The sequence below is a fragment of the Tersicoccus phoenicis genome, assembly GCF_001968835.1.
Classification (GTDB): domain Bacteria; phylum Actinomycetota; class Actinomycetes; order Actinomycetales; family Micrococcaceae; genus Tersicoccus; species Tersicoccus phoenicis.
This window is the reverse complement of record NZ_MRDE01000068.1, coordinates 1-56,892: the sequence shown is the minus strand read 5'-3', so window position 1 is coordinate 56,892 and position 56,892 is coordinate 1. Positions and strand designations below refer to the sequence as shown.

Annotated in this window: 53 protein-coding genes, 1 tRNA gene and 1 pseudogene (1 of these 55 only partly in view); 14 read left to right on the top strand and 41 right to left on the bottom strand. The window is 71.3% G+C overall.

Translation table 11 applies throughout. From position 1 onward, the window contains the following. The 4 genes from BKD30_RS10510 to mca all read right to left on the bottom strand — a co-directional run. Positions 1–1,601, bottom strand: partial view of a thioredoxin domain-containing protein gene (locus BKD30_RS10510; protein WP_076704504.1) — the 5' portion only. The gene continues 541 nt to the left of window position 1, outside the view; 1,601 of the gene's 2,142 nt are visible here — the first part of the coding sequence; its start codon is at positions 1,599–1,601; its stop codon lies off the left edge, out of view. 247 nt (positions 1,602–1,848) lie between these two features. Then, on the bottom strand, positions 1,849–2,754 hold the full coding sequence (locus BKD30_RS15630) for a nuclease-related domain-containing protein (RefSeq protein WP_083956302.1): 906 nt from the start codon (positions 2,752–2,754) through the stop codon (positions 1,849–1,851). Positions 2,755–2,814: 60 nt separating this feature from the next. Then, the gene (locus tag BKD30_RS10500) at positions 2,815–3,171 is read right to left on the bottom strand and encodes a hypothetical protein (RefSeq protein ID WP_076704503.1); all 357 of its coding nucleotides are present in this window, start codon (positions 3,169–3,171) and stop codon (positions 2,815–2,817) included. A 139-nt stretch (positions 3,172–3,310) separates the two neighbouring features. Next, the gene (gene mca, locus BKD30_RS10495) at positions 3,311–4,231 is read right to left on the bottom strand and encodes a mycothiol conjugate amidase Mca (RefSeq protein ID WP_076704665.1); all 921 of its coding nucleotides are present in this window, start codon (positions 4,229–4,231) and stop codon (positions 3,311–3,313) included. Between the two features lie 209 nt (positions 4,232–4,440). Here mca and BKD30_RS10490 point away from each other — a divergent pair, with 209 nt between their 5' ends. Both BKD30_RS10490 and greA read left to right on the top strand, forming a co-directional pair. Beyond that, positions 4,441–4,848: a DUF4307 domain-containing protein gene (locus BKD30_RS10490; RefSeq protein ID WP_159440567.1), complete on the top strand. Its 408-nt coding sequence runs from the start codon at positions 4,441–4,443 to the stop codon at positions 4,846–4,848. A gap of 365 nt (positions 4,849–5,213) precedes the next feature. Continuing rightward, complete coding sequence (gene greA, locus BKD30_RS10485; RefSeq protein WP_076704499.1) at positions 5,214–5,708, top strand: transcription elongation factor GreA; 495 nt, start codon at positions 5,214–5,216, stop codon at positions 5,706–5,708. Positions 5,709–5,817: 109 nt separating this feature from the next. Here greA and ilvA read toward each other — a convergent pair whose 3' ends face one another. Both ilvA and BKD30_RS10475 read right to left on the bottom strand, forming a co-directional pair. After that, positions 5,818–7,065, bottom strand: a complete 1,248-nt coding sequence (gene ilvA / locus BKD30_RS10480) for a threonine ammonia-lyase (RefSeq protein WP_076704497.1) — start codon at positions 7,063–7,065, stop codon at positions 5,818–5,820. Further along, positions 7,062–8,381, bottom strand: coding sequence for an AI-2E family transporter (locus BKD30_RS10475; RefSeq protein ID WP_083956297.1), 1,320 nt, complete (start codon positions 8,379–8,381; stop codon positions 7,062–7,064). Before BKD30_RS10475 ends, ilvA begins: the two co-directional genes overlap by 4 nt. A gap of 115 nt (positions 8,382–8,496) precedes the next feature. Here BKD30_RS10475 and BKD30_RS10470 point away from each other — a divergent pair, with 115 nt between their 5' ends. Beyond that, positions 8,497–8,754 carry a FitA-like ribbon-helix-helix domain-containing protein gene (locus BKD30_RS10470; RefSeq protein ID WP_076704496.1) on the top strand — a complete coding sequence of 86 codons (258 nt, stop codon included), beginning with the start codon at positions 8,497–8,499 and terminating at the stop codon, positions 8,752–8,754. Further along, the gene (locus BKD30_RS10465) at positions 8,751–9,140 is read left to right on the top strand and encodes a type II toxin-antitoxin system VapC family toxin (RefSeq protein WP_076704494.1); all 390 of its coding nucleotides are present in this window, start codon (positions 8,751–8,753) and stop codon (positions 9,138–9,140) included. Before BKD30_RS10470 ends, BKD30_RS10465 begins: the two co-directional genes overlap by 4 nt. Positions 9,141–9,178: 38 nt before the next feature. Here BKD30_RS10465 and BKD30_RS10460 read toward each other — a convergent pair whose 3' ends face one another. From BKD30_RS10460 to BKD30_RS10435, 6 genes are all read right to left on the bottom strand, one after another. Then, positions 9,179–10,117 (bottom strand): aldose 1-epimerase family protein, encoded by a 939-nt coding sequence (locus BKD30_RS10460; RefSeq protein ID WP_076704493.1) that lies wholly within the window; start codon positions 10,115–10,117, stop codon positions 9,179–9,181. A 27-nt stretch (positions 10,118–10,144) separates the two neighbouring features. Beyond that, the gene (locus BKD30_RS10455) at positions 10,145–12,568 is read right to left on the bottom strand and encodes an alpha-galactosidase (protein ID WP_076704492.1); all 2,424 of its coding nucleotides are present in this window, start codon (positions 12,566–12,568) and stop codon (positions 10,145–10,147) included. After that, the gene (locus tag BKD30_RS10450) at positions 12,565–15,891 is read right to left on the bottom strand and encodes a glycoside hydrolase family 2 TIM barrel-domain containing protein (RefSeq protein ID WP_076704491.1); all 3,327 of its coding nucleotides are present in this window, start codon (positions 15,889–15,891) and stop codon (positions 12,565–12,567) included. The genes BKD30_RS10455 and BKD30_RS10450 overlap by 4 nt, the downstream gene beginning before the upstream one ends. Continuing rightward, positions 15,888–16,799, bottom strand: a complete 912-nt coding sequence (locus BKD30_RS10445; RefSeq protein ID WP_218189295.1) for a carbohydrate ABC transporter permease — start codon at positions 16,797–16,799, stop codon at positions 15,888–15,890. The genes BKD30_RS10450 and BKD30_RS10445 overlap by 4 nt, the downstream gene beginning before the upstream one ends. Then, the gene (locus BKD30_RS10440; protein WP_076704490.1) at positions 16,796–17,758 is read right to left on the bottom strand and encodes a carbohydrate ABC transporter permease; all 963 of its coding nucleotides are present in this window, start codon (positions 17,756–17,758) and stop codon (positions 16,796–16,798) included. Before BKD30_RS10440 ends, BKD30_RS10445 begins: the two co-directional genes overlap by 4 nt. A 96-nt stretch (positions 17,759–17,854) precedes the next feature. After that, on the bottom strand, positions 17,855–19,354 hold the full coding sequence (locus BKD30_RS10435) for an ABC transporter substrate-binding protein (RefSeq protein ID WP_143588159.1): 1,500 nt from the start codon (positions 19,352–19,354) through the stop codon (positions 17,855–17,857). 323 nt (positions 19,355–19,677) lie between these two features. Here BKD30_RS10435 and BKD30_RS10430 point away from each other — a divergent pair, with 323 nt between their 5' ends. The 3 genes from BKD30_RS10430 to galK are packed head-to-tail and all read left to right on the top strand — an operon-like array spanning position 19,678 to position 22,801. Next, positions 19,678–20,493, top strand: coding sequence for a DeoR/GlpR family DNA-binding transcription regulator (locus BKD30_RS10430; RefSeq protein WP_076704489.1), 816 nt, complete (start codon positions 19,678–19,680; stop codon positions 20,491–20,493). Continuing rightward, positions 20,490–21,650: a galactose-1-phosphate uridylyltransferase gene (galT, locus tag BKD30_RS10425; RefSeq protein WP_076704488.1), complete on the top strand. Its 1,161-nt coding sequence runs from the start codon at positions 20,490–20,492 to the stop codon at positions 21,648–21,650. Before BKD30_RS10430 ends, galT begins: the two co-directional genes overlap by 4 nt. Beyond that, on the top strand, positions 21,647–22,801 hold the full coding sequence (gene galK, locus BKD30_RS10420; RefSeq protein WP_076704487.1) for a galactokinase: 1,155 nt from the start codon (positions 21,647–21,649) through the stop codon (positions 22,799–22,801). The genes galT and galK overlap by 4 nt, the downstream gene beginning before the upstream one ends. Positions 22,802–22,949: 148 nt before the next feature. On the opposite strand, the gene BKD30_RS10415 is transcribed toward galK, so the two are convergent. Next, complete coding sequence (locus BKD30_RS10415; protein ID WP_076704485.1) at positions 22,950–23,858, bottom strand: Bax inhibitor-1/YccA family protein; 909 nt, start codon at positions 23,856–23,858, stop codon at positions 22,950–22,952. 215 nt (positions 23,859–24,073) lie between these two features. Here BKD30_RS10415 and BKD30_RS10410 point away from each other — a divergent pair, with 215 nt between their 5' ends. Then, complete coding sequence (locus tag BKD30_RS10410) at positions 24,074–24,409, top strand: GroES family chaperonin (protein WP_076704484.1); 336 nt, start codon at positions 24,074–24,076, stop codon at positions 24,407–24,409. A 64-nt stretch (positions 24,410–24,473) separates the two neighbouring features. Here the strand turns inward: BKD30_RS10410 and BKD30_RS10405 are convergent, their stop codons facing one another. Then, positions 24,474–24,872 (bottom strand): type II toxin-antitoxin system VapC family toxin, encoded by a 399-nt coding sequence (locus tag BKD30_RS10405; protein ID WP_083956294.1) that lies wholly within the window; start codon positions 24,870–24,872, stop codon positions 24,474–24,476. Further along, positions 24,860–25,123: a hypothetical protein gene (locus BKD30_RS10400; protein WP_076704482.1), complete on the bottom strand. Its 264-nt coding sequence runs from the start codon at positions 25,121–25,123 to the stop codon at positions 24,860–24,862. The genes BKD30_RS10405 and BKD30_RS10400 overlap by 13 nt, the downstream gene beginning before the upstream one ends. Before the next feature lie 243 nt (positions 25,124–25,366). Here BKD30_RS10400 and BKD30_RS10395 point away from each other — a divergent pair, with 243 nt between their 5' ends. Both BKD30_RS10395 and BKD30_RS10390 read left to right on the top strand, forming a co-directional pair. After that, positions 25,367–25,747, top strand: a complete 381-nt coding sequence (locus BKD30_RS10395) for a hypothetical protein (protein ID WP_076704481.1) — start codon at positions 25,367–25,369, stop codon at positions 25,745–25,747. Continuing rightward, positions 25,744–26,061 (top strand): hypothetical protein, encoded by a 318-nt coding sequence (locus tag BKD30_RS10390; RefSeq protein WP_076704479.1) that lies wholly within the window; start codon positions 25,744–25,746, stop codon positions 26,059–26,061. The genes BKD30_RS10395 and BKD30_RS10390 overlap by 4 nt, the downstream gene beginning before the upstream one ends. 23 nt (positions 26,062–26,084) lie before the next feature. Here the strand turns inward: BKD30_RS10390 and BKD30_RS10385 are convergent. From BKD30_RS10385 to BKD30_RS10275, 23 genes and pseudogenes are all read right to left on the bottom strand, one after another. Then, a pseudogene (locus BKD30_RS10385) lies at positions 26,085–26,847 on the bottom strand (ABC transporter permease). After that, positions 26,844–27,683: an ABC transporter ATP-binding protein gene (locus BKD30_RS10380; RefSeq protein WP_076704477.1), complete on the bottom strand. Its 840-nt coding sequence runs from the start codon at positions 27,681–27,683 to the stop codon at positions 26,844–26,846. The pseudogene BKD30_RS10385 and the gene BKD30_RS10380 overlap by 4 nt, the downstream one beginning before the upstream one ends. Next, entirely contained in the window at positions 27,680–28,051 is a 372-nt protein-coding gene (locus BKD30_RS10375; protein ID WP_076704475.1) for a DUF1048 domain-containing protein, read from the bottom strand. The genes BKD30_RS10380 and BKD30_RS10375 overlap by 4 nt, the downstream gene beginning before the upstream one ends. A gap of 1 nt (position 28,052) precedes the next feature. Beyond that, positions 28,053–28,382 carry a PadR family transcriptional regulator gene (locus BKD30_RS10370; RefSeq protein WP_076704473.1) on the bottom strand — a complete coding sequence of 110 codons (330 nt, stop codon included), beginning with the start codon at positions 28,380–28,382 and terminating at the stop codon, positions 28,053–28,055. A gap of 496 nt (positions 28,383–28,878) precedes the next feature. Continuing rightward, positions 28,879–28,955: transfer RNA gene (locus BKD30_RS10365), tRNA-Leu, on the bottom strand. 385 nt (positions 28,956–29,340) lie between these two features. Then, on the bottom strand, positions 29,341–30,855 hold the full coding sequence (locus BKD30_RS10360) for an NAD(P)/FAD-dependent oxidoreductase (RefSeq protein ID WP_083956292.1): 1,515 nt from the start codon (positions 30,853–30,855) through the stop codon (positions 29,341–29,343). A gap of 75 nt (positions 30,856–30,930) precedes the next feature. Further along, positions 30,931–32,316 (bottom strand): S8 family serine peptidase, encoded by a 1,386-nt coding sequence (locus BKD30_RS10355; RefSeq protein WP_076704470.1) that lies wholly within the window; start codon positions 32,314–32,316, stop codon positions 30,931–30,933. Between the two features lie 85 nt (positions 32,317–32,401). Beyond that, complete coding sequence (locus BKD30_RS10350) at positions 32,402–33,448, bottom strand: Ppx/GppA phosphatase family protein (protein WP_083956290.1); 1,047 nt, start codon at positions 33,446–33,448, stop codon at positions 32,402–32,404. After that, on the bottom strand, positions 33,426–34,016 hold the full coding sequence (locus BKD30_RS10345; protein WP_235861621.1) for a DUF501 domain-containing protein: 591 nt from the start codon (positions 34,014–34,016) through the stop codon (positions 33,426–33,428). The genes BKD30_RS10350 and BKD30_RS10345 overlap by 23 nt, the downstream gene beginning before the upstream one ends. A 154-nt stretch (positions 34,017–34,170) precedes the next feature. Then, complete coding sequence (locus BKD30_RS10340; RefSeq protein WP_083956286.1) at positions 34,171–35,142, bottom strand: FtsB family cell division protein; 972 nt, start codon at positions 35,140–35,142, stop codon at positions 34,171–34,173. Positions 35,143–35,281: 139 nt separating this feature from the next. Next, positions 35,282–36,562: a phosphopyruvate hydratase gene (gene eno / locus BKD30_RS10335; protein WP_076704468.1), complete on the bottom strand. Its 1,281-nt coding sequence runs from the start codon at positions 36,560–36,562 to the stop codon at positions 35,282–35,284. 51 nt (positions 36,563–36,613) lie between these two features. Next, positions 36,614–37,330, bottom strand: a complete 717-nt coding sequence (locus BKD30_RS10330) for a MazG family protein (RefSeq protein ID WP_076704467.1) — start codon at positions 37,328–37,330, stop codon at positions 36,614–36,616. Then, positions 37,311–38,441: an adenosine deaminase gene (locus BKD30_RS10325; protein ID WP_076704465.1), complete on the bottom strand. Its 1,131-nt coding sequence runs from the start codon at positions 38,439–38,441 to the stop codon at positions 37,311–37,313. Before BKD30_RS10325 ends, BKD30_RS10330 begins: the two co-directional genes overlap by 20 nt. Before the next feature lie 67 nt (positions 38,442–38,508). Then, positions 38,509–39,234, bottom strand: a complete 726-nt coding sequence (locus tag BKD30_RS10320; protein ID WP_235861620.1) for a DedA family protein — start codon at positions 39,232–39,234, stop codon at positions 38,509–38,511. A 3-nt stretch (positions 39,235–39,237) separates the two neighbouring features. Continuing rightward, entirely contained in the window at positions 39,238–39,957 is a 720-nt protein-coding gene (locus tag BKD30_RS10315; protein WP_143588158.1) for a DedA family protein, read from the bottom strand. Between the two features lie 82 nt (positions 39,958–40,039). Further along, positions 40,040–41,380, bottom strand: coding sequence for a thymidine phosphorylase (locus BKD30_RS10310; RefSeq protein WP_076704463.1), 1,341 nt, complete (start codon positions 41,378–41,380; stop codon positions 40,040–40,042). Positions 41,381–41,390: 10 nt separating this feature from the next. Further along, complete coding sequence (locus BKD30_RS10305) at positions 41,391–41,792, bottom strand: cytidine deaminase (protein ID WP_076704462.1); 402 nt, start codon at positions 41,790–41,792, stop codon at positions 41,391–41,393. 11 nt (positions 41,793–41,803) lie between these two features. Next, entirely contained in the window at positions 41,804–43,108 is a 1,305-nt protein-coding gene (locus tag BKD30_RS10300; RefSeq protein ID WP_076704460.1) for an ABC transporter permease, read from the bottom strand. Further along, positions 43,105–44,436: an ABC transporter permease gene (locus BKD30_RS10295; protein WP_083956284.1), complete on the bottom strand. Its 1,332-nt coding sequence runs from the start codon at positions 44,434–44,436 to the stop codon at positions 43,105–43,107. Before BKD30_RS10295 ends, BKD30_RS10300 begins: the two co-directional genes overlap by 4 nt. Before the next feature lie 125 nt (positions 44,437–44,561). After that, positions 44,562–46,139, bottom strand: coding sequence for an ABC transporter ATP-binding protein (locus BKD30_RS10290; protein WP_076704652.1), 1,578 nt, complete (start codon positions 46,137–46,139; stop codon positions 44,562–44,564). Positions 46,140–46,269: 130 nt separating this feature from the next. Continuing rightward, entirely contained in the window at positions 46,270–47,391 is a 1,122-nt protein-coding gene (locus BKD30_RS10285) for a BMP family lipoprotein (protein ID WP_076704650.1), read from the bottom strand. 209 nt (positions 47,392–47,600) lie between these two features. Beyond that, positions 47,601–48,914 carry an amidohydrolase gene (locus BKD30_RS10280; RefSeq protein WP_083956282.1) on the bottom strand — a complete coding sequence of 438 codons (1,314 nt, stop codon included), beginning with the start codon at positions 48,912–48,914 and terminating at the stop codon, positions 47,601–47,603. Between the two features lie 80 nt (positions 48,915–48,994). Then, a complete protein-coding gene (locus BKD30_RS10275; RefSeq protein ID WP_076704459.1) occupies positions 48,995–50,143 on the bottom strand; it encodes a mannose-1-phosphate guanylyltransferase in 1,149 nt (382 codons plus the stop codon). 336 nt (positions 50,144–50,479) lie between these two features. Between BKD30_RS10275 and sdhC the strand changes: the two genes are divergently transcribed. The 4 genes from sdhC to BKD30_RS10255 all read left to right on the top strand — a co-directional run bounded on the left by sdhC (position 50,480) and on the right by BKD30_RS10255 (position 53,963). Further along, complete coding sequence (gene sdhC / locus BKD30_RS10270) at positions 50,480–50,845, top strand: succinate dehydrogenase, cytochrome b556 subunit (RefSeq protein WP_076704458.1); 366 nt, start codon at positions 50,480–50,482, stop codon at positions 50,843–50,845. Between the two features lies 1 nt (position 50,846). Then, the gene (locus BKD30_RS10265) at positions 50,847–51,329 is read left to right on the top strand and encodes a succinate dehydrogenase hydrophobic membrane anchor subunit (RefSeq protein ID WP_076704457.1); all 483 of its coding nucleotides are present in this window, start codon (positions 50,847–50,849) and stop codon (positions 51,327–51,329) included. Positions 51,330–51,405: 76 nt separating this feature from the next. Further along, positions 51,406–53,181 carry a succinate dehydrogenase flavoprotein subunit gene (gene sdhA / locus BKD30_RS10260; RefSeq protein WP_076704456.1) on the top strand — a complete coding sequence of 592 codons (1,776 nt, stop codon included), beginning with the start codon at positions 51,406–51,408 and terminating at the stop codon, positions 53,179–53,181. Next, the gene (locus BKD30_RS10255) at positions 53,181–53,963 is read left to right on the top strand and encodes a succinate dehydrogenase iron-sulfur subunit (protein ID WP_076704455.1); all 783 of its coding nucleotides are present in this window, start codon (positions 53,181–53,183) and stop codon (positions 53,961–53,963) included. Before sdhA ends, BKD30_RS10255 begins: the two co-directional genes overlap by 1 nt. Before the next feature lie 74 nt (positions 53,964–54,037). On the opposite strand, the gene BKD30_RS10250 is transcribed toward BKD30_RS10255, so the two are convergent. From BKD30_RS10250 to BKD30_RS10240, 3 genes are all read right to left on the bottom strand, one after another. Beyond that, a complete protein-coding gene (locus tag BKD30_RS10250; protein ID WP_076704454.1) occupies positions 54,038–54,556 on the bottom strand; it encodes a 2'-5' RNA ligase family protein in 519 nt (172 codons plus the stop codon). 2 nt (positions 54,557–54,558) lie between these two features. After that, positions 54,559–55,611, bottom strand: coding sequence for a tryptophan--tRNA ligase (gene trpS, locus BKD30_RS10245; RefSeq protein ID WP_076704453.1), 1,053 nt, complete (start codon positions 55,609–55,611; stop codon positions 54,559–54,561). 104 nt (positions 55,612–55,715) lie between these two features. Continuing rightward, positions 55,716–56,588 carry an exodeoxyribonuclease III gene (locus BKD30_RS10240; RefSeq protein ID WP_076704648.1) on the bottom strand — a complete coding sequence of 291 codons (873 nt, stop codon included), beginning with the start codon at positions 56,586–56,588 and terminating at the stop codon, positions 55,716–55,718. Between the last annotated feature and the right edge of the window lie 304 nt (positions 56,589–56,892).

Genomic DNA, 56,892 nt, shown 5'->3' with positions numbered 1-56,892 from the left:
AACCGGCCCAGTGCGGCCTCGAGCAGGGCGGTCGCCCGCTCGTACCAGCGCTCGTCGCCGGTGGCGGCGAACAGCGCCAGGAAGCCGGTGACGCAGTGGGCATAGTCCTCCAGCCGGCCCTCCCCCGGCTGCAGGACGCCGGCCGCGGACATGCGGTGCAACACGGGAGCGCCGGCCGTCTGATGCACGTGCACCCGCCACAGGTGCTCCGCCGCAGCCACCGCCGCGGCGGCGAAGTCGGGCCGGTCCAGGGCCAGGGCCGCCTCGCTCAGCGCCGAGATCGCCATTCCGTTCCAGCCGGCCACGACCTTGTCGTCCCGGCCCGGCTGCGGCCGGGCTCGACGGGCGCGGCGCAACGCGGGCCGGACCGCCTCGAACAGCTGCCGTTCCTCGCGGTTCAGTTCCAGCCGGGGGTGCAGGGGCCAGCCGTGCTCGGTGGGTCGCGGGCCGGCGCCCACGTTCATCAGCACCGCGACGCGGTCCGCGTCCTCGCCGATCGCGTCGGCCAGTTGCGCCGGCGTCCACACATAGGTCAGGCCCTCGACGTGGTCGCCCGCCAGTTCGGTGTCGGCGTCCAGGGACGACGCGAAGCCGCCGTCGGGCAGGCCGAGCTCGCGGATCATCCAGTCGGCCGTCTCCGCGGCGATCCGGGCACCGAGGTAGCCCTCGTGCCGGTGCCGGGCGCCGAGTCGCGACCACTGCACGTAGACCTGCAGCAGTTGCGCGTTGTCGTAGAGCATCTTCTCGAAGTGGGGCAGGGACCAGTCCGCGGTCACGGAGTAGCGGGCGAAGCCGCCCTCCACCTGGTCGTAGAGGGCGGAGGAGGCCATCGCCGTGAGGGTGCGGGCCAACAGGTCCTCGGCGGTCGCGGCCGCGGACTCGGCATCGGTGGGAGAACCCGTCGCGGCGTAGCGGGCCAGGAACGAGAGCAGCGGGGTGCCGGGGAACTTCGGGGCGCCGCCGAAGCCGCCGTGCTCCGCGTCCTCGGTGGCGGCGAGGGCTTGGACGGCCTCGGCCAGGACACCGGGACGGAGCAGCGCCCCGGTGGCGGTCGGTGCGCCGGTGGCGATCAGCTGACCGATCAGGTCCCGGTTGACCGCCTGGGCTCGGCCGAGGCTGGCGGCGAGGGACTCGGCCGTCGCCGCCAGCTCGGAGCGCCGCTGGTCCCATGCGTCCCGGACGGCGAGGAGCAGCTGGCCGAACGAGGGACGGCCCGCCACCGGGCGGGGCGGGAAATAGGTGCCGGCGTAGAAGCAGCGGCCGTCGGCGTCGGTGAACACCGTCATGGGCCAGCCACCCTCCCCGGTCAGCGCCTGCGTCGCGGCCATGTACACGGCGTCGACGTCGGGGTGCTCCTCCCGGTCGACCTTGACGGCGACGAAGTTCGCGTTGAGGTAGGCAGCCACCCCCGGGTCGGCGAACGACTCCGCGGCCATCACGTGGCACCAGTGGCAGGCGGCGTATCCGATGGACACCAGTACCGGCACGTCCCGCTCGGCGGCTTCCGCGAACGCCTCGGGGCCCCAGGGCCACCAGTCGACCGGGTTGTCGGCGTGCTGGCGCAGGTACGTCGACGCGCTGCTCGCGAGCCGGTTGGCCATGACGGTGACTCCTGACGAGTGGCACGTGCATCGCCTTCCCAGCATGATGCACGAAAGAGATTTTCGGTCCTCGGTCCTTGAGCTGGTCGAAGGGCCCACTCGGCCAGCCTAGATGACCTGCTCCACGGGGTCAGTGGCGTGGGCGGTCAGGGATCGCTGACGGTCGCCCGGTGGGGACACGGTCGAGTGAGACGGTCACGGCCCCAAGGGTCCGCGCGCTTCGTTCCAGCAGAAGATCACCCGGCCGTCATCGCCAGGTCGTCGATCGCCGGGCAGCCTGGTAGATCGCAGCGATCTCGCGTGGCGACAGTCGCGACGGGAGCATCAGCAGGTGCTCGCTGACTCGCCGTCGTTGGACCACCACCACCGAGCCATCCGCCGGTTGCTGTTTGACGGTGAAGCCCTTGCGGGCGCCCATCACTGCAATGACCCCGACGGCGGTGACCGGGAATCCCACCTGCTCGGTCAAGAGGCGCCCGGCGCGCCGCGCCTCATGGCGACTGTTGCGGACGTACGGCACCCGCCGCCCGTTGACCATGAAGGTGTCCCCGCCGATCCAGACCGATGCGTGGGGGTGATGCTTCGCGTTGATGGTGAACACGCCGGCCGGGCCGATGACGACGTGGTCGATGTCCGAGTCTCGTTCGCCCACACGCACGGCATGGAGTACGCGCCAGTCACCACCGAGCCCGGTGAGTTGTGCAGCAACGGCCTCTTCCCCATCGGCACCGATTCGCCACGCTCGTTCGTCAGTCCGAGCGTCGACGAGCCGAGCCAACGTCCCACGCAACCACCCCTGAGCTTTTCGTTCGGCAAGCGCCCGCTCACGGGAAGCTGCGCCCGCGGCCGTCCCACTGAGGTCCGTCCAAGCAGGCTCGGACGGGTTGTCGTGAACCCCGGCGATCGGGGCGAAGTCGCTCACGGCCCGATCGTCCGTCGCGTGCTCGACGGCTGCCCGGGTTCCCTCGGTGGTCAGCCGCACGGCGAGGTGGTCGCGAATCGCCACCTTCAGGAGAGGCAGGTTCGTCAGATCGTCCGAGTGGTAACGGCCGATCCTGACGTCGAAGTAACCAAGGGATGTACCGCCCGGTGTTTCGGCGTACAGCCGCTCATGCCCGTATCGCGCCCAGCGCCTCACGATCCAGGCCGTCATGCGTCTCGCGCACGAGGTCTGCAACGCCGGTTCACCGCGGTGCGTTCCCCGCCCGGCCCGTCACCGGCGCGGGCCGGGGCTGCCGTGTCCGGTCACGGGGCCGCCGCCCGCCCCCCTGGGCGAAGGATCGGCACCCGTCCCCGGCCCGCCGTCACCGGATCCCGGGTCCACGTCACCGGGCGCCTCGCCGCGCGCGGCGGCCTCACGTTCTTCGATCAGGGCTCGGTGCTGGATCCGCCGGACTCGCTTGGTCATGGACCGGATCAGCAGGAGACCGGCCACGGCCACAGCGAAGGTCGCCAGGAACCCGAGCGTGCCGGGGGTGACCTGCTCGGCCGACAACCCCGGTTTCAGCCCGCCGTTCTGCGGGGTCGGCGTGGGACTGGGAGTGGCGGCCAGGACGAGACTGAGGATCATGAGGGCTTTCTGTCATGCGATCAGCGGGCGGCACCGACGACGCGGGGTCAGCGGGCTCCGGGAGGCTGTGCCCGCCCCTCCATGGTAATGGCCCGGCCGGCGGTCCCGTTCCGGGTGGGACCCGACGGGCGGGCCGCCGTCAGGAAGCGCGGTCGGGCTCGATCCCGGCGAACAGGTCCGTCTCGGGCAGGTCGGTGGGCACCCGGGCGTCGATGAGCGTGTACTCCTCCCAGGGCCACACCTCGCGCTGCAGATCCAGGCCGACGGCGAAGAAGAACCCGTCCGGAGCGACCTGCGACCGGTGGCACTTCAGCGCGGTGTCCCGGACCTGGAACCAGTCGGCACAGTGGATCCGGGTGGTCGTCTCGTGCGTGAGCCCGGGCGGCGGGTTGCCCTCGGCGTCGGTCTGCATCCGCCGGGCGATCCACTCGGCGAACGGCGACTCGATGCCCCGCTCCTCGAGCACATCGTGCATCGCCTGGAAGCGGGCGGGGTTGAAAGCCCGGTCGTAGTAGAGCTTCGCGGGCGCCCACGGTCGGCCCGTGCCCGGATACCGGTCGGGGTCGCCCGCAGCGTGATAGGCCTCGACCGTGACCCGGTGCGCCATGATGTGGTCCGGGTGGGGGTAGCCACCGTTCTCGTCGTACCCGACGATCACGTGCGGCCGGAATCGGCGCACCAGTCGCACCAGGGGGGCAGCAGCCCGCTCCAGCGGCATCATGGCGAAGCTGTGTTCGTGCAGGTCCGGTGGCGGGTCGCCCTCGGGCAGACCGGAGTCGGCGAAACCGAGCCAGCGCTGGGTGATGCCCAGGGCAGCGGCCGCGTCGGCCATCTCCTCCCGTCGCAGGCCGGGAAGGTCCCGCTGGGCCCGGGGCTCGGACGCGAGCGCGGAGTTGAGGATCGAGCCCTGTTCGCCGCCCGTGCAGGTGGCGACCATGACGTCGACGCCGGCGTGCGCGTACGCGGCCATGGTGGCGGCGCCCTTGCTCGATTCGTCGTCCGGGTGGGCGTGCACGGTCAACAGTCGCAGCGAGCCGGGGGGAACGGATTCGGGCACCAGACACTCCTGGACGGTTGGACGGAGATACGAACGGCTTCGTGCGTCACCGGGTCGTCCCCGGGGCATGAGCGGTCACCGCCTCGAGGTGGGCGACCTGCGGTCTCACGATCTGCCGAGCCGGGATAGGCTGGACGACGTCCCCGCCGTCGTGCGCAGTCGCATCGGTGACCCGCACGACCTACCGTCCGTGACCGCGAATGAGAGCCCGCGTGAGCACCCCCGAGTCGATGACCAGTCCCACCCTAGTCACTCGCTACGGAGCGCCCAAGCGCCGATTGAACCGCCGTGGCCGGCTCGTCGTGATCATCGCCGGTGTCGTCGCCGGTGTCGTCGCCACCGCGCTGGTCGCGTTCGTGCTCAACCGACCGACGATCTCCACCAAGGACGTCGGGTTCTCGGTGCGCGATTCGACGTCCATCACGGTGGGCATGGACGTCGTCGTCCCCGCCGGCCTACGCGGACGGTGCGGCATCCAGGCGCTGGACGAGCGTTTCACGGTGGTCGGATACACGGAGATCGACGTCGACGACACCGGCGCCGTCGCGCGCCAGGTCGAGCTGCGCACCACCTCCCTCGCTGTCAGCGGCGGTGTCGACCGCTGCTGGACGGTGCCGTGATCGCCCGCGCCGGGACCGGGCTGCGGCGAAACTGAGCTGCGGCGGAACTGAACTGCGACGGGACCGCACATCGGCGTGGTCGCTGCGGCACCGCTGACGTCCCTGGGACCGTTCGGCCTCGCCGGCCGGGACGTCGGAACCGTTGGATCCGGCACCCCGATGCCCCGTTCGGGGCTTCCGCTCGCTAGACTGGTCGGAATACGCTTCGCCCCGCTGGTGAACGTGACGGTTGTGACCGGCACCGGCGGGGTTCCTTTTTTGGGCTGCCGGCACCGTGCCGCCGTCCCCGATCGGGCCTGCGCGAAGCGACACCGCGTCGGCCGCACGGGCCGACCGATGGCCACCCGCACGACAAGGAGTATCGCGTGACCGCCAACAGCGCCGCCTCGTCCCCCTGGCTCACCCAGGACGCCTACGACCGCCTGCACGCCGAGCTGGAGCACCTCTCCGGCCCGGGTCGCGCGGACATCGTGGCCCGCATCGAGGCGGCCCGCTCGGAGGGCGACCTCAAGGAGAACGGCGGCTACCACGCGGCCAAGGAGGAGCAGGGCAAGGCGGAGGCACGGATCCGGCAGCTCACCGAGCTGTTGAAGAACGCCCACGTGGGTGAGCAGCCTGCCGACGACGGGATCGTCGAGTCCGGCATGGTGGTCACCGCCCGGATCGCCGGTGATGAGGAGACGTTCCTGTTGGGCAGCCGGGAGGTCGCCGTCGGCACCGATCTGGACGTGTTCAGTGAGAAGTCCCCGCTCGGCGCCGCGATCCTCGGCCTGAAGAAGGGCGACGCCACCCACTACGCCGCGCCGAACGGCAGGGACATCGCCGTCGAGATCGTCGACGCCAAGCCGTACAGCGGCTGACCTCCCACTCCGGCGTCACCACGGCGGCCGGTCACCCCCGGGGTGACCGGCCGCTGCGCTGTGCGGATCACGTCAGCGGAGCGCGTCAGTGCGGAGGTGCGGCCGGAACTCAGCCGTGGATGACCTGCGGATCCAGCCCTTCGTCGCGCAGGGCCTGCAGGATCGCGGCGCAGTGCTCCTCGCCCCTGGTCTCCATGAAGATGGTGATGGCCACGTCGCCCATGTTGATCGACCCGCCGATCCGGGTGTGGTCCACCCCGGTGACGTTGGCGTCGTTCTCGGCGATGACCCGCGAGATGGTGGCCAGGGAGCCCGGCCGGTCGTGCAGCATGATCCGCACCTGCAGGAAGCGACCCGCCGCCGAGAGGCCGCGCTGGATCACCTTGAGCATGAGCATCGGGTCGATGTTGCCGCCCGAGAGCACGGGCACGGTCACCCCGGGGTTCTCGATCCGGCCCTCCATCAGGGCGGCCACGCCGACCGCGCCGGCGGGCTCGACCACCATCTTCGATCGCTCCAACAGGAAGATCAGCGCCCGGGCCAGGGCGTCCTCGCTGACGGTGACGACGTCGTCGACGAGTTCCTTGATGATGGAGAAGGGGATCTGCCCCGGTTTCCCGACCGCGATGCCGTCGGCCATGGTGGTGACCCTCTGCAGCGGCACCAGCGCGTCCGCCGCGAGGGACGGCGGGTAGGCGGCCGCGTTCTCGGCCTGTACCCCGATCACCCGGATCTGCCGGCCCTGCCGTTGCGCCTCGTGCTTGAGGGCGACGGCCAGGCCCGCGAGCAGGCCTCCCCCACCCACGCCGACGAGCACGGTGTCGACGTCGGGCACCTGCTCGACGATCTCCAGGCCCACGGTGCCCTGCCCGGCGACGACGTCGACGTTGTCGAACGGGTGTACGAACACGGCACCGGAGTCGGCGGCGTACCGCTGCGCCTCGGTGAGCGCCTCGTCGACGGTCGCCCCGTGCAGGATGACCTCCGCACCGTGGTCCTGGGTGGCCGCGAGCTTGGGCAGGGCCACGCCGACCGGCATGTAGATGCGGGCGCGGACGCTCAGGTGCTTCGCGGCGACGGCCACCCCCTGCGCGTGGTTGCCCGCCGACGCGGCGACGACGCCACGGGACCGTTCCTCGGGGCTCAGCCGCGCCATCCGGGTGTAGGCACCCCGCACCTTGAAGGAACCGGCGCGCTGCAGGTTCTCGCACTTCAGATACACCGGGGAACCGGTGATCCGGGCCAGGGCGCGTGAGTGCTGGATCGGCGTGTTCTCGATCAGGCCGGCCTGCAGCCGGCGTGCCGCCAGCACGTCTTCGTAGCGGACCTGGAGTCCGGTCAGGCCGGTGCTGCTCATCGGGTGCGCTCCACGTCGGTCGTGGCGGTACTGCGGTCGCTGCGGTCACTGCGGTCAGCGTCGGGCGCGTCCGCGCCGGTGGCGTTCACCGCCGCGGTCTCGGCGTCGGCCCCGGACCGGCCGTGGTCCTGCCGCTGCCGGTCGGTGTCCTCGGCGTGCCGGCCGTACCCGTCGGCGCCGGAACCCACCAGCAGCGGGTCCGTCTCCCACTGCCGCCCGGCCAGGTAGCGGATGACGGTGTTGACGACGGCCAGCAGCGGCACGGAGAACAGGGCGCCGGCGATGCCCGCGACCAGCGACCCGCCGGTCACGGCGAGCACGACGGCGAGGGGATGCAAGGAGACGGCCCGGCCCATGATCAGCGGCTGCAGGATGTGTCCTTCGATCTGTTGGACGAGCAGCACGACGGCGAGCATGATCACCGCCTGGATCGGACCGAGCGCCACCAGGGCGAGCAACACCGCGACACTGCCGGTCACGAGGGCGCCGACGATCGGGATGAAGGAGCCGAGGAACACGAGCACCGCGAGCGGGATGGCGAGCGGGACGCCGATGACCAGCGCACCGACGCCGATACCGATGGCGTCGATCGCCGCGACGAGGATCTGCACGCGCACCCAGGACACCATGGATTGCCAGCCGCGCCGGCCGGCCCCGTCGGTCGCCGGGCGGGCCCGGCGGGGCAGCATCCCGACCACGAACCGCCAGATCCGGTCGCCGTCGAGCAGGAAGAAGATGAGCGAGAAGACGGTCAGCAGCAGACCGGCGGCGACGTGACCGGCGGTGGTGCCGACGGACGCGGCACCGGACAGCACGGTACTGCTGTTGTCCTGCACGCTCCGCACCACCTGCTGCAGGTAGCGGTCGATCTCGGCGGTGGACAACTGCAGGGGGCCGCTCTGCAGCCAGCCCATCAGCTGCTCGTACCCGGCGCGGGCCTGCCCCCACAGGGCCGAGATGCCCGAGACGATCTGCCGGCCCACGAGGGTCAGGGCGCCCGCCACCACCACGATGAATCCGATCTCGACGATCGCCACGGCCAGGCCCTTGGGCACCCGGTTCCGGTGCAGCGCCCGGACGAGCGGGGAGAGCAGGCCGGCCAGCAGCGCGGCGATCATCAGCGGGATGATGAGGACGCTGAAGAACGCCACCACGTAGAACAGTCCCCATGCGACGAGGACGATCATCACCAGCCGCCACGACCAGGCGGCCCCGATCCGCAGCGCGTACGGCACCTCGTCACCGGCCGGCTGGAACGAGGGGTCCGGGGGCGGGGCGGTCGGCGTCTCGCCGCGCAGGCCACTGAAAAGTCCCATGCGGTCCATCATCGACCCGATCGCGTGCGATCGGGTATTTTGCGTCCGCGCCGCGCGTCCGAACCCGGACGCAAGGTTCATACAGACTGGATGGGTTTGCACCTAAAATGAAACTATGAGTTCCCTGCTACAGATCAGAGATGTACCCGAGGAAGCGCGGCGTGCGCTCAAGGCCCGAGCTGCGGCCCGGGGACAGTCACTCAACGGTTACTTGCTCGACCTCATCGACCGGGAGGTGGCCCGTCCCACCGTCGCCGACGTACTCGACAGGGCCGCGCAGCGAGCCGAGCAGGCCACCGCTTCCGCTGCCGACGTCGTCGCTGCCGCGCGCGCCGAGCGGGACCAGCAGCTGATGTCACGGCCGCGCGGGTGATCGTCATCGACAGCGCGGCCGTGGTCGACGCACTGACGGCGGTCGAGGGGAGCGAAGACCTCCGTGCCGAGATCGCCCGCGAAGACCTGCACGCGCCCGCGTTGCTGGACTTCGAGGTGGTCTCTGCGCTGCGTGGGCTGACTCTCGGCGGCCGCATCAGTCCCTCCAGAGCGCGGGACGCTTTGACCGACTTCGATGCGTTGTCCATCCAACGGTGGCCGAGCGCCGCGCCGTTACGCCGGCGCGCATTCGAGCTTCACGCGAATCTGAGCGCCTATGACGCCGCCTACGTGGTGCTCGCCGAGGCGCTGCACTGTCCGGTTCTGACCCGGGACGCGAGGCTGGCCCGGTCCAGCGGCCATGACGCGGAGATCCGGGTTCGCTGAGCTGCGTGTAGCTGGTTCGCTCCGCTGACCACTTGCCGTCAGGCAGGCAGTCGGCGCAGGCCCCAGGAGATGGTCAACTCCTCGCCGGGGGCCAGCCGACGCAGCCCGTCCCCACTGTTGAAGGCGTTGGCCGGGGCGCTCATCGGCTCCAGCGCGACGGCGAGACCCAGGCCCGGGGTGTGGTCCGTGATGAAGACGTGCACGTACCCGCACTCCGGTCCCGTCCGCAGCTGCACGCCGCTGCCGTCGGGAGCACGCAGATCGTGCCGGTGCTCGCCGTCCACCAGCGCCAGATCCGTGTACGCGCTGTCCATCCGCAACGAGCCGATCCGCCGGCCGGCGCGCAGGTCGTGCTCCCCGCCGTCGACCGGCGCGGTGCCGGTCGGGATCAGGGACCGGGGGTCGGCCAGTAGGCGGGTCGCCGCGTCCACGCGCAGGGTCAGGTCGGCCACCGGGACGTCACCGACGCGCAGGTAGGGATGGGCACCGAGCGCTACGGGCGCGGTTCCGCTTCCCCGGTTGGTCAGCCGCTGACGCACGTGCAGTGATCCGTCATCCGAGACGGCGTAGTGCACCTCGTGGATCAGGTGGAACGGGTAGCCGTGCTGCGGGTAGATGCCCGCCGACAGGGTGACCGACTCGGCGCGGTGCTCCAGCGGTGTGTAGCCGGTGTTGCGGAGCAACCCGTGCATGGCGTTGCCACGGGCGGGCTCGGTGATGTCCAGCTGCTGGGTCCGGGTACCCCCGTCGGGCAGCCGCTGGGTCCAGCGGCCGGCGGCGATCCGGTTCGGCCACGGCGCCAGCGTGATCCCGGCAGCGCCGGGGGCGATCGCGTCGTCGTCGTACGTCTCGGTCAGCGCGACGCCGTCGACCTCGAACAGGCGCAGCCCGGCGGCGAGTTCGGTGATCACGGCGCGGGTACCGCCGACGGCGATCTCGTACTGTTCGCCGGTGGCGGGGCGGGTCGAAGCGCTCATGAGGTCACGCTACCCGCCGCGCTCGCTTCAACCAGCGGTGCTCGGGCCGGCGATCCCGGTTCCCCCGCGCGCGGCCCCGACAGTTCCGGTCCGCCGCACGGAGAGCAGCAGGGCCTGCTCCGGGTTGAGCACGGGCAGGGTCAGACCTGTGACGGCCAGGGCGGTCCCGGTGATCCCCGTCAGCCGCGGCATCCAGCCCGGTCCCTCCTTCTCCTTGACGGTGTGATCCTCGGCGCCGTGCCCGGCGGCCGGGTCGGTGGGGGCGTGGAACCGGGGCGGTCCCGGGTGCAGCGGATCGACCAGCTCGACGTCGTACACGCCGGCGGGGTCCAGGCCCGGCAGCGGCTGGGGGCCGGGTGCCACGTCGGGACCGGTGGCGGTGGCGACCACCGCGAACAGGGCGCTGGCCCCGTCCGGGGCGACGACGCCGTGGATGTTCAGCCCGGTCCCGGGCGTGTCCGCACGGACGGTGACGCCGGTGTGCAGCAGCTCGCGGTGTTGCCGGTAGAGCCCGATGACGTGGCGCAGCTCGTCACGCTCGGTCGGGTCGGTCCGTCGGATGTCCCACTCCAGGCCCAGGTGCCCGAACAGGGCAGTGACCGCCCGGAACCCGAGGCTGTGCGTGCGCCCCGACGAGTGCGCGGTGGGCGGGCCGATGTGCGCGCCGATCAGCTCCGGCGGCAGCAGCAGCCCGGTGTACTGCTGGATGGTCTGCCGTTCCAGCGCGTCGTTGGAGTCGGAGGCCCAGACCCGGTCGGTGTGCTCGAGGACGGCCAGGTCCACCCGGGCACCACCGGAGGAGCAGCTCTCGATCTCCAGGCCCGGGTGCCGCCGCTTGAGCTCGGCCATCAGGGCCAGGCCGGCTGCGGCCTGGGCGCGGGCCGCCGGCCTGCCCTCGTGGCCCAGTTCGGTGTGATCCCGGTTCTGGTCCCACTTCAGGTAGCGGATCGGGTAGGCGCTCAGCAGAGCGTCGAGCGCGGCCAGGACGTGCTCGAACCCCGCCGGATTCACCAGGTCGAGTACCTGCTGCCGGCGCCAGGAAGCCGACGTCCGGCCGTGCCCGGGACCGGAGATCCAGTCCGGGTGGGCGCGGGCGAGATCGGAGTCGGGGCTGATCATCTCGGGCTCGACCCACAGACCGAACTCGAGGCCGAGCCCGGTGACGTGGTCGATCAGCGGGCCGAGCCCGTCCGGCCACGCGGCCGGGTCCACCCACCAGTCGCCCAGGCCCGCCGTGTCGTCGCGGCGGTGGCCGAACCAGCCGTCGTCGAGCACGAACCGTTCGACGCCGATGTCCGCGGCCACGTCGGCGAGTTCGGTCAGGGCGGTGAGGTCGTGGTCGAAGTAGACGGCCTCCCACGTGTTCAGGATGACGGGACGGGGCCGGTCGGGGTGTTGCGGCCGGGCGCGGACCCAGCGGTGGAAGGCGGCGGCGATGCCGTCGAGCCCGGCGTCGGCGTAGGCACCGAACAGGGTGGGGCTGCGGTACTCCTGGCCCGGGGCCAGGTCGATCTCCCCGGCGCCGAGCAGGTTCCCGCCGCCGAGCCGGCGGGAAGGGTCCGGGGTGCGCTCGGCGAAGACCTCGGTGTCGCCGCTGGCGGCCAGGTGCACGGCCCAGACCCGGCCGCGGCGGTGGGCGAAGCCCTCCTCCCCGGCGCAGAGCACGGTGGGGGCGTCGTGCCCGGTGCGCCCGTGCCGGCCGGCCCGCAGCCAGCAGCCCTGGGCGAAGGGCAATCGCTGCGGGTGCCGCTCGCGGGTCCAGGTGCCGGTCAGGTCCATCAGTTCGCGCCCGGCCGCGCCGACGGGCAGGCTGACCTCGAGGGCGGCGAGCTGGTACGGGGTGGTGCCGGTGTTGCGCACGGTCGCCGCGACCCGGACGACGCCGGTGACGTGCAGTTCCAGCTCCCAGGTCAACGCCAGGCCGGCCCGGTCGTCGGCCAGCTCGAGCCGGATGGCTCCGCCGGCACCGACCGGGTGAGCACCGGCATCGCGGTCCGGTCCGTCCGCGCCCGCGCCTCCGGGACCGCGGTCGTGGGGGATGTCGACGTGGGCGTCCGTCAGGCGCCAGTGCGGGGAGAAGTCGGCGCCGCCGCGGCTGCCGCGCAGGGCCGGCCGGCCGGTCCACCCGCCCGCGGCGGCGGGCACGACGGGAGGGGGCGCCGCATCGTCCCAGCCGGAGTGGGTGACGGGCCGGGCGAAGGCGGCGGCCGGCGGCGGCACCGGCCCGAGATCCGCTCCCCAGTGCAGGAACGCCGGTGCCGGCCTGTCGCCGTCCTGGTCAGTGCGCCGGTCGTCGGTCGCGGCGTCGGACAGGTCGAGCAGCACGCTGGTACCGGCGGCACGCAGGTGAACGAGTCCGGAATGCGCGGGTCTCGGCTGGTCGGGTCTCGGCTGGTCGGGTCTCGACCGGTCGGCGTCCGGCTGGCGGGGTTCCTGGGAGGGGACGGTCATGCGGTCCTTCCGGCGGTGGGCGTGAGGAACTCGACGGTGAACGACGTCTCGTGCAGGACGAGCCGGTGCTCGGGTTCGACGTCGACGCCGCAGGAGCGGCTGCCGATACCGTGCTGCGCGACGTCGAGGTGCAGGTACAGCACGTCCGACGGTGGCAGCTCGTGGGGGTGGGCGGCGGCGGCCAGCTGGGCCGGGGTGTGCCGCTGCACGTTCATGTTCAGCCAGCCGTCGGCGGTGTCGGCGGCGAGCACGCGCACGGTGAGGACGGCCGGCGCATCGTCCGCGTCCGCGCCGGTGTCCGCGTGCGCTCCCGGGCGCAGCTGGAGCCAGCGCACACCGCGGCGATTGCCGTTCTCCTGCGGGGACGGGTAGCTGGTGATGAAGTCGTCCACCCGCAGCCGGTGCCGACCGACCCGGGCGCCGACGGCGGTGTCTGCGTAGCTCTCCTGGGGTCCGGGTCCGAACCACTGCACGGTGTCCAGGCCGCCCGCCGGGAGGGTCAGCACGACGCCCTCGCGGGCGACCGGCAACGGGTGGTCGACGGCGCTGCCCCGGGGTGTGATCGTCACGGTCAGGGCGACCCCGGCGGAGGTCGGCCGCCACGTCGTGGTGACTTGGGCGGCGGCGTCACCGGCGGGCTCGCCCCAGCGTTCTACGCGGGTCAACGCGCCGGCGCGGGGATCGCCGTCCGTTCCCCGCACGTCCAGGGTACGGCGCTGCCAGGCACCGAGCCGGTGCTCCGCCCACGGCTGGGCGGCCGCCACGGGCACCCGGTCCGTCCCGGCGTCGGCGTCCCAGTCGAACCCGGGCCGGTCCGATCGTCGGGTGTCCCGGGTCGGCTCGGTGGTGCCCCGGTCGTTGTCCGTGGGCGCCCGGTCCAGGCACAGCCCGAGACCGCGCACGGGGACCGCGCCGAGCCTGACCAGCTCACCGCTCGCGGTGAACTCGGCGATTCCCACGCGGTGAGCCGTCGCCCCGGCCGGGTCGGCGACCACGGGTGCCGGATCGCCCGTTCCCGGCGCGGGACCGGGGGGCGGGCCGGTCAGCCGGCCCTGGCCGACCGCGACGACGTGACCGGCCGGCGCCCACGCCGTCCCGGCCGCGAGCGCGGCGGTGACGATCAGCCAGCTCTCCGGGTGCACCGCCACGGGCGCATCACCCGGGTCTGCGGCAGCCCGGCCGGACACGGTGCCCTCGGATGCGGCGGTCGCGAGAACCGCGCTCGCGGACGCGGCGTCCCGGGAAGCGCCGCGCTCGGGAACGGTGAGGTCCGGCACCACCGCGATGCCGGTCTCTCCCGCCGGGACGGGCGGCAGGGGCAGCTCGCCCCCGGCGATGACGACGCCGTCCAGCTCCCGCTGCCAGGCGAAGCGCAGGTACCCGGTGTCGACGGCGGTGTTCCGGTTGCGCACGGTGAGCCGACCGTCGTCGCCGACGGTGATCCGCACCGGTTCGAACGTCGACCGGATGTCGAGCAGCGCGGGGCTCGGGGTGCCGTCGGCGAAGCACACCCCGTCCATGACGAAGGTGCCGTCGTGGATCGGTTCCCCGAAGTCTCCGCCGTGCGCGAGGTACCGCACGCCGTCGGGGGTGGTGGTGGCGATCCCGTGATCCTTCCACTCCCAGACGAAGCCGCCGGCGAACCGCGGGTAGTGATCCATCAGCTGCTCGTACCGGGCCAGACCGCCCGGACCGTTGCCCATCGCGTGCCCGTACTCGCAGAGCACGAACGGGCGGCCGGCGAGCCGTCCCTGCCCGTCGTCGGGCACGCTGGGCACCAGCGCACCGGTCAGCACGTGCTCGCACTCGCGGTACGTCGGGTACATCCGCGAGTACACGTCGGTGTAGGCGGACTCACGGTCTCCCTCGTAGTGCACCGGCAGGGGACAACCGCGTTCCTTCAGCCAGGCGCTCATGGCGGCCAGATTGGTGCCGGTGGCGGACTCGTTGCCGAGGGAGACCATCACCAGGCACGGGTGGTTCTTGTCCCGCTCCCAGGTGCGGGCGATCCGGTCCAGGTAGGCGTCCCGCCACGCGGGGTCGTCGCTCGGGTTGTCCCGCCAGCCCCGGTGCACGAAGCCGTGGGTCTCGAGGTCGCACTCGTCGACCACCCACAGACCGAGCTCGTCGGCCAGCTCGAGCAGGTGGTGGGCGGGCGGGTAGTGGCTGGTGCGGACGGCGTTGATGTTGTGCTGCTTCATCCGCACCAGCTCGGCGCGGGTGAACTCCTCCGTCACCGCGCGCCCGGTGCGCGGGTGGAACTCGTGCCGGTTGACCCCGCGCAACCGCACCGGCCGGCCGTTGGCCAGCAGGACGGCGTCGCGGATCTCGATCCGCCGGAACCCGGTGCGCAGGGTCACGGTCTCCCCGGGCGCCTCGACCCGGACGGTGTAGCGGCGGGGCGCGTCGTCGGTCCAGGCATCGACCGGTCCGACCTCGATCCGCTGCCGGTGCGCGCCGAGCGTGACGTCGACGCCGAGCTCGGGCAGGTGCAGCCGCACCGGGAACGCGTCGTCGGGGGCGGTCACGGTGACGTCCAGGACGCCGGTGCCGGTCACGGGGTCCAGGTCGGGCCGCAGGTCGACGTCGTCGATCCCCGCGTGCGGGCGGAGCCGCAGGGTCACCGGGCGGAAGATGCCGGGCAGCCACCACTGGTCCTGGTCCTCCAGGTAACTGGCGGCGCTGAACCGGTGCACCCGGACCTGCAGAACGTTGGCGCCGGGCCGCACGTGCGGGGCGACGTCGAACTCGTGCACCAGCCGGCTACCGGTGGCCCAGCCGACCGGGGTGCCGTTGACCCACACCGCGTAGCCGCCGTCGACCCCGTCGAACCGCACCAGGAGGGCACGCGCCTGCTCCCACCCGTGCAGCGGGTGGTCACCCTGGTGCGGGCCGGGCAGGGTGAACTCGACCCGGTGATCCCCGACCGCGCTGTCGTCCGGGACGAACGGCGGGTCCACCGGGAACGGATAGTTGACGTTGGTGTACCAGGGCGAACCCCAGCGGCGCCGGCCCCCGGGCTCCTCCCCCTGCAGCACCCAGTGCCCGGGGACGGTCACCCGGTCGGCGTAGGGTCGCCCGGGCTCCGCGTGCTCGCCGGGCATGGCGGGCGCCGCCGGTCGGGACGCGGTCCAGCGGAACTCCCAGTCCCCGGCCAGGCTCAGGGTCGGTGCGGTGCTGTCCATCGCCGCCGCCGGCGGCAGCGCACCCGCGCCGGGGGCTGTGCTGTGCTCCCACCCGGCCGGAAGGACGTCGTCCGGCACGTGCCGACCCGTCACGTGTTCGTCCGTCACGTGGTCGCCCGTCACGTGCTCGCCGGTCACTTGTTCGCACCGAGGGTGAGCCCGGCGACGAAGTGCTTCTGCAGCAGCACGTAGATCAGCACCGTGGGCAGTGCCACCAGGATGGCACCGGCCGCGATCAGGTTGTTGTCGGTGAAGAAGTTGCCCTTGAGGTTGTTCAGGGCCGTCGTCACCGGCATCAGGGAGCCGTCCCGCAGCAGCACCAGGGCCCAGAAGAAGTCGTTGTAGATCCAGGCGAACTCCAGGGTGGCCAGGGCCGCGAGCGCCGGCCGGGTCAACGGCAGGATCACGCTCGTGTACTGGCGCCACACGCTCGCCCCGTCGACCAGGGCGGCCTCGGTCAGCTCGTGCGGCAGGGCGCGCATGAAGTTGGAGAGCACGAACACGCAGAACCCGAGCTGGAACGCCACGTTGATCAGCACGATCCCGAACTGCGTGTTGTAGAGGCCGAGGTTGAGGAACAACCGGTACAGCGGGGTGATGATCACCTGCTGGGGCAGCAGGTTCGCCGCGGTGAAGAACATCAGCAGGCCGATGTTCAACGTGAAGCTGAAGCGGGAGAGCACGAAGGCGGCGGCCGAGGCGAGCAGCAGCACGATGACGACCGCGGGCACGGCGATCAGCAGCGAATTGAGGAAGAACCGCGGCATCTGGCCCTGGTTCCACGCGGTGAAGTAGTTCTGCAGCGTCAGGGTCGAGGGCAGCGACACGTAGCCCTTCGCCGCGGTCTCGGAGTAGGGCCGCAGCGACGTGTACAGCGCCCACAGCAGCGGGATCAGCCACAGCACGGCGCAGACGATGAGGAAGACGTGCAGGACGACGCGGGCGGGCCGGAGCGGTTTCCGGCGTTCCGGCACGAGCTGATCGCCGCCGCCGCGCGGTGCTGCCCGGTGGCCGCGGTTCGTCGAGGTGTCCGCGGTGGTGCTCACTGGGCGCCCTCCCGTCGGACGTTCTGGTACAGGTACGTGATGATGAAGGCCAGCGAGATGACCAGCAGGATCACCGCGAGGGCCGAGCCGAAGCCGATCCGGCTGGCTTCGCCGAGAATGTTGTTGGTGATCAGCACGGAGATCAGCTCCAGCCCGTTGGTGCCCTTGTTGATGATGTAGACGATGTCGAACGCGCGCAGGCCCTCGATCACGGTCACGACGAGGACGACGACGTTGATCGGTTTGAGGGTCGGGAACACGACCCGGAAGAACGACTGCGTCTCGGAGGCACCGTCGAGCGCGGCGGCCTCCTTGATCTCGGTGTCCACGCCCTTCAGACCGGCCAGGTAGAGCACCATGATGTACCCGACGTGCCGCCACCCCGCGGCCACGAGCACGGCGGGCAGGTTGATGGAACTGTCGCCGAGCCAGTTGACGTTCGCGCCGGTGAGCTCGTTGATCAATCCCTGGTCCTGGGAGTAGATGAGCTGCCAGATGAATCCGACCAGGGCCAGGGAGAGCACCACGGGCAGATAGAACACGCTCTGGTAGACGCGGGTGCCGCGGATCTGCTTGTCGAGCATGACGGCGAGCAGCAGCCCGAGCGGGGTCGCGATCAGCAGCAGGAACAGCAGCCACACGACGTTGTTGACCAACGCCGGCCAGAACGGGGGGTAGATGCTGGCGATCTGCTCGTAGTTGCGGGTGCCCACGTACTGCGCCGGTGTGACGCCGTTCCAGGCGGTGAACGAGAGCGCGATCGAGGCGATCGAGGGCCCCCAGATCAAGGCGGTGACCAGCAGGGCCGGGACCCCGACCATCAGGCCCATCACGATCCGGTCGGTCGCCGTCAACCGCCGGACCTTCCGGACCTCCGGCTGCGTCGACCGGGCTGCCGTGGCACGGCCGGCCCGGCGCTCGCGGCGGGTGCCGTCACCGGTGCGGACGGTGGATGTCATCGATCTGCCTTCCTGCTCACGGCCGCGGGCCGGTCCGGCGGCCGGTGATCCCCGACGTCGTCGGGAGGCACCGAACCGGGCCCGGGCACGTCAGGCTCATCCGGCGAAGATGGCCTTCTTCTGCTGCTCGATGCTGCTGACCAGCGGGTTGATGTCCTTCGGGTTCTGGATGAACTTCTGCAGCGAGGGGATCATGACGGTCGACGCGAAGTCGGGGCGCGTGTCCCGGTCCATGAACTGGGCGATGTTCTTGGCCGAGGAGACCACGTCGACGGCCTTCTTCTGCAGCGCGGTGTAGCTGGACGTGTCGAAATCCTTCGCCGCCCCCACGATGGACTTGTCGGTCTGCACGTTGACCGCCTCCGCCTCCTTGGTGCCCAGGTACTTGAGGAACTCGAGCGAGCCGTTGGCGTTCTTGGCCTTCGCGGACATCATGAACCCGTCGATCGGGGCGTCGATCGAGTCGGTGCCGTACTGGTCGTTGATCTTCGGGAAGGTGAAGAAATCGAGGTCCGCCAGGTCGGACGCCGGCGAGCCGGGGGTCTGGAACTGCTGGGCGACGAACAGGCCGAGCAGGTAGGTGCCCGTCTTCTTCTGCTGCAGGCCCTGCGCGGCTTCCTGCCAGGTCCGGCCGAGGGAACCGGACTGGTGGTACGGCAGCAGCGTGCTCCAGGTGTTGAAGACCTCCTTGACGCGGTCCTGGTCCCACGACTCCTTGCCGGCCATCAGATCGACGTGGAACTGGTAGCCGTTGATGCGCATGTTCAGGATGTCGAAGGTACCCATGGCCGGCCAGCCGTCCTTGTCGGCGAAGCCGATCGGCGTCAGGCCGTCACTCTTCATGCCCTTGGCCAGGTCGACGTACTCGGTGAGGGTGGTGGGGACCTGGTATCCCTTGGACTCGAACACCGACTTCCGGTAGAACACCGCCCACGGGTAGTAGGTGAACGGGACGAAGTACTGCTTGCCGTCCGTGGCGGTCGCCGCCTGCTTGAAGGAGTCCGCGAAGGACCCGCCGATGCTGTCCCACACGCTGGAGACGTCCGCGGCCAGGCCCTGATCGGCGAAGAACTTCATCCGGTACCCGGAGAACCACGTGAACACGTCGTCGGGCTGGCCCTGGAGGTAGCTGTTGATCGACTCCTGGAAAGTGTTGTGGTCGACCGTGTTGATCTTGACGTTCAGCCCACTGTTCGCCCTCGTGAAATTGTCGACGACCTTCTGGTAGGCGGCCTTCGGGACCGCATCGGACTGGTTGGACCCGAAGGTGACCGTGCCGGTGGCGGGGCCGGAGGTCGTCGCCGTGCGGTGGTGGACTGCCCGCCGCAGGCGGTGAGCAGCCCGAGGGCGGACAGGCCGAGTGCTCCACCGAGCACGGACCGGCGGGACAGATCCACCCGGGCGAGCGGGTTCACCGCCGACGGCGACGGGGACAGGGGCCGCCCGGAGGCGGACCGATCGAAGATTGCCATGACGACTCCTCGGGATTGCGGTGAACTGGCGATTGACGAACGGGAACGACGACGGGGTCGGCGGCCGGCGGCCCGCGACCGCGCCCGGGAGACACCCGATGCACAATCCAACAGAAACCACCATGTTTCGACGTTGCGACGAATGTGCCAGACATCACGCCTCGTGTCAACGACCCCAGCGGAACTGACTGCGGTGCGCGTTGTACTGGTCGGCCGACGGGGATTCGGGGTACCTCGGCGCCGCCGCGCCGAATGTTGGAAATTGTTGACATCGGTGTGCGGGAGGAGGCACGCTGGCCTCGGGTCGCCGTCACGGCCCTCGCCCCGGCGCCCCGGTTCTTCCCTCCGTTCGTCCTCTGCACTCCTGTCGTTCTCCTCTGTTCGCCCGCTCTCGTTCTCCCGTTTCTCCGACCCGCTTCTGGCGACCCGCACCGCGAAGGAGGCACCGTGCTCGCAGCCCAGCGTCAGCAGGCCATCGTCGACCGGCTGCAGGCCGAGGGCGTGGTCCGCGTGACCGACCTGGTGCACGCCTTCGACGTCTCGGACATGACGGTGCGCCGGGATCTGGACTCCCTGGCCCGTCGCGGCCTGCTGATCAAGGTGCACGGTGGCGCCACGCTACGCAGCTCACCCACCTCCGAGGAGCCGGGCTTCGCCGCCAAGGCGGCCCGGGACGGCGCCGAGAAGGCCGCTATCGCCGCGGCCGCCGTCGGACTGGTCGAACCGGGGATGGCGATCGCCCTGAACTCGGGCACCACGACCCACGCCCTCGCCCAGCTGCTCGCCCCGATCCCCGACCTGACCGTCGTCACCAACTCCCCGCGCATCGCCGACGTGCTGTGGGCCGCCGACGCCACCGCGACGGGCACGCGCGGCCCGGTCGTCATCGTGACCGGTGGTGTGCGCACCCCGTCGGACGCACTGGTCGGGCCGCTCGCCGTGCACGCGCTGAGCACGTTGAACGTCGACGTGTGCTTCATGGGCGTGCACGGGGTGTCCCTCGAACGCGGCATCACCACCCCGAACCTGCTCGAGGCGCAGACGAACCAGCAGATGCTCGAGTCGGCGTCCCGGCTGTGCGTGCTCGCGGACCACACGAAGTTCGGCCTGTCCGGGCTCAGCCGGATCGCCGGCCTGGAGGAGATCCAGACCCTGATCACCGACGAGACGATGAGTGCCTCCGCCGTCGACCTGCTCCGCGGGTACATCGACGAGGTCGTCCTCGCCCCGGTGGGTGCCCCGGTTCAGGGGGTCGGCGCGTGACGGCCCGGCACGTGTCCGGCCGGCTGGCCGACGGCCGGGAGATCCTCTACTTCTTCGACGACGCCGCCTCGGCGGCCTCGTTCATCCCGCCGGCCGATCCGCGTCCGCTGCCCCCGCGGCCCGAGCCGGGCGAACTGCGCTTCGACGAGTTGAGCGGGGAGTGGACCGCCATCGCCGCGCACCGGCAGACCCGCACCTATCTGCCGCCCGCGGATCAATGCCCGCTGTGCCCGTCCGGACATCTCGCCGCCGACGGACGCCGCCGCGAGTCCGAGATCCCCGCCGCCGACTACGACGTCGTCGTGTTCGAGAACCGCTTCCCCTCGCTCGGGCCGGCGGCCGGCCCGGTGCCGGTGCACCCGCACTGGGGGCAGCCGGTGCCCTCGACCGGAAGGTGCGAGGTCGTGGCCTTCACGTCCGAGCACAGCGGCTCCTTCGCGACCCTGCCGCCGCGCCGGGCGCGCACCGTACTGGACGCCTGGGCCGAGCGGACCGCCGCCCTCTCCGCCCTGCCCGGCGTGGCCCAGGTGTTCGTCTTCGAGAACCGCGGCGCACAGATCGGTGTCACCCTGCACCATCCCCACGGCCAGATCTACGCGTACCCGTACGTCACCCCGCGCGCGGCACTGCTCGCCGAGCGGGCCGCCGCCCACCTGGCGGAGACCGGCACGCTGCTCGGCGAGCGGCTGCTGGCCGCGGAGCAACGTGACGGGTCCCGCGTGATCATGACCGGCGAGCACTTCACCTCCTACGTGCCGTGGGCGGCGCGCTGGCCGCTCGAGGTGCACCTCACCGCGCACCGCCACGTGGGGCGGCTGGATGAACTGACGGACGCCGAGCGGGAGGATGCCGCCCGCGTGTACCTGGACGCCCTGAACCGGCTGGACAACCTGTTCGGCACCCCCACTCCGTACATCGCGGCGTGGCACCAGGCGCCCGCCGACCCCCGGTTGCGGGCCGCCGCCTGGCTGCATCTGCAGATCACCTCGCCGCGCCGCAGCGCGGACAAACTCAAGTTCCTCGCCGGATCGGAGGCCGCCATGGGCGCGTTCATCAACGACACGGTGCCCGAGCAGATCGCCGAGCGGTTGCGAGCGGTGTCGGGAGCGCCGGCCGGCGTCTCCGCACCGGCGTCGAATCCGGTGGCCGGCCGATGACCGTCGTCGACGCGGGCCGGCTGGCCACCGACTTCACGGCGACGTTCGGTGACCCGCCCGACGGGTTGTTCCTCGCGCCCGGCCGGGTCAATCTGATCGGGGAGCACACCGACTACACCGGCGGGTTCGTGCTGCCGTTCGCCATCGACGCGGCCACCACCGCGGCCATCGCCCTGAACGACTCCGGGCGGTTGCGGCTGGCCTCCCGGTCGCAGGACGGCGTCGTCGCGGTGGATCTCGCGTCGCTGGCCCCCGGCGCGGTGACCGGCTGGGCCGCCTACCCGGCGGGCGTCGTCTGGGCGCTCAGTGCGCGCGGCGTGCGGGTGGAGGGTGCGGACATCCTGGTCGACTCCACCGTGCCCACCGGGTCGGGGCTCTCCTCGTCGGCGGCGCTGGAGTGCTCCGTCGCCGTCGGGCTGCGCGACCTCACCGGGGTGGACATCGGGCCGGACGAACTGGTGCTGGCCTGCCAGCAGGCGGAGAACGAGATGGCGGGTGCGCCGACCGGGATCATGGACCAGACGGCTTCGCTGCGCGGTGCGGCGGGGCACGCGGTGTTCCTGGACACCCGCGACCAGCACAGCGAACAAGTGCCGCTGGACCTGGCCGAGCACGGCCTGGTGCTGCTGGTCGTCGACACCCACGTCAAGCATCAGCACGCCACCGGCGGTTACGCCGACCGGCGCCGATCCACGGAGGCGGCGCGGGAGGCGCTCGACGTCGAAGCGCTGCGCGACGTCGCCGTCGCCGATCTGGAGGCCGCGGCCGGCCGGCTGGACGCCGTCACGTTCCGACGGCTACGGCACGTCGTCACCGAGAACCAGCGGGTGCTCGACACCGTCGCCACCCTGCGGTCGTCCTCCCCCGCCGCGATCGGGCAGCTGCTCGACGCCAGCCATGCCTCGATGCGGGACGACTTCGAGATCAGTTGCGCCGAACTGGACACGGCGGTCGACGCCGCCCGAGCCGCCGGCAGCCTGGGGGCGCGGATGACGGGTGGGGGTTTCGGGGGCTCGGCCATCGCCCTGGTCCACGCCGAGGACGTCGACACCGTCACCGAGGCGGTGCGCGGCGCGTTCGCCGACGCCGGGTTCACCGCGCCGGGCGTTTTCCCGGTCGAGCCGGCCGACGGCGCGCGCCGCGTCGGCTGACAGCGCCCTCGCCCGACCCGGTCAGAGGCACCGTGCAGTGCCGCGGGCCCGGCCCCACGACATGGCGCACGAGCCGGTCTGTGGCACCACGCGACAACGGCCCCGGCGACGAGACGCCGGGGCCGTTGTCCTGTGGTCGTGCTGCGCGTTACTCGTCGCCGCGCAGGATGGCGAGCAGGCGAAGGATCTCCACGTACAGCCACACCAGGGTGACGGTCAGGCCGAAGGCCGCACTCCAGGCGTAGCGGGCCGGCACACCGTTGCGCACTCCCTCGGAGATCGACGTGAAGTCGACGATCAGGGAGAACGCCGCGAGCCCGATGGCGAGCAGACCGATGACCAGACCCCACGGGATCGACGTGCCGGGGATGTTGGCGCTGTTCAGGCCGAACATGCCGCTGGTGACGCCGAAGACCATCAGGCCGAGGTTCACCATCGAGAAGAGGGCGTAGCCGGCGAGCGCGATGAGGAAGAACTTCATCGCCCGCGGGGTGGCACGGACCTTGCCGCTGCGGAACAGCAGCAAGGTCACGGCGAACACCGACAGCGTGCCGACCACGGCCTGCACGACGATGCCCGGGTAGATCCCCTCCAGGAAGCTCGAGATGCCGCCGAGGAACAGGCCTTCCAGCGCCGCGTACGCCAGGATCAGCGCCGGTGCCGGCTCCCGCTTGAAGGCGTTGACCAGGCCGAGGACGAGGCCACCGATCAGGCCCACCAGCATCAGACCCGGCACGAACCAGCCGATGGCCGCGCCGACGACCACGAGGCCGAGGGTCATGGTGGTCTTGACGATGACGTCGTCGAAGGTCATCCGTCCCGTCTGGGACGGGGTCGCCGACGGACGGTTGTAGAGGTCCTGCAGGTCGTTCGGCTGGCCGTAACCGGACTGGCCGTGACCCGGCTGGCCGTGACCGAACTGGCCCTGACCGAACCGGCCCTGACCATAGGAATTCTGGGGAGGGACGGGCGCGTATCCGGCCCGCCCGTCCTGGTACTGACCCCGACCGGTGATGGCGGGGTTGTTGCTCAGCAGGGGGTTGCCACCGGCTGCCATGGCGTCTTGACTCCTCGAGAAGGGGGCTAGAACCCCGCCAGTCTATCGGGAACGGGCTTTCGTACCAGCGTTTGTGCGTGGGCTGTTCTCTGAGGGCGTGAGCGACGGCGGTCCGGAGGCCGGACGGTCGTGGCGACTACACTCGTTCCCGGTGCGCGCCCGTCGTCGTCGATTCCCGCACCGGCCCGTCCCGTCACCTCCTCGAAAGCGCATCCATGCCCGTCTCCTCCGCCACCTCCTCGTTGCCCCTGCGCATGCTGCACGACCGGATCCTGGTCAGCCTCGACGCGGAGAGCAGCGAGCGTCGGTCCGCGTCGGGCATCGTCATCCCCGCCACCGCGGTGATGGGCAAACGCCTGGCGTGGGCCGACGTCGTCGCGATCGGCCCGAACGTGCGGCAGGTCGCCCTGCGGGACCGCGTCCTGTTCGACCCGGAAGACCGGCTCGAGGTGGAGATCGCCGCCAAGGATTACGTGCTGCTGCGCGAGCGGGACGTGCACGCCGTCGCCGCCCCCGAGACGGCCGAGGCGGACACCGGCCTGTACCTGTAGGGCTGCCTCCAACGCCTCCGGTAAGGCGGCGTCCGCGTCGGGCAGCATGCCGACGATGCAGGTGTCAATCGGTGACGACGGTGACGCCGCGGTGCGCCGCGGCTTGCGCCAACCGCCGATCGAAGGTGGCCAGACGAGCGCCGAGGCCCTGTTCCGCAGCGAGGAGAACACAGCAGTCCGGCATCCTCAACCCGGTCTCGGAGCGCAGGCGGGCAAGCTGCAGCGAGGAATCAGCTGGGAAGGGCAGTTCAACCACGCCGAGGGCCTTCAGCGCCTCACGTGCCTGATCGAGACGCCCACGTCGCGCGGGGCCGACCAGCACTTCCGCGATGGTCAGCGGGTTGGCCACGAATTCGTCGTCGACCTCTCGGGAGAGCACCGTCACGGCGCGCTGGTGGTGGGCATCGGTGGCGTCGAGGTAGGCGATGATCGTGCTGGCATCCAGCACGATCAACTCGGCCACTCCGCACGCAGCTCATCGCGGTAGTCACGTTCGTACGCCCCGGTCAGGGCCCCACTGTGCTCGTGCAATTCCGCAAGCCGGCGATCCCGGCTCGCATCTCGGTCGCGTTCGATGGCACGGTGGCCTTCCAGTGCCAGCTGCACCAGCAGCTGCGCCCGGCTCAAGCCCGGCCATCGGGCACCCTCCTGGTCCAGAGCCGCCGAGAGTTCGTCGGTTTCTGTCACGTAGTGCCGTGGGCGACTGGTGGGCATGCGGCGAGTGTAGCACCGTGCTCAAGAGTGTTACACCCATCGCCCGTCATAAGGACCGACGTCGTCGCTCCGTCGTCGCCGAGACGGCGACTTATGAGGCAGCTGGGACCCTCGGCGCTTCCGAGCAACGTCGTAGAGGCGCTCGCGTCGACCGCGTCGCGGATGGCTCGCAGTGTGGCCGTTCTTGGCCCTGCGATGTCCGCCGTGCGCGGTGCAGCCTCGCCTCAGTTTACGCGCGCCCTGATGGCCACGGAGAACGTCTGGGCCAGCGTCGAGGCCGAGTTCGGTCTCCTGACGAGCGTGCAGGTCGCCGCGCTGACCGGGTCGAAGAAGTCGAGCCGGTCGTTGGCGGCGGACCAGCGTGCGGCCGGAAAGATCATGGGCGTGCGGCGGGGTAACGCGTACCTCTACCCGGGATTCCAATTCGACACCGCGAACGGCCGGGTCCGGCCGGCGATTCCGCGACTGGTCGCCACGGCGCGGGACTGCGGCTGGGACGGCGAAGACCTGATCCTCTGGCTGGTCTCGCCGAGTGGATACTTCGGTAGCGACCGGCCGGTGGAGCACCTCGGCGACGAGGACGTCCTTGACAAGCTGCGTCGCGCCGCAACCGTCGACTGGTGATCCCCGACCCGCCGGAGCCCTTCGAGCCTGAGGTCTTCACCCTCTCAGCGGGCAGTCCGATGTACCGCGTGGCCGGCTCATCGCGGGCCGCCAACGCCTTCAATCCCGGCGTCGGCGGCGCGACCCGTTTCGCGTTCTTCGGCGATCCGGCGATCCCAGTCCTGTATGCGGCTGAGGGCGAGGTAGCGGCCGTGCGCGAGACCCTTGACCTGGCGATCGACCCGGCCTACGCCCGCGTCTTCGCCGCTGGCCCGGACCTGGACTGGCTGGTCGACCTCTGCACGCCGTTGCACGTCGAGGTGCTCATCCACTGACGGCGACGCGCGTGCTCGCTGCCTCAGCGGATCCGCCGGCGGTAGACGACCATGGCCGCGACGTAAGCGACGACCAGGACGCCGACGCACCAGGCCAGCGCGACCAGTAGATCCGTACCCACCGGCTGACCGGCGAGCAGGCCCCGGACCGCGTTCACGACCGACGTCATCGGCTGGTTCTCGGCGAACCAGCGCACCGGGCCGGGCATCGTGGCCGTGGGCACGAACGCCGAGCTGACGAACGGCAGGAAGATCAGCGGGTAGGCGAACGCGCTCGCCCCGTCCATGGTCCTGGCCAGCAGGCCGGGGATGACGGCCAGCCACGTCAGCGCGAGGGTGACCAGGGCCAGGATGCCGACCACCGCCAGCCAGCCCAGCACGCTCGCCCCGGAGCGGAATCCCATCGCCACGGCGATGAGCACGACGACGGCGAGCGAGATGCCGTTGGCCACCAGGGACGTCAGGACGTGCGCCCACAGCACCCCCGGCCCGGGCGATCGGCAGGGACCGGAACCGGTCGACGATGCCGCCCTGCAGATCGGCGAACAGCCGCACGGCGGTGTAGGCGGTGCCCGAGGCGATCGTGATCAGCAGGATGCCGGGCAGCAGGTAGGCCACGTAGGACGCGGTGCCGGTCGAGATCGCCCCGCCGAACACGTAGACGAAGAGCAGCAGCAGGGCGATCGGCGTGGCGACCGTGGTGATGATGGTGTCGGGGCTGCGGGTGATGTGCCGCAGGGACCGGCCGGTCAGGGCCGCCGTGTCGGCGAGGGCGTGGGTGCTCACTGGCGCTCCCGGTGGGTGTCGGCCGCGGCGACGCCGCTTCGGGCGCCGTCCGTGGCGACGACGACGTCGGGTCCGGTGTCACCGACGAGGGCGAGGAAGACCTCCTCGAGGCTGGGCTGCTTCTCGACGTACTCCACCTGCGCCGGTGGCAGCATTGCCTTGAGCTCGGTCAGGGTGCCGTCGACGATGATGCGCCCGCGGTGCAGGATCGCGATCCGGTCGGCGAGCTGCTCGGCCTCCTCCAGGTACTGCGTGGTCAGCAGCACCGCTGTGCCCGCGTGAGCCAGGGCGGTGATGGCCTGCCACACCTCCTGCCGGGCCTGCGGGTCCAAGCCGGTGGTCGGCTCGTCCAGGACGACGACCGACGGGTTACCGATCAGGCTCATGGCGATGTCGAGCCGTCGGACCATCCCTCCGGAGTACGTCGCCACTTTCCGGCCGCCCGCCTCGGTCAGCGAGAACCGCGCGAGCAGCTCGTCGGCGGTGACGCCGGGGTCGGCCACGTGCCGCAGCCGGCCGATCAGGACGAGGTTCTCCCGCCCGGTGAGGACCTCGTCGACGGCGGCGAACTGCCCGGTGAGGCTGAGCGCCTCCCGCACGTCGGGCGCCGCGTCGGCGACGTCGTGCCCGTCGACGGCGGCCTCCCCCGCGTCCGCCGCGAGCAGGGTGGCCAGGATCCGCACGATCGTCGTCTTGCCCGCCCCGTTGGAGCCGAGTAGGGCCAGGATGCTGCCGCGGGCGACGTCGAGGTCGACGCCGCGCAGCACGGACAGCGTCCCGTAGGACTTCTCCAGCCCGCGGACCCGGATGGCCGGATCCACGGTCGTCGTGGTCATGACGCCGGCTCCCCTCGTTCCGCGCGGTCGACGGCCTCGATCAGCCGCGCGCGTTCCTTGTCGATCCACTGCCGCCCGGCGTAGGACTGGGCGAAGGTCTCGGCGAAGTCCACCGGATCGGCGCCGACGACGTCGTGCACGGTGGACCCGTCGGCCACCGCCTGCTCCCACAGGTCGGCGAGGTCACCGAACATCCGGACCATCGCGTCGCCGTCGAGCATCCCGCCGCAGTACATGAGGTACCGGTGGACCGCCTTCGCGGCGCCGCGGTGGGGTTCCGGCAGGCCCTCGATGCGGGCCGCGTCCTGCTTGTACTGCTTCTTCTGCTCGAGAGATCCGGTCAGGCTCTCGATCCACCTGGCAGCCACGTCATTTCTCCGTTCCGCGGAGCTCGTCCAGGCGTTCTGCGAGGAAGCTCCAGGTCCTCCAGAACTCGTCGAGGGCGGCTCGCCCCTCGGCGTTGAGCGTGTACACCTTGCGCGGTGGTCCCTTCTCGGACGGGACCTTGTCCACGTCCACGAACCCGCGTTGTTCGATCCGCACGAGCAGCGCGTAGACGGTGCCCTCGGCGATGTCGGTGAAGCCCTGCTCGCGCAGGGACGCCGTGATCTCGTAGCCGTAGGCCGGCCGGGCGGACAGGATCGCCAGGACGATGCCCTCGAGCGTGCCCTTGAGCATCTCGGTGATCTGCCTGCCCACGCGCCGGCCCTGCTACTCAGTGTTGTTGACTACCAGTACATAGTAACGCTGAATAGTGGTGGCGCAAGAGGGTTCGGCACGAATTCGGCGACGGTGAGCCTCGATGGGTTCGTCGCCGGTCCGGACCACGACATGGGTTTCCTGCAGGGGGTGACGGTCCGTGAAAGCCTGCACCGCGAGTGCACCGAGACGACGGGCGCCGTGCTCGCCGGACGCGCGGGCTTCGACAGCGCCATCGGCGACCCCCGGGCTCATCGACGAGATCGATATCCACATCGCCACGGTCCTGCTGGATGACGGCATCCGACTCCATGACGCGCTCGGCGGCGACTCGTGCGGCTTCTGCGCGAGGCCGACGAGCCCACCCGCACCGTCGACCTGCGCTACCGTCCGGTGACGAACGTCAGGCAACCATGATCGACCCTCGTCGTGCGCCGGAGTACCCGCGTCCGATGCGCCGGGTCTGAGCCACCACACACGCACACGGCAGGTCAGCTGGTGCCCCAGGCGGGACTCGAACCCGCACTGCGCGGATTTTAAGTCCGCCGCCTCTGCCGATTGGGCTACTGGGGCGCGGGCGCCGGCCCGGACTCCCACGCTACCGGTCCTCTGAGGGACAGTAATGTCCGGGCGCTCGCGTTCCACGGGCAATTCTCGGTCGGGGGTGTGATGCCGCCGTCGTCTTCGCACTCCAGCCCGAACAACGGCCCCGATGTCGGGGCCAGCGTGCAAGGCCCCCAGTCCGCTCGCACTCCAGCCCGAACAACAGCCCCACTGTTCGGGCTCAAGCGCTCCAGCCCGAACAACGGCACCACTGTCGGGGCCAGCGTGCGAAGACAGTTCGAGGTGACTCCCGGTGCGAGGCGGCCCAGCGCGAGACTGACCGGCCCGGCACACGACGACGGGCCCGGCGTGAACCGGGCCCGTCGCCAGGTGGCGCGAGAAAGGTGCAGCGGCGTCAGCGGGTGCTGGGCGTCTGCTCCGGTGTGGTCTCCTTCGGCCCGGGGTCCAGCGGCATGATCCGTCGGCGCGAGTCGATACCCCGGCGCTCGCGGTTCGGGTCTGTGCCGACCGGCACCGTCGACGGCGAGGCCATCTTGGGGGTCGGGGAGGTGGCCTCCCGGAACGTGCGGGTGGGATCGTTCAGGTTGAGCAGCTGGGTGGTGTCCCGGCCGACCCCCAGCGAGATGGCCCAGTTGCCGACGACGCGGGCCTTCCGCTCGAGCGTGGGCATGGCCATGCCGTGGTAGCCGCGGTGCGCGAGCCAGGCGAGCGGTCCGTCGAGCTTGATGGTCTTGCCCCCGAGCACGATCTTCGCCACGCCCTTCCAGGTGCCGAAGCCGGCGACCGCCCCGAGCGAGGCGTGCTTGTAGTCGACCGGGGGCTGGCCGGCGCGGGCGAGGAGGATGTTCTTCGCCAAGCGCTTGGCCTGCCGCAGGGCGTGCTGCGCGTTCGGCACGCAGAAGCCGCCGGGGCCCTGCCCGGTCAGATCCGGCACGGCCGCGACGTCGCCGGCGGACCAGGCGCCGGGGATCGGGCCGTCGTCACCGGTGATGCGCAGGTCCGCGGACACCCGGACCCGGCCGCGCTCGTCGAGCGGGAAGCCGGTGTTCTTCGCCATCGGGTTGGCCTGCACGCCGGCGGTCCAGATCAGGGTGTCGGCGTCGAACTCGTCCTTCGGCGCCTTGTCAGGCATCGAGATGAGCTTGAGGTGGCCGCCCTCGGCAGAGGCGAGCGAGGTGTTCAGGTGCACCTCGATCCCGCGACTGCGCAGGTGCTCGACGACCTTGACCGCCTGCTCCTCGGTGACCTCGGGCATGATCCGACCGAGCGCCTCGACGAGAACGAACCGCAGGTCGGAGGGCTTGAGCCGAGGGTTGCGCTCGGCCGCGACACGCGCCATGTCCTCCAGCTCGGCGAGGATCTCGATGCCGGCGAAGCCGCCGCCGACCACCACGAACGTCAAGGAGCGCCGCTTGACGTCCTCGTCGGAGGTCAGCGACGCCGTCTCGATCAGCTCGAGCGTCTGGTTGCGGATGCCGTTGGCCTCCTCGATGGCCTTCAGGCCGACGGCGGCCTCGTCCAGGCCCGGGATCGGGAAGGTGCGCGTGATGGACCCGGCCGCGATCACGATCTCGTCGTAGCTCAGCTGGAACGGGTCCTCGTTGTCCACGGACTGGATGGTGGCCGTCCGGGCGTCGTGGTCGACCTTGATCACCTTGCCGTTGATCAGCTCGGTGTCCTTCAGGTGCATCCGGTGCGAGACCACGGCATGCCGCGACTCGATGTTGCCGGCGGCGACCTCCGGCAGGAACGGCTGGTAGGTCATGTAGGGCAACGGGTCGACGAGGGTGACGATGCCGCCCTGCTCCTTGATCTTCTTCTGCAGGCCGAGGGCCGTGTAGAGGCCGACGTAGCCTCCGCCGACGATCAGGATGCGCGGACGATTCACGACTTGGGGTGTAGGCGCCATACGGGCCATGCTACCCACTCCGCCGATCCGGTCACGAGCAGGGCGTGGGCCGTTCGCACCGCGAAGGCCGAGGCATCACCGTCGACGTCGCAGCGCCGACAGATGCATGGCCGCGGCAGCGGCGATGACGGCCAGCACGGTGCCGAAACCGACGACGATCAGCCCGGGGACGACGCCGCCGTCGAAGTCGGGGCGGGCCGGTGCCGGCGCGGCCGGAACGGGCACCGCCTGCGCGGTTCGCCGGCTCGGCGGCGGCGCCGGGGCGGTGATCGACGGGTCGTTGGCCCGCCGGTGGATGCGGATCCACTCGGCGACGGAGCCGAGCGGGTTGCTGGCGGCCGGCGGCACCGCCGCGGTGAGGGCGCGAGCAGCGTCCACGATCCCGAACCCGTAGATCGGGTCGCGGCCGGGTGCGCCCTTGTCGCGGGCGGTGCTGACGATCCGGTTCGCCACCTCCCCCGCACTCATCTCGGGCCAGCGGGAGCGGATCAGCGCGGCGAGTCCCGAGATCAGCGGCGTGGCCGCCGACGTGCCGGACCAGGTGCGGTAGCCGCCGCCGGGCAGGCCGCCGACCAGGTCCTCGGAGGGCGCGCTGACGCCGATGGAGATGCCCTGTGCCGACGCGTCCCAGCTGGCCCCGCCCGCGCGGTCGAGGCCGCCGACGGTGAGCACTCCCGGGATGGTGGCGGGGGCGCCGACCTGGCCGATGCCACCGGCGCGGTTGCCCGCAGCGGCCACCACGAGGACGTCCTTCTGCTCGGCGTAGGCGAACGCGTCGTCCCAGCTCCGCGGCCAGGACGTGCTCGTGCTGGTCAGGGACATGTTGATGACCCGGGCACCGTGGTCGACCGACCAGCGCACGGCCGCCGGGATCTGGTCCATGATGTCCCGACCGCCCGGGTTGCCGTCGCCGACCCACGCGGAGACGTTGAGCAGTTGCGCCTGGGGGGCGACGCCCACGATGCCGGCACTGCGGTCACCGGAGCCAGGGCCGGAACCACGGGAGGGTGGGGCGGACGACGACGCCGGGTCGTGCCCGCGTCCGGCCAGCAGGGTCGCGACCATGGTGCCGTGCTCGGGTTCGAAGCCGATCGGTTCGGCACCGTTCGACGCACCGGTGCCGGAGACGTCGGTGCCACCGACGACGGCGCCAGCCAGGTCCGGGTGCCCGGGATCGATCCCGGTGTCGATGACGGCGACCTTGACGCCGGCCCCGCGGGAGACCTTCCACGCCTCGTCGAACCCGTACTCGCGCAACCAGTACTCCGCCGCACGCTGCTCGTCCCCGGCGCTGCCCGTGGCCGCGGGCGCGGCCGGGGCCGACGTGCGGGTCGGGCTCGGCGTGGGGCGCGGCTCGGCCGGCACCGGACCGCCCGCGGCCGCGGCCGGCGAGACGGGCAGCAACCATCCCGCGCCGGCCAGGACGGCGGTGAGGGCGCCGGCGACGGCGGCCCGCGCCATCCGCCCCCGGGCGGGCGGACCAGCGGACGGGACGGGTCTGGACTTCGGGGACACCGGAATCCGGGCGGACCGACGTTCCGTCATGTCAGCGCTGCACCGCTCTCCCGGGCGTCCCGCCGGTGCCATCCGGCACGCTCAGGGCGATCCCGTCGAGGATGTCGTGCTCGCTGGTGACGGCGGTGCGCACGGTCCCGCTGACGGTGGCGACGTGCTCGAGGATCCGGGACCAGATCAGGGCACCGGCACCGATCACGTCCACGCGACCGGGATGCATGAACGGCATCGCCGCCCGCTGGTCCCGGCTGGCGTGCAGCAGCGCGTCGGCGCTGGCCCGCAACCTCTCGATCGGCAGGTCGGCCCCGTGGATGGCGTCGGCGTCATACCGATCCAGGCCCAAAGCGTGGGCGGTGACGGTCGTGATGGTCCCGGCGACGCCGATCACGGTCGCGGTGTCACCGAGCGGGACGACACCGGCCGCCGCGTCGATCGCGGCGTCGATGTCCGTGCCGGCGGCGGCGATCTGCGCCTGACTGGGCGGGTCGTCGGCCAGGTGCCGTTCGGTCATCCGGACGCACCCGACGTCGGTGCTCAGGCTCGCTCGCACACCGTCACGGTCACCGAGGACGAACTCCGTGCTCCCGCCGCCGAGGTCGACGACGAGGGCCGGCAGCGGCTGGCCGGGGTCGAGCACGCTCAGCGCGCCCGCGAAGGACAAGGACGCCTCGTCGGTTCCGCTGATCACCTCGGGCTCGACGCCGAGGATGTCGCGGACACCGTCGACGAAGACCTGCCGGTTGGCTGCGTCGCGGGTGGCCGAGGTGGCGACGAAGCGCACCCGGGTGACGCCGTGCTCCCGGCACTGCGCGGCGTAGTCGCGACACGCGTCGAAGGTCCGGGCGAGCGCCTCCTCGGCCAGCCGGCCGGTCCGGTCGACGCCCTGCCCGAGCCGGACGACGCGCATGGTGCGCACGACGTCGGTGAGGGAGGGGGTGCCCGCTCCGGCCCGCACGTCCGCGATCAGCAGGCGGATGGAGTTCGTGCCGCAGTCGACGGCGGCGACGCGCCGGGACGCAGCGGGGGTGGAGGAATCGCAGCCGGAGGGCGATCGGTCAGCGGGTGAGGTGTCGGACATGTCGGCTCAGATCCTTGGTCGGGACGGGGGCTCCTGGATCCCAGGCGCCGGCGCAGGTGCACCGGTCGGGCGTCCAGTCCTCGGCGACGGCCGCCAGCGTCTCGTCGCCGAGGACGTTGATGCCGGGTCCGGCGGCGAGGGCGTGGCCGGCGAGGGCGTGCAGGCACTTGACCCGGTCGGGCATGCCGCCGGCGGAGATGCCGGCGATCTCGGGCACCTCCCCGGTGCCGGCGCGCCGGCCGATCCGGTCCCGCTCGGCGAGGTAGTGCTCGTGGGCGCAACGATGCCGGGCGGCCAGCGCGGGGTCGGCGGTGAGCCGCTCGGTCATCCCGGCCATGGTGCCGGCGGCCTCGAGCCGGGAGACCGCGGCGGTGAGCACCGGGTGGGTGAGGTAGAACGTGGTGGGGAACGGGATGCCGTTGCCCAGCCGCGGCGCGGTCGCCGCCACCAGCGGATTCCCGCACACGCAACGGGCGCTGATCTCGACGACGTCGCGGGCCGGCCGGCCGAGCTGCCGGCTGATCGTGTCCAGATCCGCGGGCCGCGGGTCCCGATCGTCACGAATCACGGTGGCATGTGGAGCGACAGTGGTGCCAGGAGCGGCGGTGGTGCCAGGAACGACGCCGGGGTCACGAGCCGCGGTGTTCTCACCTCCGGCGGTGCGGGGTGTCACGTGCGTGTCCTTTCCGGTGGCCCGGGCCGAGGCCCGGCGTCCCGGACCGTCAGCGCGTGTTCTGTTGGTCGGCGGCGCCGCGCACCGAGGTCCACAGCGCATCCAGCCACGGCTGCGGCCCGTTGTCGGATTCGGCCGAGGTGGCGACGGGCGGGACCTCGTCCGGGCTGCCCGCCCCGATCACCAAGTATCCCGTCTCTCCCGGCATCACGTAAAACAGCCGGTCACGCGCCTGTTGTTTGACGTAGGCGGGATCGTTCCAGCGGTTCAGCTGGTCCTTCAGCCGGCTCTGCTTGGCCCGTTCGTCCTGGATGCTCTGCTGCAGACTGCTGATCTCCGCTCGTTGCCCGAGCCACGTGCGAACCGTGGGTGCCAGCAGGATCGTGATGGTGACGAGGACGAGGGCCAGGGCGAGCAACCGGCCCGAGAACGCCTTGGCCGGGACGGGCCGGACCGCGGTGGAACCACCGGTCGGCTGCCGGGCGGCCGGGTCGGTGAAGGCGTAGTTGACCCGCCCGTCCTCGCGCCGGACGGTGTAGCGGGTCGGCGCGGTGGACGTGCTCGACGTGGTCTTCCGGGCGCGACCGGCGCGGCCGTCGCCCCGGCTTCCGCGCACGCCACGCAGGACCCGCGCAGCGCCGGTGCTGGCCGCGCCGGTGCTGGTGCCCTCGGAGCTGGTGCTGTCGGTCCCGTCACCTGCGGTGCCGTCGCCGGCCGGTCTGGTGAACGCCGACCCGGGTCCGGGCTTCGATCTGTGGCCGAGGTGCGCACGGGCGGCGGGCGGCGTGACGGGCAGGGCGGAGGTGACCGGACGGCCCACCGGAGAACCCGGGCGGGACGAGCTCACGCTCGTCGAGCCCGCACGCCGTCCGCCCGGCCGCGGTGAGCCGGCGCGCTCGGGGTCACGGCCGGCCGTGGCCGTGCCGGTCGCGGGAGCGCCGTCGTCGACGTCGTTCCCTCCGGCGCGGCCGATCTCGGCCGCCGCACCCGTCCGGGGCACGTTGGGTCGTCGCGTCGACATGGCACTCCTGCGGCTGATCAGTGGCGGCTCACACCGACGCGTCGCCCGATCGGGCGGAACGCGACCGGCGCGCCGGCGGAGGGACGACGATCCGCGGGTGCGGTGCCGTCCCTCCTACCGTAGCCAGCGGGATCGGGAATCAGGCCGAGAAACGCGGGAAGGCGCGCGAGCCCGCGTACCAGGCAGCGTCGTCGAGCTCCTCCTCGATCCGCAGCAACTGGTTGTACTTGGCCACCCGCTCGGACCGGGCGGGAGCGCCGGTCTTGATCTGACCGGCGTTGGTGGCGACCGCGATGTCGGCGATCGTGGTGTCCTCGGTCTCCCCCGACCGGTGCGAGGTGATGGTGGTGAAACCGGCACGCTGGGCGAGGCTGACGGCGTCGAGGGTCTCGGTCAGGGAGCCGATCTGGTTGACCTTGACCAGCAGGGAGTTCGCCGCCTTCTCGTCGATGCCGCGTTGCAGCCGCTCGACGTTGGTGACGAACAGGTCGTCGCCGACCAGCTGGACCTTCTCCCCGAGGTTGGCGGTGATGGTCTGCCAGCCGGACCAGTCGTCCTCGTCCAGCGGGTCCTCGATGGAGACCAGCGGATAGTTGGCGACGAGCTCCTGGTAGTAGGCGCTCATCTGCTCGGCGGTCCGGGACTGCTTCTCGAACTGGTAGGAGCCGTTCTGGTAGAACTCGCTGGAGGCCACGTCCAGGGCGAGGGCGATCTGGCTGCCCGGGGTGTAACCGGCCTTCTCGATGGCGGTGGTGATGATGTCCAGGGCGTGCCGGTTGGACGGCAGGTTGGGCGCAAAGCCGCCTTCGTCGCCCAGGCCCGTGCTCAGGCCTTCCTGCTTCAGCACGTTCTTGAGGTGGTGATACACCTCCACGCCCCAGCGCAGCCCCTCGGAGAAGGTCGACGCGCCCAGTGGCACGATCATGAACTCCTGGATGTCCACGTCGGAGTCGGCGTGGGAACCCCCGTTGAGGATGTTCATCAGCGGCACCGGCAGCACGTGCGCGTTCGGCCCGCCGAGGTACCGGTACAGCGGCAGGCCGGCGGACGCGGCGGCGGCACGGGCGACGGCGAGGGAGACGCCGAGGATGGCGTTCGCGCCGAGCCTGCTCTTGTTCTCGGTGCCGTCCAGGTCGATCATGGTCGCGTCGACGAGCCGCTGGTCGGTCGCGTCGAAGCCGAGCAGGGCCGGCTGGATGGTCTCCAGGACGGCGTCGACCGCGGTGGTGACGCCCTTGCCCTGGTAGATCCCGGCGTCCCCGTCACGCTTCTCCACGGCTTCGAACTCGCCGGTGGACGCACCGGAGGGAACCGCCGCGCGGCCGAACGAGTCGTCGTCGAGCAGCACCTCGACCTCGACGGTCGGGTTGCCGCGGGAATCGAGGATCTCCCGTGCGTGGATGGCGTCGATGGTGGCCATGAAAGGACTCCTGTTCGTCGAGCTGATGCGTGGTCTGACGTCGGTCTCAGCCTAGCCGGGCGCCGCGTCGCGATACCGGCGTACCGCGCCGCGCAGGGCCGCCTCCGCGTCCACGCCGCCCGCCTGGCCGCGACGGGCCAGGGCGAGCAGCGCGTCGCCGAGCTCCTCCTCGCCGATGGCGGGGCCGCCGTCGGGGGTCCGCCCCGGTGCCGGTACCGGTTCCCGGCCGGCGCGCTGAGCCCGGGCGAGGGTCTTCTGGGCGAGCGCGAGGGCCGGCAGGCCGGGCGGGATGCCGTCGAACGGACCGGTGCGCTCGGGCTTCTCCACCCGCTTGATCTCGTCCCAGCGCCGGTGCAGCTCCGCCGGCTCCGGCGCGGCGGCGTCACCCTCGTTCTCAGGGGCGAACACGTGGGGGTGGCGCCGGCGCAGCTTCTCGACCAGTGTCCCGATCACCGCGACGACGTCGAACGCCGCGTCCGGTCCGGCCTCCTCGGCCAGCCGGGCGTGGAAGACCACCTGGAGCAACACGTCGCCCAGTTCCTCCCGGACGTCGGCAGGCCCCCCGGTCTCCACGGCCTCGACCAGCTCGTGTGCTTCCTCGATCAGGTACGTGAGCAGACTCCGGTGCGTCCGCGCGGCAGTCCACGGGCAGCCGCCCGGTGAACGCAGCCGGTCCATCACGCCGACGAGCTCGCCGAACGCCTCCCCCGCGTCGGGGCGTGGCGCTGCCGGACGCTCCGCCGCCCGGTCAGTCGGCGAGGCCGTCATAGCTGGCGGAGATCGCCTCGGCGAGGGTGGTGCGCACGTCCAGCGGGGCGAACGCGGCGTCGACGGCGTTGAGTGTGAGGGCGAGCAGGTCGTCGAGGTCGTAACCGAACGCGTCCACGAGCAGGGCCATCTCGTCGCTGAGGGTCGTGTTGCTGACCAGCCGGTTGTCGGTGTTGACGGTGACCCGGAAGCCGGTCTGGTACAGCAGGTCGATGGGGTGCTGGTCGAGCCGGGTGCCGAACGCGGCGACCGCGCCGGTCTGCAGGTTCGACGACGGGCACAGTTCCAGGGGGATCTGCCGATCGAGCACCCAGCTGGCCACGGGCCCGCAGGTGACCAGCGCCGCACCGTCCTCGAGCCCGGCGTCGAAGTCGACGGTCAGGTCCTCGGCGATCCGCACGCCGTGGCCCAGTCGCAGGGCGTGCCCGACGGTGAGGGCCTCGGTGATGCTGTCCAGACCGGCGGCCTCCCCCGCGTGCACGGTGACGGGGAACAGATTGCGGGCGAGCAGGTCGAAGGCGTCGGCCATCCGGGCGGGCCCGAACCCGTCCTCGGGTCCGGCGATGTCGAAGCCGACCACCCCGCGGTCCCGGTGGCGCAGGGCGAGTTCGGCGACGGCCAGCCCGTTCTCACCCTGCCGCATGGCGGTCACCAGCTGCCCGACCAGGATGTCCCGACCGTCGGCGCGCGCCGCGGCGGTCGCCTCGTCGATGCCGGCCTGCACGGCCTGCACGGTCTCGTCGAGGCTCAGGCCACCGCGCAGGTGCTGCTCCGGGGCCCAGCGCACCTCGCCGTAGACCACGCCGTCGGCGACGAGGTCCTCGACGAATTCGCGGGCCACGCGGGCGAGCGTCTCTGGGGTCTGCATGACCGCGATGGTGTGGTCGAACGTCTCCAGGTAACGCACCAGCGATCCGGAATCCGCGGACTCGACGAACCAGGCGGCGAGGGCGTTCGGGTCGGTCGTGGGCAACGCGTGCCCGGCGGCGTCGGCGAGCTCGACGATGGTCGCGGGGCGCAGCCCGCCGTCCAGGTGGTCGTGGAGGGAGATCTTGGGCAGCACGCGGTAGTCGACCTCGGCTGCGGCGGCGGGGCTCGGGTTCTCGGTCACGGTCTCACTGTAGCGACCTTGCTGTCGCGACCATCACGCCCTCGGCAGGCGGGCGGAACGCGGGCGATCAGTCCCCACGGTCGGCGGCCGGGGGGTCGCGCGGCGGACGCCGATCCGCCACGTGGGGTTCGGGGGCGTGGTCGCGCCGGGCGATCCAGTGGGTCACCCGGTCGACGACGATGCCCGCCGCGACGGCGATCGCGATGGCCACGCCGGCGGCGAGGACGTGGTTGTCCCTGGCCCAGGCCCCGGCGAGCACCCCGATGCCGACCGAGTACACCGACCAGGTGCTGCCGGCGATCACGGTGAGCAGGACGAACCGGGGGCGGGCGAACCCAGTGGCTCCCGCCGTCATGTTGACCGCCACTCGGCCGACCGGGATGTACCGGGCGGTGAGGATGAGTAGGGCACCGCGCCGGTCCAGCTCGCTGCGCGCCCAGCGGAAGGCTTGCTGCACCCGGCGCCGGCGCATCCATCGGAACCGACCCACGCCGATCGAGCGGCCGAGCAGCCAGGCGATGTTGTCCCCGATCACGGCACCGGCGGCGGCCGCGACGATGATGCCGGCCAGGGTGGGGTTGCCGGTGGACACGGCCACCGCGGTCAGCGCGACGACCACCGACTCGCTGGGCAGCGGCGGGAAGAACCCGTCACAGACGCACAACAGGAACAGGACCGGCAGCACCCAGGCGGTGCCGGCGAGGCCGGCGACCGCCTCGTTGATCCTCTCCATCGGACCGGCCGCGGCGGCGACCGCCGAAGGGAGCGACGTGAGCAGGTGCGGACCTGGCACCGGTCACGCGCTCTTACTGCGCGCGTTCTTGCCCACCGGCTGCGGTGCCGGCTTCTCCACGTCGACCGCGGCGGGAGCCGACGCGGCCGTCGTGAGCGCCGACGTCGAGCGGTCCAGTCGCCGGCGCCGGAACCGCGAGATCCCCTGCATCGCGTGATCGATGAGGAAGCCCATGACGATCGCGATGGCGATCGCCAGTGCGGCTCCGAGCAGCGGATGCTGGTCGACCCAGGCCCCGGCCACGATGCCGATCCCGATGCTGTAACCGATCCACGTGGCGCACGCGATGAGGTCCAGGACCGTGAACTGGCGCAGCGGGAACCGGGTGGTCCCGGCGGTGAAGTTCACGGCGACGCGGCCGACGGGGACGTACCGGGCGGTGAGGATCAGCATGGCGCCGCGTTTGTCGAGCTCCCGGCGGGCCCAGTGCAGGGTGGCCTGGGCGCGTGCGCCGCGCATCCAGCGGAACCCGCCGGCCCCGGCGGCGCGCCCTATACGGTAGGCGACCTGGTCGCCGCTGATCGCACCGAGAAAGCCCGCCAGGGCGAGGAGCCACAGATTCGGCTGTCCCGAGGTGACCGAGACCGCGGACAGGGCGACGATCAGGGTCTCGGACGGCAGCACCGGCGGCAGGAACCCGTCGATGAAGCAGAAGAGGAGCAGCAGCGGATAGATCCACCACATCGAGGCAGCATCGATCACCAGGTCATTGACGATGCTCACGCTGTCCCTTTCCTTGTCCCCACGCCCACATCATAGGGTCAGCGTCCGGGAGGAGACAGGGCGCCGCCGAACGTGCACAGGATCAGGATCGTGCCACCCGTTCCAGGACGACGGGGCGGTGCCCGGCGGAGGCGGGCTCTGCCCTCGCGGTCGGCCCGGCGGGGGTGATGTCGACGGCACCGGCGAGCGCCTCCCGGGCACGGCCGAAGGCGTCGGGGGTGTCCGTGTGCAGGGTCAGGAGCGGCTGACCGGCGGTGACGGTGTCACCGGGTCTGGCGTGCAGCGTGAGCCCCGCACCGGCCTGGACGGTGTCCTCCTTGCGGGCCCGGCCCGCGCCGAGCCGCCAGGCGGCGACGCCGACGGCGAGCGCATCGAGTCGGGTGAGGGTGCCACCGGCGGGGGCGGTGACCGTCTCGGTCTCGGCCGCCACCGGCAGCGGCGCGTCGGGGTCTCCCCCCTGACCGGTGATCATCCGCCGCCACACGTCCATCGCCCGGCCGTCGGCCAGGGCGGCCGCCGGGTCGGCGTCGGCGACACCGGCCGCGGCGAGCATCTCGCGGGCGAGCGCGAGTGTGAGTTCGACGACGTCGGCGGGGCCGCCGCCGGCGAGCACCTCGACCGCCTCGGCGACCTCCAGGGCGTTGCCCGCGGTCAATCCGAGCGGGGTGGACATGTCGGTCAGCAATGCGACCGTGTGCACCCCGGCGTCGGCGCCGAGGTCCACCATGGTGCGGGCCAGCTCCCGCGCGTCGTCGGCGGTCTTCATGAACGCACCCGAGCCGACCTTGACGTCGAGCACCAGCGCACTCGTGCCCTCGGCGATCTTCTTGCTCATGATGGACGAGGCGATCAACGGGATCGCCTCGACGGTGCCGGTGACGTCGCGCAGGGCGTACAGCTTCGCATCCGCGGGGGCTAGCCCGGGGCCGGCGGCGGCGACGACGGCCCCCACGTCCCGCAACTGCCGCAGCAGGGCGTCGTGGTCGAGCCCCGCACGCCAGCCGGGGATGGCCTCCAGTTTGTCCAGGGTGCCGCCGGTGTGGCCCAGGCCCCGCCCGGACAGCTGCGGGACGGCGACGCCGAACGCGGCCACCAGCGGGCCCAGGGGCAGGGTGATCTTGTCCCCCACCCCGCCGGTGGAGTGCTTGTCGACGGTGGGTAGCGCCCGGCCGTCCCGGCGCAACCCGGAGAAGTCCATCCGCTGGCCCGAGGCGACCATCGCCGCCGTCCAGCGGGCGATCTCCGCCCGGTCCATCCCGTTGAGCAGGATCGCCATGGTCAGCGCCGCCATCTGCTCCTCGGCGACGACACCGCGGGTGTAGGCGTCCACCACCCAGTCGATCGCGGCGTCGGAGAGCCGACCGCGGTCGCGCTTGGTGCGGATCACGTCGACGGCGTCGAACGTCTGGGGTGTTCGCGGCATGGAGCCCTCCTCAGGCCAGGTTCTCGGGGCCGAACGCGTCGGGCAGCACCTGGTCCATGGTCCGGAGCCCGCGCACGGTCATCAGCGTCATCCCCGGGGCGCGGTGCTCGTACAGCAGCTGGCGGCACCGGCCGCACGGCATCAGCACGGCCCCGGCGCCGTCCACGCACACGAAGGCGCGCAGGCGACCGCCGCCGGAGGCGAACAGCGCGGAGATCAGGGAGCACTCCGCGCACAGCGTCACCCCGTACGACGCGTTCTCGATGTTCATCCCGGTCACGGTCCGGCCGTCCTCGGTCAGGGCAGCGGCGCCGACCGGGTACCGGGAGTAGGGGACGTACGCCCGACCCATGGCCGCGGTCGCGGCAGCGGTCAGGGTGTCCCAGTCGACGTCGTCGGTGTCCTCCACCATGGCGGCCCGCCTCAGCCCTTCAGATAGGGCACGCCGCTGGCGGCCGGGGACTGCGAGCGCCCGACCAGGCCGGCGACGGCGAGGATGGTGACCAGGTACGGGAGCATGGCCAGGAACTGGCTGGGCACCGGCGTGCCGAGGAAGGAGAGCACGTACTGCAGGTTCGTCGCGAAGCCGAACAGCAGGGCCGCGAAGAACGCGCCGACCGGGTTCCAGCGCCCGAAGATCAGGGCGGCGAGGGCGATGAAGCCCTGCCCGCCGGTCATGTCCTTGGTGAACTGACTGACCGAGACCAGGGTGAAGAACGCGCCACCCAGACCGGCGACCACGCCGCCGAGCAGCACGTTGGTGAAGCGGGTGCGATTGACCTTGATGCCCACGGTGTCCGCGGCCCTGGGATGCTCGCCGACGGCGCGGACCCGCAGCCCCCACCGGGTGTGGAAGAGACCGACGTACACCGCGACCACGGCCGCGTACATGAGGTAGCCGACCACGGTCTGCCGGAACAGGATCGGCCCGAGCACCGGGATGTCGGCCAGCAGGGGAACGTTCCAGTACGGCAGCTGCGGCGGCGAGTTGAACAGTTCGGCGTCCCGGGTCAGCACCGTGGAGAACAGGAAGCCGGTCAGCCCGGAGACGAGCACGTTCAGCACCACGCCGACGATGATCTGGTTGACGTAGTACTTGATCGAGAACACCGCCAGCACCACGGCGACGAGGGCACCGGCCACACAGGCGGCGAGCAGGCCCGCGTACGCGTTCCGGGCCACGGAGGCCACGACGGCGGCGCTGAACGCCCCGAACAGCAGCTGACCCTCGATCGCGATGTTGACCACGCCGGCCCGCTCGCACAGCACCCCGGAGAGGGAGCCGAAGATCAGCGGCACGGCGAGGGTCACCGACCCGGCCAGCAGGCCGGCGAGGGACACGTTCGGCGTCCGGGCGCTGCCCACCACCCAGGTGAGGAAGCCGACCAGGAAGGCGACCCAGAACAGTGCGGTGAGCCAGCGGTTCGGGGGTCGGCCGGTGCGCACGCCGAGGAAGGCGAGCACGGCGACGGCGACGCAGACGACGGCGGCCAGCCAGCCCAGGACGACGGCGGACAGGGCGAGGTCCGGCAGGCCGACCGCGTCGCCGGACTCGGAGAACCGGAAGGTGGCGGTGGCGTCCGGCGCCCCGAACGCGAAGACCACCAGGGCGACCAGTGCGCCGATCGCGAACACGATCACCGGGCGCCACGAGCGGACGGCGGTCCGGGCGGTGGGCGTGGTTCCGGGCGCTCCGCGCTCCCCTCGCGCGGTGACGGTCGTGCTCATGCTGCACCTCCGGTGCTCGCGGTGGTGGCGGCCCGGTGGCGATCCCGGCGTCGGCTCCACCGGCCGCCGGGACGGGTATCACCGGGCCGATTCTTTCCGGGCTGGCCCGGATCCGGGATCCGGAACAGCGCCCGCACCAGCGGCGGGGCGGCCAGGAACAGGACGATGAGGGACTGCACCACCAGCACGATGTCGATCGGCGTGCCGGTCTGGGTCTGCATGGCGACGCCGCCGGCACGGAACGCGCCGAACAACAGCCCGGCGAAGAAGGTCCCCCACGGCGTGGACCGGCCCAGCAGCGCGACGGTGATCGCGTCGAAGCCGAAGCTGGCGGCGATGTCGCTGGTCAGGGCCCGCTCCGTGCCGGAGATCTGGGCGACGCCGGCCAGCCCGGCCAGCGCCCCGGCGAACACCATCACCAGGACGGTCGCACGGGTGACGTTGATGCCGGCGGTACGGGCCGCGTGCGGGTTGGCGCCGACCGCCCGGAACTCGAAGCCGATGGTGGAACGGCCGAGCAGCCACCAGACGGCGATCACGGCCGCGACGGCGACGAGGAACCCGGCGTGCAGCCGCAGGTCCGGCCCGAGCAGCTGCGGGAACATCGCGCTGTCGTCGATCAGCGGGCTGATCGGGTTGGAGGAGCCGGGCCGTTGCAGCGCCGGTTGGGTGAGCAGGTACTGGACCAGGTAGATGGCCACGTAGTTGAGCATGATGGTGACGATCACCTCGTGCGCCCCGGTCCGGGACTTGAGGAACCCGGGGATGCCGCCCCAGAGGGCGCCGCCGACGATGCCGGCCAGGACGGCGACCACCACGTGCAGGCCGACCGGCAGGTGCCAGGTGAACCCGACCCAGGCAGCGAAGGTCGCGCCGAGCAGGATCTGGCCCTGGGCGCCGATGTTGAACAGGCCGGCGCGGAACGCCAGCGTCACACCGAGCCCGGCGAGGATCAACGGCGTGGCAACGGTCAGCGTCTCGCTGATCGGGTACAGCATGCCGGTCAGGCCCTCGGCCCGCGGATTGAAGATCGCACCGGTGAACAGGGCGCCGTAGGCGTTCATCGCGGCGCTGAACCCCGCGGCGAGTGTGTCGGTCGGCCGGGCGAAGAAGTACCCGGCGGCGGCGATGGTCGCCTCGTCGGTGGCGGCGATCAGCACACCGCCGAGCACGATGGCCGCCACCACCGAGAGCACGGCGACCAGCCCGTTGCCGGAGAAGATGCGTTGCGCCACGGACGCCGCGGACTCGTCCTTCACCAGACCCGCACCGGTCGCGGCGGCCGGCGGCGCGGCGCCGTCGTCACCCCCGTCAGCCACTCCCCCCACTGACCGGTCAGTTGACGTCGGTTCTGGACCGCGATCGGGGGAAGAATCCGCATCTTCTGACCAGTCGGCGTCGGTGTGGGGGTCCGTTCCGGTGCCGGGAGAACGATCCGTCGGGTCGTGCGTGCTCACTGCCGGTGTCCTTCGTCGGGGGCGGGGCGGTCGGGGGCGGGAGTGGAGGGGGCCGAGCCGACCTGCCCGAACGCCTCCTGCGCGGTGGCGCCGGCCATCATCAGGCCGAGCGTCTCGCGCGGGGTGTCGGCGTCGACGATGCCCATCAGGCGGCCGTGGAAGATCACCGCGATCCGATCGGCGAGCTGGATCACCTCGTCGAGTTCCGTGGACACGATCAGCACCGGGGTGCCCCGATCGCGCTCGGCGATGATCCGCCGGTGCACGAACTCGATGGAGCCGACGTCGAGACCACGCGTGGGCTGGGAGGCGATGAACAACTTGAGCGGCCGGGACAGCTCGCGGGCGAGCACGACCTTCTGCTGGTTGCCGCCCGAGAGGGTGGAGACGGCTGCGCCGATGCTGGGCGTGCGCACGTCGAACTCGGCGACCTTCTCCTCGGCCTGGCGGCGGATGGCGGCCGGGTTCATACCGATGCCGCGCGCGAACGGTGCGGTGTCGTAGCGGTCCAGGACCAGGTTCTCGGCGATGGAGAACGGGCCGACGAGTCCGTCGACCGTGCGGTCCTCGGGGACGAAACCGACCCCGGCACCGAGCACGTCCTTGACGGAGCGGCCGAGCAGTTCCGTCCCGGCCAGGCTGATCGCGCCGGTGACGTGGTCGAGCAGGCCCAGGATCGCCTCGGTGAGTTCGGTCTGCCCGTTGCCCTGGACGCCGGCGACGGCGAGCACCTCGCCTTCGGCGATGTCGAAGCTCACCGCGTCCAGCGGCCGGGTGCCGTTGGCGGCGGTGACGGTCAGGTCGCGGACGCTGAACGTGGTGCGGCCGCGCTGCGGGGCGTCCTTGGTCAGGTTCAGCGAGACGGACCGGCCGACCATCAGGGAGGCCAACTCGGTGGTGGAGGCGGACGGGTCGGCGCTGCCGACCACCGTGCCGCGACGGATCACCGTGATCCGGTCGGCGACCTCCTTCACCTCGCGCAGCTTGTGACTGATGAAGACGACCGACGTGCCGTCCGCGGTGAGCTGGCCGATGATGGCGAGCAGTTCGTCGGTCTCCTGCGGGGTGAGCACCGCGGTGGGCTCGTCCAGGATCAGCACTTTCGCGTCCCGGACCAGGGCCTTGATGATCTCGACGCGCTGCTGGACGCCGACCGGCAGGTCCCCGACCAGCGCGTCCGGGTCGACGTCGAACCCGTACTGCTGGGAGATCTGCCGGATCCGGGTGCGGGTCGCGGCCAGGTCGAGCAGGCCGCCGCGAGTGGATTCGTTGCCCAGGGCCACGTTCTCGGCCACGGTGAAGACCGGGATGAGCATGAAGTGCTGGTGCACCATGCCGATGCCGGCGGCCATCGCGTCGCCGGGGCCGGCGAAGGTCACGGGCGTCCCGTCGAGCAGGATCTGCCCCTCCGTGGGCTGGTACAGCCCGTAGAGCACGTTCATCAGGGTGGACTTGCCGGCGCCGTTCTCCCCGAGCAGGCAGTGCACCTGGCCGGGCTCGACCACCAGGTCGATCGCTTCGTTGGCGGTGAACGCGCCGAACCGTTTGGTGATGCCCTTCAGTTCGAGCCTCAACACTCTTCCCGTCTTCGTCGTGACGCTCCGCGTCGTGAGCTGGTCGTCGAGGGTTCGCCCGGCCGATGCCGGACGCGCGGCACCGCCGGCCCGGCTCGGGACCGGCGGTGCCGCGGTGAAACGGTCCCGGTCAGCCCTGCGGGCTGGCCTTCGAGGTGACCTTGATCGTGCCGGAGATGATGTCCTTCTTGATCTGGTCCAGCTCGGACTTGGTCTGCGCCGAGACGTTCTTGTCCTGGTCGTGGAACGGGGCCAGGGCCACACCGCCGTTGTCCAGCGTGCCCACGTAGGCGGTCTTGCTGAACGTGCCGTTCAGGTCGTCCTTGACCACGGTCTCGACCGCGTCACCCATCAGCTTCATCACCGAGGAGAGCATCTGATCCTTGCCCTTGGTGTTGGTCTGGTAGCCGTCCGAATCCACCCAGATGAGCTTGACGTCCTTGCCGGCGTTCTTCGCGTCGACGGCCGCGTCGATGGTGCCCGCACCGACCGGACCGGCGACCGGCATGATCACGTCCGCGCCCTCGTTGATGAAGTTGACGGTGTTCTGCTTGCCCTTGCCGGAGTCCTCGAAGTTGCCGACGAAGGTGCCGTTCTGGCTGTCCTTGTTCCAGCCGAGCAGCTGGACGCTCTTGGACTTCTTCTGGTTGTAGTACTTCACCCCGTCGGCGAACCCGTCCATGAAGATGGTGACGGTCGGGATGTTCATGCCGCCGTAGGTGGCGACCTTCCCGGTCTTCGACGTCGCGGCCGCCAGGTAGCCGGCCAGGAACGCGGCCTGTGCGGTGTCGTAGACGATCGGCTTGACGTTGTCGGTGAACTTCGGGTCCGAGTAGTCGATGATCGCGAAGTGCTTCTGGGGGTTCTTCGCGGCCACCTGCTTGGTGGTGTCACCGAGGTTGAAGCCGACCGTGACGGTCAGGTTGCAGCCGCCCTGCATCATCGCGTTCAGGTTCGGCCCGTAGTCGGTCGCGGCTTTCGACTCGGCCTGCTTGGTGGAGATGCCCAGGTCCTGCTTCGCCTTCATCAGCCCGTCGTAGGAGGACTGGTTGAAGGAGCGGTCGTCGAAACCGCCCGAGTCGGAGACGATGCAGCCGGTGTAGTCCTTGGCCGAGGGGTTGGCCGAGGCGCCGGCCGTGCCGGACGAGCTCGAGGACGGCGCCTGCCCGCAGGCCGCCAGCAGCAGGGCCGCGGCGCTCAGGGCGGCGGCGCTCACGGTGAGACGACGGCCCTTGCGCACGGCGGCGCCCATGATGTCAGTGGTGTTCAACTGTTCCTCCCAGACGAGTTGCCCCCGCTCCCACGACCGGCCCGATCGGCGTCGTCCTGGCGGCCGCCCGCGATGCCGGACGGTGCTGCGCGCCGCTGTGCGGCGACGGGCTGTACAGCCCATACCCTAACCCGGCGCCGCGCTGCACGTTAGCCACTTCACATCCGCCGTGCGGGGACGTGAGGAATTCGTTACCTACCGGTAGCTTCTGCGGCCCACGCGGACCTGGGCTTCGCGGCCGGACGCTCCACCAGGCGGTTCGGGGCGACCGGGGCGACCACCGGCGGGTGCTGGGCGGCCTCCGCGACCGCCCGCAGCGCGGTGGCCGCCATCACCCGCACCCCGACGGCGAGGGACTCCTCGTCGATGACGTAGTCGCCGCGGTGCAGGTCGAACGTCTCGCCGCCCCGGGTGCGGGTGCCGAGCCGGAACATCGAACCGGGCACCTCCTGCAGGAACCAGGCGAAGTCCTCACCGCCCATCGACTGCGGGGTGAGCACGACGGCGTCCTCGCCGAGTTCCGCGCGCGCCGCGGCCTCGATCATCGCGGTCTCCACCTCGGTGTTGACCACCGGGGGCACGCCGCGGACGTGTTCGAGGTCGACCGCCACCCCGAAGGGGGCCGCGACCTGGCTGACGACGTCGTCGAGCAGTTCCCCGGCGGCGAGCCACGCGTCCCCGTCCAGGCAGCGCATGGTGCCGGACATGAAACCGGTGGCGGGGATGGCGTTGGGGGCGGCTCCGGCGTGGATCTGCCCCCAGACCACGGAGACGGCGCTGCGCACGTCGATCCGCCGGGAGAGCACGGCGGGCACCCCGACGGCGATCTCGGCGAGCGCGAACACGAGGTCCTCGGTCAGGTGCGGGCGCGAGGTGTGCCCGCCCCGGCCGGTCAGCTCGATCCGCACGGTGTCCGAGGCGGAGGTGATGGCACCGATCCGGGTGCCGATCTGCCCGACGTCGATGCGCGGGTCGCAGTGCAGCGCGAAGATCCGGGGCACGCCGTCGAGCACGCCCTGCTCGATGCAGGACAGGGCACCGCCGGGCATGGTCTCCTCGGCGGGCTGGAAGATGATCCGCACGGTCCCGGCCAGGGGGCTGGACCGGTTCAGGTCGGCGAGCACGAGGGCGACGCCGACCATCACCGTGGTGTGCATGTCGTGGCCACAGGCGTGGCAGACCCCTCGGCTGGTCGACGCCCAGGGCAGCCCGGTCTCGTCCTGCACCGGAAGGGCGTCGATGTCCGCCCGCAGCGCGGTCGCGATGGGGCCGTGCCCGATGTCCACGTACAGGCCCGTGCCCTCGAAGAAGTGCGGGGTGAGACCGGCCGCGGTCAGCCGGTCGGCGATCCTGCCGGTGGTGCGCACCTCCCGGGTGGACAGTTCGGGGTGGGCGTGCAGGTCGCGGCGGAATGCGGTCAGCTCGGCCAGCAGCGGCCGCAGGAACGGCCCGACGACGGGCAGCTGGTCGGAGTCGGAGGAGAAGCCGAACGGTGCGCGATCCACCCGCTCCACTCTAGCCAGCCCGGGCGTGTCCCGCGCCGGTCCGGGGCCGCCCGACACGCTCGGCCACGGCGCACCGGGGCTCAGAGCACGTCGTCGGCGCCCGCGGCCTTCAGCTGCTCGACCGTCTTCTTGACCGCCTGCGCGTTGTCCGCGGTCGTCACCAGCAGGGCGTCCGGGGTGTCGACCACGACGATGTCCTCCACCCCGATCAGGGCGATCAGCCGGTTGGTGCCGGTGACCACGACCCCGGTCGCGTGGTCGGTCACGACGCGGGCGTGCTCGCCCAGCACCGTGACGCCGGAGCCGGCCGGGTTGAGCCGGCCGATCGCGGCGAAGTCCCCGACGTCGTCCCAGCGGAAGTCGGCCGGCACGACGGCGACGTCCCCGGCCGCGGCGGCGGGCTCGGCGACGGCGTAGTCGATGGCGATCTTCGGCAGCCCCGGCCACACCCGCGCCACGACGGCATCCCGCTCCGGGCCGTCCCACGCGCGGGCGATCTGCATCAACCCGGTGTACAGCTCCGGCTGTGCCCGCTCGAGGTGGTGCAGCATCAGGGCGGTGGGGGCGACGAACATGCCGGCGTTCCAGCCGTACTCCCCCGACGCCACGTACTCGGCGGCCACCTCCGCGGACGGCTTCTCCACGAACGTGCGCACGGTCAACGCGTGTGGGGCGCCGGCGACGTCCAGCGGCTCCCCGAGCTGGATGTACCCGAACCCGGTGGACGGGTAGGTGGGCTTGATGCCGATCGTGACGATCCGCCCGGTGGCGGCGGTGTGCACGGCCTCGGCGACGACCTCCCGGAACAGGGAGTCGGGGCTGATGGCGTGGTCGGCGGCGAACGAGCCCAGGATGGTCTCGGGGTCCCGCAGGTGCAGGATCGCCGCGGCCAGTCCGATCGCGGCGGCCGAGTCCTTCGGCTCCGTCTCGATCACGACGTCGTCCTCGCCCAGCTCGGGCAGCTGGCCGACGACGGCGTCACGGTGAGCTCGGCCCGTCACCACCATCACGCGGCCGGGGGCGAGCGGCTCCAGCCGGTCGTAGGTGGCGCGGATCAACGTGTGCCCGCTGCCGGTCAGGTCGTGCAGGAACTTCGGGGTGGCCGCCCGCGAGAGGGGCCACAGCCGGGTGCCGACACCGCCCGCGGGGATGACGGCGTGGAACCGGGACAGGGGGTCGGCAGCGCACGCGTTGGTGGGCGCGGGCGTCGACGGGTCGTGCTCGCTCATTGTCCCCACGTTAGTGCAGGGCACTGCCCGACCCTCCGGGTGTGGTGTCGCGCACACCCGGCGGACGGGCGCCCCGGGCCGCCGCGGCTCCCCGCCGTCATCGGGGCGCGCTGGTCACGAAGGGGTGGAGGGGAGGACTATGGTGGACCCGACGGGACGGGGTCTGCGACCACCCGTCGGTGCTGCCGACGGCCGGCCGGGAAACGACGGCCGCTCGCACCGGCAGCGGCTGGGAAAGACGATCGGGTTCGCAGTGCCCGGCCGAGTCCGACGCGACACCGCTGACGGCGTCCGTACTCGGAGCTGCAGGGAGGTTGTTCAGTGCCGAAAACATCCATGGGCACCCTGTACCGCGGCCGTGAAGGCATGTGGTCCTGGGTGGGTCACCGCATCACGGGCGTGGTGATCTTCTTCTTCCTCCTCGTCCACGTGTTGGACACCTCGCTCGTGCGAGTGTCACCGGACGCGTACAACGCCGTCATCGCCCAGTACAAGAACCCGGTGATGGCGCTCGGCGAAGCGGGCCTGGTCGGCGCGATCGTCTTCCATGCCCTGAACGGACTGCGGATCATCCTGATCGACTTCTGGAAGCAGGGCACCAAGTACCAGCGCCAGATGCTCTGGTCGGTGGTGGTCGGCTGGTTCGTCATCATGATCCCCTTCCTCGTACGCCACCTCTCGCTCGCCTTCGGAGGTAACTGACATGTCCGGCATCGTCGTCGAGTCACCCCGCTCCCCCGCGAGCGCCGGCGGGCGGATCGCACCGCAGTACCGCCGCAACAAGGGCAAGGGCGGCAACTTCGAGATGCTGGCGTGGCTGTTCATGCGTCTCTCCGGCGTCATCCTCATCGTTCTCGTCTTCGGGCACCTGTTCGTGAACCTGATGGTCGGCGACGGGGTCAAGGCGATCGACTTCGGTTTCGTGGCCGGGAAATGGGCGAGCCCGTTCTGGCAGGTGTGGGATCTGGCCATGCTGTGGCTGGCCATGCTGCACGGCACCAACGGCGTGCGCACCATCATCAACGACTACGCGGAACGGAACGTGACCCGGCTCTGGCTGAAGACCGTGCTGTACGTCGCCTGCGGCACCATGCTCCTGCTCGGCACCCTGGTGATCTACACGTTCGACCCGTGCCCCGTGATCGACGGGGTCTCCACGGTCAGCAGCTTCTGCCCCGCCCCCTGACTCCGTGCCCGCCCCGGCGGAACCCGCGCCGGTACGCGGCGACATGGCGACCACGAGAGAAAAGAGTCATCGAAGAATGCAGGTCCACAAGTACGACGTCGTGATCGTCGGTGCCGGTGGCGCCGGGATGCGCGCCGCGATCGAGTCCGGTCAGCGTGCCCGCACCGCGGTGCTGACCAAGCTCTACCCGACGCGTTCCCACACCGGTGCGGCCCAGGGCGGCATGTGCGCGGCCCTGGCCAACGTCGAGGAGGACAACTGGGAGTGGCACACCTTCGACACGGTCAAGGGCGGGGACTACCTCGTCGACCAGGACGCCGCGGAGGTGATGGCCAAGGAGGCCATCGACGCCGTCCTGGACCTGGAGAAGATGGGTCTGCCGTTCAACCGCACGCCGGAGGGGCGGATCGACCAGCGCCGGTTCGGCGGCCACACCCGTGACCACGGCAAGTCGCCCGTGCGCCGCGCCTGCTACGCCGCGGACCGCACCGGTCACATGATCCTGCAGACGCTGTACCAGAACTGCGTCAAGCACAACGTCGAGTTCTACAACGAGTTCTACGTCCTGGACCTGCTCCTGCTCGACGACGACGCCGCCGAGGGCACTGGACAGAAGCGAGTCGCCGGTGTGGTCAGTTACGAGCTGGCCACCGGAGAGATCCACGTCTTCCAGGCCAAGAGCGTCGTCTTCGCCTCCGGCGGTGTCGGCAAGGTGTTCAAGACCACCTCGAACGCGCACACCCTCACCGGTGACGGCATGGGCATCGCGTTCCGCCGGGGCCTGCCGCTGGAGGACATGGAGTTCATCCAGTTCCACCCGACCGGGCTGGCGGGCCTGGGCATTCTGCTCTCGGAGGCCGCCCGCGGCGAGGGCGCGATCCTGCGCAACTCGGAGGGCGAGCGGTTCATGGAGCGGTACGCCCCCACCATCAAGGACCTCGCCCCGCGCGACATCGTCGCCCGGTCGATGGCCAACGAGGTGCGCGAGGGCCGGGGCTGCGGCCCGAACAAGGACTACGTGCTGCTGGACCTGACGCACCTGGAGCCGGCGCACATCGACGCGAAGCTGCCGGACATCACCGAGTTCGCCCGCACCTATCTCGGCGTCGAGCCCTACACGGAGCCGGTCCCCGTGTTCCCCACCTGCCACTACGCGATGGGCGGCATCCCCACCAACATCAAGGGGGAGGTGCTGGCCGACAACGACACCGTGGTGCCGGGCCTGTACGCCGCCGGTGAGGTCGCCTGCGTGTCCGTGCACGGCTCCAACCGGCTGGGCACCAACTCGCTGCTGGACATCAACGTGTTCGGCAAGCGCTGCGGCATCAACGCCGCGGAGTACGCCGTGGGCGCGGATTTCGTGGAACTGCCGGAGAACCCGGCCACCTACACGGAGGACCTGCTCGACGTCGTCCGGACCGGGACCGGGACCGAGCGGGTCGCGAAGATCCGGGCGGACCTGCAGGACACGATGGATGCGAACATGCAGGTGTTCCGCACCGAGTCCTCGATCCGGCAGGCGCTCGACGACATCGAGGCCCTGCGGGAGCGCTACCGGGCGATCTCCGTGCAGGACAAGGGCAAGCGGTTCAACCTGGACCTGCTCGAGGCCGTCGAACTCGGCTTCCTGCTGGACATGGCCGAGGTGATGACCGTCTCGGCCCTGCACCGCAAGGAGTCCCGCGGCGGGCACTACCGCGAGGACTACCCCGATCGTGACGATACGAACTGGATGAAGCACACCATGGTGTACCGGGACCCCGACTCCGAGATGGAGGGAGTCAAGGGGATCCGGTTCGACACCAAGCCGGTGATCTTCACCCGTTACGAACCGATGGAGCGCAAGTACTGATGAGCACGCAGACAGCCGAACCGGCATCCAAGGTCGAGCTTCCCGCCTCCGTGGGCGGTGGCGGGGAGATCCCGACGTTCGACGTGACCCTGCGGGTCCGCCGCTACGACCCCGAGGTCTCCGACGAGCCGCGCTGGGACGAGTTCTCGCTGACCATGTACGGCACGGACCGCGTGCTGGACGCCCTGCACAAGGTCAAGTGGGAGCACGACGGGTCGCTCTCGTTCCGGCGTTCGTGCGCGCACGGGGTGTGCGGCTCCGACGCGATGCGGATCAACGGCCGCAACCGCCTGGCCTGCAAGACGCTGCTCAAGGACCTCGACACGTCCAAGCCCATCCTGGTGGAGCCGATCAAGGGCCTGCCCGTGGAGAAGGACCTGATCGTGGACATGGAGCCGTTCTTCCAGTCGTACCGGGAGATCATGCCGTTCCTGGTCAACCGCGGGCACGCTCCCACGAAGGAGCGGCTGCAGTCGGCCGAGGAGCGGGAGCGCTTCGACGACACCACCAAGTGCATCCTGTGCGCGGCGTGCACGTCCTCCTGCCCGGTGTTCTGGACCGACGGTCAGTACTTCGGTCCGGCCGCGATCGTCAACGCGCACCGCTTCATCTTCGACTCGCGTGACGACGCCGGTGACATGCGGCTGCAGATCCTCAACGACAAGGAGGGCGTGTGGCGCTGCCGCACGACCTTCAACTGCACGGAGGCCTGCCCGCGCGGGATCCAGGTGACCAAGGCGATCGCCGAGGTCAAGCAGGCGGTGCTCGCCCGAGCGATCTGACCGCCACAGCAGTCGGACGAGAGGCCCGGGCGGGGAACCGCCCGGGCCTCTCGTGCGTGTGGCGGCCGGTGGGCTCAGCCGCCGAGCGGTACCTCCCCCACCTGCTCCCACGCGGTTTCACCGGCGCGGAAGACACCGAGGGCGCGGGCGGGGAAGGTGGCCGCGAAACCGGCGAACCGGATCAGCGCCTCGTCCAGGGCCTGCTGGTCCACGCCCTGGGCCAGGGTGACGTGCGGGTGGTAGGGGAAGACCGCGGCGCTGCCGATGCCGGCCGCGAGGATGCCCTCGTGCAGCTCGACGCACTCCCGGGCGCCGGCGGTCAGCCGCAGGTAGACGACCGGGGAACGCGGCAGGAAGCTGCCCGCCCCGCGCAGCACGACGGTGAACGGCTCCACGCGGGTGGCGACGGCGGCCACCGCGGTCATCGCGGGGTCGTCGTCGCCGGCGAGGCCGTGGGTCAGGATGGTCACGTGCGGCGGGACCAGGCCGGAGGCGGGCTCCCCGAAGGAGGCGCGCCACTGGTGCAGTTGCGCCGCCAACGGGCCCGGGACGGTGATCACCACCCCGAGCGAGCCCGCCGCCGGCGCCGCCACGGTCAGCTCTCGCCGCTCGCCCCGGGCACGCGCACCCAACCGGCGGCGGGCCGGAGCAGGCCGACCCGGTCGTACACGGCGGCCAGCGTCTCACCGGCGATCACCCGGGCCTTGTCGGCGCCGCGGGCGAGGATCGCGTCCAGTTCCGCCGGGTCCGCGAGCAGCTCCTCCGTCCGTTCCCGGAACGGGACGACGAAGGCGGTCACCAGGTCGGCGACGTCGACCTTCAGACGCCCGTACATCCGACCTGCGTAGTCCTGCTCGAGTTCGTCCAGACCGCGGCCGCTGAGCGCGGAGTGGATGGACAGCAGGTTGGAGATCCCGGGTTGGTGCTCGGGGTCGAACCGGATCACGGTGCCGTTGTCGGTGACCGCCGAGCGGATCTTCTTCGCGGTCACCTTCGGTTCGTCCAGCAGGTTGATCAGCCCGGCCGGGGAGGCAGTCGACTTGGACATCTTCGCCGTCGGGTTGGCCAGGTCGTAGATCTTCGCCGAGACCGGCGGGATGAATCCCTCCGGCACCACGAACGTCTCGCCGAACCGCGTGTTGAACCGCTGGGCGAGGTTGCGGGTCAGCTCGATGTGCTGGCGCTGGTCCTCCCCCACCGGGACCCGGGAGGCCTGGTAGAGCAGGATGTCCGCGGCCATCAGCGTCGGGTAGGCGAACAGTCCCAGCGTCGCCGCGTCGACCCCGTACCTGGCGGTCTTGTCCTTGAACTGGGTCATCCGGGACGCCTCACCGAACCCGGTGATGCAGTTGAGCACCCAGGCCAGCTCGGCGTGCTCGGGTACGTGGGACTGCACGAAGAGGGTGCACCGATCGGGGTCCACGCCACCGGCGATGTACTGGGCGACGGTCCGCCGGGTCCGGTCGGCCAGGGTCGCCGGGTCGTGCTCCACCGTCATCGCGTGCAGGTCCGGGATGAAGTAGATCGCGTCGTGATCGTCCTGCATCCGCACCCAGTTCCGCACCGCCCCGATGTAGTTGCCCAGGTGCAGGCTGTCGGCGGAGGGCTGGGCGCCGGAGAGAACGCGGGAACGTGACGGGGTGGCCATGGACGAGTGCTTCCTTGTCGCGGTCGGGTCTTTCGGGCGGGCGGGCGGTCGGGCGGTCAGTCAGGTCGGGTCGGGTCGCGGTCGGTCGTGTTCCGGCGTCGTGGTCAGAGCAGGTAGTCGATCACCAGCGGCGCATGGTCGGACCAGCGGGCGTCCCACGACGCGGCCCGGTCCACGCTCGCCGTCGTCGCCGCTCGCGCGAGCTCGGGGGTGGCGATCTGGTAGTCGATCCGCCAGCCGGCGTCGTTGTCGAAGGCGGCGCCGCGCATCGACCACCAGGTGTACGGCCCGTCGACGTCGCCGGCCAGGGACCGGTGCACGTCCACCCAGCCGTGCTCCCCGAAGAAGCGGTCGAAGTACTCCCGCTCCTCGGGCAGGAACCCGGCCCGGGTGACGTTGCCCTTCCAGTTCTTGATGTCGCGGGCGGTGTGCCCGACGTTCAGGTCGCCGGTGACGACGGCGAGGTCCGCGTCGGCCCGGAGCCGGGCCAGCCGCCGCTCCATCGCGGTCAGGAACCGGTACTTGTCCTGCTGCCGGGCGGTGCCGGCCTCACCGGAGTGGACGTAGGCGCTGACCACGGTGAGCGCCGCGTCCCCGGTGGCGGTGGGCACGGTGACGTCGACCTCGATCCAGCGGCCGGCGGTCGCGAAGTAGTCCTCGCCGATGCCGATCCGGGTGGCGGTGGGTTCGACCCGGGTGGCGACGGCGACGCCGGCGCGCCCCTTGGCGCCGGCTTCGGCGTGGGCGACGTACCAGTCGGGGCCGAGCAGGTCGTGCACGACGGCGTCGGGCGCCCGCACCTCCTGCAGGGTGAGCACGTCCACGTCCCGGGCGGCGAGCCACTCGCGCATCCCGTCGCCGTTGCCGGCCCGCACCCCGGTGGTGCGGAAGGCCGCCCGGATGCCGTTGACGTTGACGCTGGCCACGCGCAACCGCCGTGTCCCGGTGGCGGCGGCGCCGCCGGCGGTGGGATTCACGGCGGTGGGATTCTCGACGGTCGGATTCTCGGCGGTCCGGTCCTCGACGGTCGTCAACACGGGCAGCGAAGTCACCCGATCCACTCTACCGTCGCCCGTGGGACGGCCCCGGTCCTCGCGGGGTCCGTCGGGGGGTCGCGTCGAGGCCTGGAGCGATGCTCCTATGGATGTCAAGCCGCTTTCGCGAGGTCGGCGGTTGAAGTCGGGACGTGGGTGTCTCGGGTCCTGAGGTCGTTGATGAGGGCCCGGTAGATCTCGCGGGCGATGTGGCGTTTGAGGCAGCGCATGATGTCCTTCTTCGAGA

Coding starts and splice junctions, on each gene's coding strand:
- BKD30_RS10470 (WP_076704496.1), top strand. CDS start 8,497: ATGAGTTCCCTGCTACAGATCAGAGATGTACCCGAGGAAGCGCGGCGT.
- BKD30_RS10340 (WP_083956286.1), bottom strand. CDS start 35,142: ATGTCGACGCGACGACCCAACGTGCCCCGGACGGGTGCGGCGGCCGAG.
- BKD30_RS10330 (WP_076704467.1), bottom strand. CDS start 37,330: ATGACGGCCTCGCCGACTGACCGGGCGGCGGAGCGTCCGGCAGCGCCA.
- ilvA (WP_076704497.1), bottom strand. CDS start 7,065: ATGAGCAGCACCGGCCTGACCGGACTCCAGGTCCGCTACGAAGACGTG.
- trpS (WP_076704453.1), bottom strand. CDS start 55,611: ATGGCCACCCCGTCACGTTCCCGCGTTCTCTCCGGCGCCCAGCCCTCC.
- BKD30_RS10305 (WP_076704462.1), bottom strand. CDS start 41,792: ATGGTGGAGGACACCGACGACGTCGACTGGGACACCCTGACCGCTGCC.
- BKD30_RS10435 (WP_143588159.1), bottom strand. CDS start 19,354: ATGGTGGTTTCTGTTGGATTGTGCATCGGGTGTCTCCCGGGCGCGGTC.
- BKD30_RS10300 (WP_076704460.1), bottom strand. CDS start 43,108: ATGAGCACGACCGTCACCGCGCGAGGGGAGCGCGGAGCGCCCGGAACC.
- BKD30_RS10285 (WP_076704650.1), bottom strand. CDS start 47,391: ATGGGCGCCGCCGTGCGCAAGGGCCGTCGTCTCACCGTGAGCGCCGCC.
- BKD30_RS10400 (WP_076704482.1), bottom strand. CDS start 25,123: ATGCCCACCAGTCGCCCACGGCACTACGTGACAGAAACCGACGAACTC.
- BKD30_RS10255 (WP_076704455.1), top strand. CDS start 53,181: ATGAGCACGCAGACAGCCGAACCGGCATCCAAGGTCGAGCTTCCCGCC.
- galK (WP_076704487.1), top strand. CDS start 21,647: ATGACCGTCGTCGACGCGGGCCGGCTGGCCACCGACTTCACGGCGACG.
- BKD30_RS10355 (WP_076704470.1), bottom strand. CDS start 32,316: ATGGCGCGGGCCGCCGTCGCCGGCGCCCTCACCGCCGTCCTGGCCGGC.
- sdhA (WP_076704456.1), top strand. CDS start 51,406: ATGCAGGTCCACAAGTACGACGTCGTGATCGTCGGTGCCGGTGGCGCC.
- BKD30_RS10275 (WP_076704459.1), bottom strand. CDS start 50,143: ATGAGCGAGCACGACCCGTCGACGCCCGCGCCCACCAACGCGTGCGCT.
- BKD30_RS10440 (WP_076704490.1), bottom strand. CDS start 17,758: ATGACATCCACCGTCCGCACCGGTGACGGCACCCGCCGCGAGCGCCGG.
- sdhC (WP_076704458.1), top strand. CDS start 50,480: ATGGGCACCCTGTACCGCGGCCGTGAAGGCATGTGGTCCTGGGTGGGT.
- BKD30_RS10395 (WP_076704481.1), top strand. CDS start 25,367: ATGGCCACGGAGAACGTCTGGGCCAGCGTCGAGGCCGAGTTCGGTCTC.
- BKD30_RS15630 (WP_083956302.1), bottom strand. CDS start 2,754: ATGACGGCCTGGATCGTGAGGCGCTGGGCGCGATACGGGCATGAGCGG.
- BKD30_RS10310 (WP_076704463.1), bottom strand. CDS start 41,380: ATGCCGCGAACACCCCAGACGTTCGACGCCGTCGACGTGATCCGCACC.
- BKD30_RS10410 (WP_076704484.1), top strand. CDS start 24,074: ATGCCCGTCTCCTCCGCCACCTCCTCGTTGCCCCTGCGCATGCTGCAC.
- BKD30_RS10350 (WP_083956290.1), bottom strand. CDS start 33,448: ATGTCCGACACCTCACCCGCTGACCGATCGCCCTCCGGCTGCGATTCC.
- BKD30_RS10500 (WP_076704503.1), bottom strand. CDS start 3,171: ATGATCCTCAGTCTCGTCCTGGCCGCCACTCCCAGTCCCACGCCGACC.
- BKD30_RS10265 (WP_076704457.1), top strand. CDS start 50,847: ATGTCCGGCATCGTCGTCGAGTCACCCCGCTCCCCCGCGAGCGCCGGC.
- BKD30_RS10455 (WP_076704492.1), bottom strand. CDS start 12,568: ATGACCGTCCCCTCCCAGGAACCCCGCCAGCCGGACGCCGACCGGTCG.
- BKD30_RS10415 (WP_076704485.1), bottom strand. CDS start 23,858: ATGGCAGCCGGTGGCAACCCCCTGCTGAGCAACAACCCCGCCATCACC.
- eno (WP_076704468.1), bottom strand. CDS start 36,562: ATGGCCACCATCGACGCCATCCACGCACGGGAGATCCTCGATTCCCGC.
- BKD30_RS10380 (WP_076704477.1), bottom strand. CDS start 27,683: ATGACCACGACGACCGTGGATCCGGCCATCCGGGTCCGCGGGCTGGAG.
- BKD30_RS10460 (WP_076704493.1), bottom strand. CDS start 10,117: ATGAGCGCTTCGACCCGCCCCGCCACCGGCGAACAGTACGAGATCGCC.
- BKD30_RS10475 (WP_083956297.1), bottom strand. CDS start 8,381: ATGGGACTTTTCAGTGGCCTGCGCGGCGAGACGCCGACCGCCCCGCCC.
- BKD30_RS10360 (WP_083956292.1), bottom strand. CDS start 30,855: ATGGCGCCTACACCCCAAGTCGTGAATCGTCCGCGCATCCTGATCGTC.